General features: G+C 60.2%; 60 protein-coding genes, 2 rRNA genes, 1 pseudogene and 1 riboswitch (1 of these 64 running past the window's edge). Of the genes and pseudogenes, 60 read left to right on the forward strand and 3 right to left on the reverse strand.

Annotation, left to right across the window (positions count from 1 at the left end; genetic code table 11):
- Positions 1-143 (forward strand): 23S ribosomal RNA (locus tag FE782_RS29575); the annotation flags it as partial.
- Between the two features lie 64 nt (positions 144-207).
- Positions 208-324: ribosomal RNA gene (gene rrf / locus FE782_RS29580) — 5S ribosomal RNA — on the forward strand.
- A 71-nt stretch (positions 325-395) separates the two neighbouring features.
- On the opposite strand, the gene FE782_RS29585 is transcribed toward rrf, so the two are convergent.
- Positions 396-971 carry a hypothetical protein gene (locus tag FE782_RS29585; protein WP_138197959.1) on the reverse strand — a complete coding sequence of 192 codons (576 nt, stop codon included), beginning with the start codon at positions 969-971 and terminating at the stop codon, positions 396-398.
- Between the two features lie 185 nt (positions 972-1,156).
- Here FE782_RS29585 and FE782_RS29590 point away from each other — a divergent pair, with 185 nt between their 5' ends.
- The 10 genes from FE782_RS29590 to rsmI all read left to right on the forward strand — a co-directional run bounded on the left by FE782_RS29590 (position 1,157) and on the right by rsmI (position 8,499).
- Complete coding sequence (locus FE782_RS29590; protein WP_138198015.1) at positions 1,157-1,324, forward strand: sigma factor G inhibitor Gin; 168 nt, start codon at positions 1,157-1,159, stop codon at positions 1,322-1,324.
- Between the two features lie 129 nt (positions 1,325-1,453).
- Positions 1,454-2,938, forward strand: coding sequence for an aminotransferase class I/II-fold pyridoxal phosphate-dependent enzyme (locus FE782_RS29595; RefSeq protein ID WP_138197960.1), 1,485 nt, complete (start codon positions 1,454-1,456; stop codon positions 2,936-2,938).
- 37 nt (positions 2,939-2,975) lie between these two features.
- Positions 2,976-3,623 (forward strand): dTMP kinase, encoded by a 648-nt coding sequence (gene tmk / locus FE782_RS29600; protein ID WP_138197961.1) that lies wholly within the window; start codon positions 2,976-2,978, stop codon positions 3,621-3,623.
- Between the two features lie 27 nt (positions 3,624-3,650).
- On the forward strand, positions 3,651-3,980 hold the full coding sequence (gene darA, locus FE782_RS29605) for a cyclic di-AMP receptor DarA (RefSeq protein WP_138197962.1): 330 nt from the start codon (positions 3,651-3,653) through the stop codon (positions 3,978-3,980).
- 50 nt (positions 3,981-4,030) lie between these two features.
- Positions 4,031-4,477, forward strand: a complete 447-nt coding sequence (locus FE782_RS29610) for a YaaR family protein (protein ID WP_138197963.1) — start codon at positions 4,031-4,033, stop codon at positions 4,475-4,477.
- Between the two features lie 11 nt (positions 4,478-4,488).
- Positions 4,489-5,469 (forward strand): DNA polymerase III subunit delta', encoded by a 981-nt coding sequence (holB, locus tag FE782_RS29615; RefSeq protein ID WP_138197964.1) that lies wholly within the window; start codon positions 4,489-4,491, stop codon positions 5,467-5,469.
- Positions 5,469-6,284 (forward strand): PSP1 domain-containing protein, encoded by an 816-nt coding sequence (locus FE782_RS29620; protein WP_138197965.1) that lies wholly within the window; start codon positions 5,469-5,471, stop codon positions 6,282-6,284. The genes holB and FE782_RS29620 overlap by 1 nt, the downstream gene beginning before the upstream one ends.
- Positions 6,285-6,350: 66 nt before the next feature.
- Positions 6,351-6,713, forward strand: a complete 363-nt coding sequence (locus tag FE782_RS29625) for an initiation-control protein YabA (protein ID WP_138198016.1) — start codon at positions 6,351-6,353, stop codon at positions 6,711-6,713.
- 78 nt (positions 6,714-6,791) lie between these two features.
- On the forward strand, positions 6,792-7,556 hold the full coding sequence (locus FE782_RS29630; RefSeq protein WP_138197966.1) for a tRNA1(Val) (adenine(37)-N6)-methyltransferase: 765 nt from the start codon (positions 6,792-6,794) through the stop codon (positions 7,554-7,556).
- Positions 7,557-7,581: 25 nt separating this feature from the next.
- Positions 7,582-8,499, forward strand: coding sequence for a 16S rRNA (cytidine(1402)-2'-O)-methyltransferase (gene rsmI / locus FE782_RS29635; protein WP_138197967.1), 918 nt, complete (start codon positions 7,582-7,584; stop codon positions 8,497-8,499).
- Positions 8,500-8,613: 114 nt separating this feature from the next.
- Here rsmI and FE782_RS29640 read toward each other — a convergent pair whose 3' ends face one another.
- Complete coding sequence (locus FE782_RS29640) at positions 8,614-8,868, reverse strand: AbrB/MazE/SpoVT family DNA-binding domain-containing protein (protein ID WP_138197968.1); 255 nt, start codon at positions 8,866-8,868, stop codon at positions 8,614-8,616.
- 264 nt (positions 8,869-9,132) lie between these two features.
- Here FE782_RS29640 and FE782_RS29645 point away from each other — a divergent pair, with 264 nt between their 5' ends.
- The 26 genes and pseudogenes from FE782_RS29645 to FE782_RS29770 all read left to right on the forward strand — a co-directional run bounded on the left by FE782_RS29645 (position 9,133) and on the right by FE782_RS29770 (position 32,090).
- Positions 9,133-10,416: an HD domain-containing protein gene (locus FE782_RS29645; RefSeq protein WP_138197969.1), complete on the forward strand. Its 1,284-nt coding sequence runs from the start codon at positions 9,133-9,135 to the stop codon at positions 10,414-10,416.
- A 4-nt stretch (positions 10,417-10,420) separates the two neighbouring features.
- Positions 10,421-11,206 (forward strand): TatD family hydrolase, encoded by a 786-nt coding sequence (locus FE782_RS29650; protein WP_138197970.1) that lies wholly within the window; start codon positions 10,421-10,423, stop codon positions 11,204-11,206.
- Between the two features lie 216 nt (positions 11,207-11,422).
- Positions 11,423-11,594: riboswitch (cyclic di-AMP (ydaO/yuaA leader) on the forward strand.
- Between the two features lie 182 nt (positions 11,595-11,776).
- Positions 11,777-12,928: a resuscitation-promoting factor gene (locus FE782_RS29655; protein ID WP_138197971.1), complete on the forward strand. Its 1,152-nt coding sequence runs from the start codon at positions 11,777-11,779 to the stop codon at positions 12,926-12,928.
- A 120-nt stretch (positions 12,929-13,048) separates the two neighbouring features.
- The gene (gene rnmV / locus FE782_RS29660) at positions 13,049-13,663 is read left to right on the forward strand and encodes a ribonuclease M5 (protein ID WP_138197972.1); all 615 of its coding nucleotides are present in this window, start codon (positions 13,049-13,051) and stop codon (positions 13,661-13,663) included.
- Complete coding sequence (rsmA, locus tag FE782_RS29665) at positions 13,660-14,577, forward strand: 16S rRNA (adenine(1518)-N(6)/adenine(1519)-N(6))-dimethyltransferase RsmA (RefSeq protein WP_138197973.1); 918 nt, start codon at positions 13,660-13,662, stop codon at positions 14,575-14,577. Before rnmV ends, rsmA begins: the two co-directional genes overlap by 4 nt.
- Before the next feature lie 84 nt (positions 14,578-14,661).
- The gene (yabG, locus tag FE782_RS29670; protein ID WP_138197974.1) at positions 14,662-15,474 is read left to right on the forward strand and encodes a sporulation peptidase YabG; all 813 of its coding nucleotides are present in this window, start codon (positions 14,662-14,664) and stop codon (positions 15,472-15,474) included.
- Between the two features lie 116 nt (positions 15,475-15,590).
- Positions 15,591-15,869 (forward strand): biofilm formation stimulator Veg, encoded by a 279-nt coding sequence (gene veg, locus FE782_RS29675; protein ID WP_138197975.1) that lies wholly within the window; start codon positions 15,591-15,593, stop codon positions 15,867-15,869.
- Between the two features lie 203 nt (positions 15,870-16,072).
- A pseudogene (locus FE782_RS29680) lies at positions 16,073-16,246 on the forward strand (small, acid-soluble spore protein, alpha/beta type); the annotation flags it as partial.
- 317 nt (positions 16,247-16,563) lie between these two features.
- Positions 16,564-17,442 (forward strand): 4-(cytidine 5'-diphospho)-2-C-methyl-D-erythritol kinase, encoded by an 879-nt coding sequence (ispE, locus tag FE782_RS29685; protein ID WP_138197976.1) that lies wholly within the window; start codon positions 16,564-16,566, stop codon positions 17,440-17,442.
- 66 nt (positions 17,443-17,508) lie between these two features.
- Positions 17,509-18,348, forward strand: a complete 840-nt coding sequence (gene purR, locus FE782_RS29690; protein WP_138197977.1) for a pur operon repressor — start codon at positions 17,509-17,511, stop codon at positions 18,346-18,348.
- Positions 18,345-18,728 (forward strand): RidA family protein, encoded by a 384-nt coding sequence (locus FE782_RS29695; protein ID WP_138197978.1) that lies wholly within the window; start codon positions 18,345-18,347, stop codon positions 18,726-18,728. The genes purR and FE782_RS29695 overlap by 4 nt, the downstream gene beginning before the upstream one ends.
- Before the next feature lie 128 nt (positions 18,729-18,856).
- Positions 18,857-19,144 carry a septation regulator SpoVG gene (gene spoVG, locus FE782_RS29700; RefSeq protein ID WP_138197979.1) on the forward strand — a complete coding sequence of 96 codons (288 nt, stop codon included), beginning with the start codon at positions 18,857-18,859 and terminating at the stop codon, positions 19,142-19,144.
- 132 nt (positions 19,145-19,276) lie between these two features.
- The gene (gene glmU, locus FE782_RS29705; protein WP_138197980.1) at positions 19,277-20,665 is read left to right on the forward strand and encodes a bifunctional UDP-N-acetylglucosamine diphosphorylase/glucosamine-1-phosphate N-acetyltransferase GlmU; all 1,389 of its coding nucleotides are present in this window, start codon (positions 19,277-19,279) and stop codon (positions 20,663-20,665) included.
- Positions 20,666-20,713: 48 nt separating this feature from the next.
- Positions 20,714-21,664, forward strand: coding sequence for a ribose-phosphate diphosphokinase (locus tag FE782_RS29710; RefSeq protein WP_138197981.1), 951 nt, complete (start codon positions 20,714-20,716; stop codon positions 21,662-21,664).
- A gap of 89 nt (positions 21,665-21,753) precedes the next feature.
- Positions 21,754-22,395 carry a 50S ribosomal protein L25 gene (locus tag FE782_RS29715; protein ID WP_238392716.1) on the forward strand — a complete coding sequence of 214 codons (642 nt, stop codon included), beginning with the start codon at positions 21,754-21,756 and terminating at the stop codon, positions 22,393-22,395.
- Between the two features lie 97 nt (positions 22,396-22,492).
- Positions 22,493-23,056 (forward strand): aminoacyl-tRNA hydrolase, encoded by a 564-nt coding sequence (gene pth / locus FE782_RS29720; protein WP_138197982.1) that lies wholly within the window; start codon positions 22,493-22,495, stop codon positions 23,054-23,056.
- Between the two features lie 60 nt (positions 23,057-23,116).
- Positions 23,117-23,347 (forward strand): anti-sigma-F factor Fin, encoded by a 231-nt coding sequence (gene fin / locus FE782_RS29725; protein ID WP_138197983.1) that lies wholly within the window; start codon positions 23,117-23,119, stop codon positions 23,345-23,347.
- Between the two features lie 97 nt (positions 23,348-23,444).
- Positions 23,445-27,014 carry a transcription-repair coupling factor gene (mfd, locus tag FE782_RS29730; protein WP_138197984.1) on the forward strand — a complete coding sequence of 1,190 codons (3,570 nt, stop codon included), beginning with the start codon at positions 23,445-23,447 and terminating at the stop codon, positions 27,012-27,014.
- Between the two features lie 237 nt (positions 27,015-27,251).
- Complete coding sequence (gene spoVT, locus FE782_RS29735) at positions 27,252-27,794, forward strand: stage V sporulation protein T (protein ID WP_138197985.1); 543 nt, start codon at positions 27,252-27,254, stop codon at positions 27,792-27,794.
- Positions 27,795-27,940: 146 nt separating this feature from the next.
- Positions 27,941-29,431 carry a bifunctional methyltransferase/pyrophosphohydrolase YabN gene (yabN, locus tag FE782_RS29740; RefSeq protein WP_238392717.1) on the forward strand — a complete coding sequence of 497 codons (1,491 nt, stop codon included), beginning with the start codon at positions 27,941-27,943 and terminating at the stop codon, positions 29,429-29,431.
- Between the two features lie 140 nt (positions 29,432-29,571).
- Positions 29,572-29,844, forward strand: a complete 273-nt coding sequence (locus FE782_RS29745; protein ID WP_138197986.1) for an HU family DNA-binding protein — start codon at positions 29,572-29,574, stop codon at positions 29,842-29,844.
- Position 29,845: 1 nt separating this feature from the next.
- The gene (locus FE782_RS29750) at positions 29,846-30,121 is read left to right on the forward strand and encodes an RNA-binding S4 domain-containing protein (RefSeq protein ID WP_138197987.1); all 276 of its coding nucleotides are present in this window, start codon (positions 29,846-29,848) and stop codon (positions 30,119-30,121) included.
- A gap of 137 nt (positions 30,122-30,258) precedes the next feature.
- The gene (gene yabP, locus FE782_RS29755; protein WP_138197988.1) at positions 30,259-30,546 is read left to right on the forward strand and encodes a sporulation protein YabP; all 288 of its coding nucleotides are present in this window, start codon (positions 30,259-30,261) and stop codon (positions 30,544-30,546) included.
- Positions 30,543-31,142 carry a spore cortex biosynthesis protein YabQ gene (gene yabQ / locus FE782_RS29760; protein ID WP_138197989.1) on the forward strand — a complete coding sequence of 200 codons (600 nt, stop codon included), beginning with the start codon at positions 30,543-30,545 and terminating at the stop codon, positions 31,140-31,142. The genes yabP and yabQ overlap by 4 nt, the downstream gene beginning before the upstream one ends.
- 15 nt (positions 31,143-31,157) lie before the next feature.
- Positions 31,158-31,475, forward strand: coding sequence for an FtsB family cell division protein (locus FE782_RS29765; protein ID WP_138197990.1), 318 nt, complete (start codon positions 31,158-31,160; stop codon positions 31,473-31,475).
- Between the two features lie 81 nt (positions 31,476-31,556).
- Positions 31,557-32,090 carry a S1 domain-containing RNA-binding protein gene (locus tag FE782_RS29770; RefSeq protein WP_138197991.1) on the forward strand — a complete coding sequence of 178 codons (534 nt, stop codon included), beginning with the start codon at positions 31,557-31,559 and terminating at the stop codon, positions 32,088-32,090.
- A gap of 163 nt (positions 32,091-32,253) precedes the next feature.
- Here the strand turns inward: FE782_RS29770 and FE782_RS29775 are convergent, their stop codons facing one another.
- Positions 32,254-33,054 (reverse strand): transposase, encoded by an 801-nt coding sequence (locus tag FE782_RS29775; RefSeq protein WP_138197992.1) that lies wholly within the window; start codon positions 33,052-33,054, stop codon positions 32,254-32,256.
- A gap of 513 nt (positions 33,055-33,567) precedes the next feature.
- On the opposite strand from FE782_RS29775, the gene spoIIE reads away from it, so the two are divergent.
- The 22 genes from spoIIE to dusB all read left to right on the forward strand — a co-directional run.
- On the forward strand, positions 33,568-36,063 hold the full coding sequence (spoIIE, locus tag FE782_RS29780; RefSeq protein ID WP_138197993.1) for a stage II sporulation protein E: 2,496 nt from the start codon (positions 33,568-33,570) through the stop codon (positions 36,061-36,063).
- A 110-nt stretch (positions 36,064-36,173) separates the two neighbouring features.
- Entirely contained in the window at positions 36,174-36,899 is a 726-nt protein-coding gene (locus FE782_RS29785) for a vWA domain-containing protein (RefSeq protein WP_138197994.1), read from the forward strand.
- A complete protein-coding gene (locus tag FE782_RS29790) occupies positions 36,892-37,812 on the forward strand; it encodes a protein kinase domain-containing protein (RefSeq protein WP_158299612.1) in 921 nt (306 codons plus the stop codon). The genes FE782_RS29785 and FE782_RS29790 overlap by 8 nt, the downstream gene beginning before the upstream one ends.
- 26 nt (positions 37,813-37,838) lie before the next feature.
- A complete protein-coding gene (gene tilS, locus FE782_RS29795) occupies positions 37,839-39,281 on the forward strand; it encodes a tRNA lysidine(34) synthetase TilS (RefSeq protein WP_158299613.1) in 1,443 nt (480 codons plus the stop codon).
- 74 nt (positions 39,282-39,355) lie between these two features.
- Positions 39,356-39,901, forward strand: coding sequence for a hypoxanthine phosphoribosyltransferase (gene hpt / locus FE782_RS29800; protein ID WP_138197997.1), 546 nt, complete (start codon positions 39,356-39,358; stop codon positions 39,899-39,901).
- A 96-nt stretch (positions 39,902-39,997) separates the two neighbouring features.
- Positions 39,998-41,941, forward strand: coding sequence for an ATP-dependent zinc metalloprotease FtsH (ftsH, locus tag FE782_RS29805; RefSeq protein ID WP_138197998.1), 1,944 nt, complete (start codon positions 39,998-40,000; stop codon positions 41,939-41,941).
- A gap of 213 nt (positions 41,942-42,154) precedes the next feature.
- Positions 42,155-43,093: a quinolinate synthase NadA gene (nadA, locus tag FE782_RS29810; protein WP_138198019.1), complete on the forward strand. Its 939-nt coding sequence runs from the start codon at positions 42,155-42,157 to the stop codon at positions 43,091-43,093.
- A 69-nt stretch (positions 43,094-43,162) separates the two neighbouring features.
- Positions 43,163-44,788, forward strand: coding sequence for an L-aspartate oxidase (gene nadB / locus FE782_RS29815; protein WP_138197999.1), 1,626 nt, complete (start codon positions 43,163-43,165; stop codon positions 44,786-44,788).
- Positions 44,778-45,665, forward strand: coding sequence for a carboxylating nicotinate-nucleotide diphosphorylase (gene nadC, locus FE782_RS29820; protein WP_238392718.1), 888 nt, complete (start codon positions 44,778-44,780; stop codon positions 45,663-45,665). The genes nadB and nadC overlap by 11 nt, the downstream gene beginning before the upstream one ends.
- On the forward strand, positions 45,662-46,432 hold the full coding sequence (locus FE782_RS29825; protein ID WP_138198000.1) for a type III pantothenate kinase: 771 nt from the start codon (positions 45,662-45,664) through the stop codon (positions 46,430-46,432). Before nadC ends, FE782_RS29825 begins: the two co-directional genes overlap by 4 nt.
- Before the next feature lie 40 nt (positions 46,433-46,472).
- Positions 46,473-47,351: an Hsp33 family molecular chaperone HslO gene (hslO, locus tag FE782_RS29830; RefSeq protein WP_138198001.1), complete on the forward strand. Its 879-nt coding sequence runs from the start codon at positions 46,473-46,475 to the stop codon at positions 47,349-47,351.
- Positions 47,352-47,367: 16 nt separating this feature from the next.
- Positions 47,368-48,354: a peptidylprolyl isomerase gene (locus tag FE782_RS29835; RefSeq protein WP_138198002.1), complete on the forward strand. Its 987-nt coding sequence runs from the start codon at positions 47,368-47,370 to the stop codon at positions 48,352-48,354.
- 90 nt (positions 48,355-48,444) lie between these two features.
- Positions 48,445-49,386, forward strand: a complete 942-nt coding sequence (gene cysK / locus FE782_RS29840; RefSeq protein ID WP_138198003.1) for a cysteine synthase A — start codon at positions 48,445-48,447, stop codon at positions 49,384-49,386.
- 159 nt (positions 49,387-49,545) lie between these two features.
- Complete coding sequence (locus tag FE782_RS29845; protein WP_158299614.1) at positions 49,546-50,010, forward strand: ArsR/SmtB family transcription factor; 465 nt, start codon at positions 49,546-49,548, stop codon at positions 50,008-50,010.
- 147 nt (positions 50,011-50,157) lie between these two features.
- A complete protein-coding gene (locus tag FE782_RS29850; protein ID WP_138198005.1) occupies positions 50,158-51,669 on the forward strand; it encodes an anthranilate synthase component I family protein in 1,512 nt (503 codons plus the stop codon).
- Between the two features lie 36 nt (positions 51,670-51,705).
- Positions 51,706-52,287 carry an aminodeoxychorismate/anthranilate synthase component II gene (pabA, locus tag FE782_RS29855; protein ID WP_138198006.1) on the forward strand — a complete coding sequence of 194 codons (582 nt, stop codon included), beginning with the start codon at positions 51,706-51,708 and terminating at the stop codon, positions 52,285-52,287.
- Positions 52,284-53,177, forward strand: a complete 894-nt coding sequence (locus tag FE782_RS29860; RefSeq protein WP_138198007.1) for an aminotransferase class IV — start codon at positions 52,284-52,286, stop codon at positions 53,175-53,177. The genes pabA and FE782_RS29860 overlap by 4 nt, the downstream gene beginning before the upstream one ends.
- On the forward strand, positions 53,164-53,979 hold the full coding sequence (folP, locus tag FE782_RS29865) for a dihydropteroate synthase (protein ID WP_138198008.1): 816 nt from the start codon (positions 53,164-53,166) through the stop codon (positions 53,977-53,979). The genes FE782_RS29860 and folP overlap by 14 nt, the downstream gene beginning before the upstream one ends.
- A gap of 21 nt (positions 53,980-54,000) precedes the next feature.
- Positions 54,001-54,372 (forward strand): dihydroneopterin aldolase, encoded by a 372-nt coding sequence (gene folB, locus FE782_RS29870; RefSeq protein WP_138198009.1) that lies wholly within the window; start codon positions 54,001-54,003, stop codon positions 54,370-54,372.
- Positions 54,369-54,881, forward strand: coding sequence for a 2-amino-4-hydroxy-6-hydroxymethyldihydropteridine diphosphokinase (gene folK, locus FE782_RS29875; protein WP_138198010.1), 513 nt, complete (start codon positions 54,369-54,371; stop codon positions 54,879-54,881). The genes folB and folK overlap by 4 nt, the downstream gene beginning before the upstream one ends.
- Positions 54,833-55,048 carry a helix-turn-helix domain-containing protein gene (locus FE782_RS29880; RefSeq protein WP_138198011.1) on the forward strand — a complete coding sequence of 72 codons (216 nt, stop codon included), beginning with the start codon at positions 54,833-54,835 and terminating at the stop codon, positions 55,046-55,048. The genes folK and FE782_RS29880 overlap by 49 nt, the downstream gene beginning before the upstream one ends.
- Before the next feature lie 4 nt (positions 55,049-55,052).
- Positions 55,053-56,021, forward strand: the 5' portion of a protein-coding gene (gene dusB, locus FE782_RS29885) for a tRNA dihydrouridine synthase DusB (RefSeq protein ID WP_138198012.1). 48 nt of this gene lie beyond the right edge of the window; the window shows 969 of its 1,017 coding nt (coding positions 1-969); it begins with the start codon at positions 55,053-55,055; its stop codon lies beyond the right edge, outside the window.

Consider the following 56,021-nt stretch of genomic DNA (forward strand, 5'->3'; position numbering starts at 1 on the left):
AAAGCATCTAAGCGTGAAGCCCCCCTCAAGATGAGATTTCCCTGCTTGAAGACCCCATGTAGACGACGTGGTTGATAGGTTCGGGGTGGAAGCGCAGCAATGCGTGGAGCTGACGAATACTAATCGGTCGAGGACTTATCCAACATATTCGGAGTGTACAATTGTTTCGCATCCAGTTTTCAGGGAGCAACCCCTGAACTATATAGGTTTGGTGATAATGGCGGAAGGGAACCACGCGTACCCATCCCGAACACGAACGTTAAGCCTTCCAGCGCCGATGGTACTTGGACCGCAGGGTCCCGGGAGAGTAGGACGTCGCCAAGCCGAGAAGCAAAGAACGCCTCTAGATCGAGCCATCGATCCGGAGGCGTTTTTTTCGATCGCATCTTTTTCGCTTACGGCGAATATAAGCCTACATCTGCGGCCGTCATGGCAACAATGCTGCCCGGCTGAGCGGACCGCTTCATCGCCATCGACAGGTACAGGCGCGGCGCCATCCACCAGAGGTGGACGAAGCCTGCGGTTAGCGCCGCGGCGAGCGGTACCCAGACGGCCAATCCCGCCGTCGCCAACACGCCGATCGCGGTCATGTGCAGCTGGATCGAACGATATTGTCGGAACGGCACGCTGGAGGTCGGCAGGTACCCGAACCAAGGCCATGCAAGAAGCCAACCGTACCGCCGGGAATACCCTAACTCCTCCCGTTCCCGGCGGAGGAGCGCCGTCGTCAGGACGTAATACGCCGCCTGCCAGCCGATCAAGGCGCCGATGCCCCAGAGCAAGAGGTTCGCCTCCCCTTGGAAAATCGGTACGATCGAAAGCCATAAAATAAGAAATCCTAAATAAACAAGGCTAATCAAAGGATGACGGCGAATCCTCTTAAGGAGCTTGTATTGATAGATCACTTTTTCGTTCGCGGGCGTCACTGCTTGCATCGCCACAACTGTCACCTCGGCGTCTTCGGGTTTCATTCACGCTTCTCCCCGCGCCCACATATACATAAGGAACAGCGGCGAACAATGGAGATCAAATATCGATTCTCAATTATAGCAAGTTCGGCAAAAAAAGTTTAGAGATTTAGAAGAAAGGCAATACTGGGAGTAAAACGAGAAAGGTGAGCTGCCCAATGAATGCGCTGAATCCCGAAGCGGAGCCGATGACCTGCATGATTTGCGAAGAGACGCGTTCGGAAGGAATTCATATTTGCGGTCAATTTATTTGCGCGGATTGCGAGACGGAGATGGTACGGACGGACGTGAAAGACGAGAAGTACCCGTTTTTCATTACACAGATGAAACGAGTATGGTATAAAAAGGACGCATAGCTTAATGCGATTCTCATAGGGAGCGAAAGACTTTCCGACGGTCGGGCGCGACGGCGGAGAGTCTTTTTTTCTGATGGAGAACGAGGTAAGATACAAGTAGAGATTGTCGAAAAAGGGGGAAAGCGCCCGATGACGGACAAGCGGACGCTTCAACCGGGCGATGCGCCGGTCGTGGCCGCGCTCGCCGCGCATCGGTCGCGTCGTCGGGCGGGCTTTCATGTGCCGGGCCATAAAGCGGGCGCCGCATACGGGTCCGACCCGGATGCGGCGAGCTGGCTCGGAGCGGCTGGGGCTTACGATGCGACCGAGCTGCCGGGTCTGGACGATCTACACGCGCCCACGGGCGCGATCGAGCAGGCGCAGGCGCTCGCCGCCCAATGCTTCGGGGCGCGGCGAACGTATTTCCTCGTCGGCGGCAGCACCGTCGGCAACTTAGCGGCGATCCATGCGGCGGCCGGACCGGGAGAACTGCTCGTGATGCAGCGCGACGCGCACAAGTCCGCGATCCACGCGTTAATGCTGCTTGGCGCCGGAGCGGTATTCGTCCTCCCGGAAGCTGACGAGGAGCTCGGGTTATACGGCGGCGTGTCGGCGGCCGCGATCGCGCGCGCGTTGGACGAGCATCCCGAGGCGAAGGCGGTCTTCGTAACGAGCCCGAATTACTACGGGATCGCCGCGGACATCGGCGCGATCGCGGAGACGGCGCATGCCCGGGGGAAAGCGCTCATCGTCGACGAGGCGCATGGAGCGCATTTCGGGCGACATCCGCGGTTTCCGAAATCCGCACTGCAGCAAGGGGCGGACGTCGTCATACAGTCGACGCACAAGATGCTCCCCGCTTTGACGATGAGCGCCATGCTGCACGTGGGAAGCGACCGTATCCCGCATGAGCGCATCGAGGCGTACTTACGCATGCTGCAGAGCTCCAGTCCCTCCTACCTCATCCTCGCATCGCTCGACTGGGCGAGGCGGGAGCTGCATACGAGAGGGGAAGAGCTTTTCGCGGAGGCGCTCCATGCGATCGATGGGTTGGGCGAAGCGTTGCGAGCGACGACGGGCGGAAGATTCGGCGTCAAGACGACCGCGGATCCCTTAAAGCCGCTCCTATACGACGGGGCCGGCGAGTGGACGGGCTACGAGCTGGCGGAGCGTCTAGCCGAGGTCGGCATCTATACGGAGATGGCGAACGAGTCGTATGTCGTCCTGGCCTGCAGCGCCGCCACGTCGACGGAGGAGATCGGACGGCTTCTCTCGACGTTGCAAGAATTTGCCTCACGATTTCCGGCGAAAAAGAAGGAAATTCAGCAAAATTTCTCGAATATGTATGCATTAGGGGCATTATCCTTGTCCGCACCCGTCTATTTCAAGGCGGAGGACGCGATTTCGGCCGCAAGGCCGGACGAACGGCGATTCATTCCATGGGAAGAAGCGGCAGGCGAGACGTGCGCGGAGATGGTCATTCCATATCCGCCCGGCATTCCGATCCTCTTGCCCGGCGAGAAGATTACGCGGGAGGTCGCCTCGGCGGCGCTTCGCCTCCGGGAGCAAGGCGCTTCGGTTCAAGGCGTGCGAGACCGTTCGCTTCGAATGATCGGCGTTCGCAAGGAACCCTAATGGCAGCTAGGCAATATACTATGTTAGGAGCCTGCAAGTGAAAGGCTTGTTTATTACTTTCGAAGGACCCGACGGGTCCGGCAAGACGACGCAGATGAAGCTGCTCGGAGAGCGGCTGGCGTCGATGGGGGCGGACGTCGTAAGGACGAGAGAGCCCGGCGGGACGCCGATCGGGGATCGGCTGCGCGAGATCGTCCTGTCTCCGGATAACGGGGAAATGATGGACGAAACGGAAATACTGCTCTATGCGGCTTCGCGCGCGCAGCACGTTCGCGAAGTGATCGTCCCGGCGCTCGAGCGGGGGAAGGTCGTGATCTGCGATCGATTCGTCGACGCGAGCATCGCCTACCAAGGGTACGGCTTAGGCCGGGATCCCGAGGAGGTGGCCCGAATCAATCGGTTCGCGACCGGCGGATTGCGCCCGCACCGGACGTATTTGCTGGATGTGCCCGCGGCGGTAAGCCGCGAACGGCTGTTGAGCCGAGCGCTTGCGGCGAGCGGCGCGGGACTCGACCGCATCGAGCAAAAAGAGAGAGAATACCACGAACGAGTGAGAGACGGATTCCTACTGATCGCGAAAGCCGAACCGCAGCGCGTGATGTTGATCGACGCGAATCGGACCGTCGCCGACATCGCCGCGGACATCCATGCGGACTTCGACCGTTTGTTACAGCAACAGCAATAACAAAATCGCTCAGAGGAGGAATTTAGGATGAAACTTGTAATCGCAGTTGTGCAAGATAAGGACAGCAACCGCTTGTCGAACGCCTTGATTAAAGAGGGGATTCGAGCGACGAAGATGGCGAGCACCGGCGGCTTCCTGAGAGCCGGAAACACGACGTTCATGATCGGGATCGAAGACGATCGCGTGCAGGACGTCCTCGAGGTCATCAAGTCGAATTGCAAGGTGCGCGATCAGTTGGTTACGCCGGTCACGCCAATGGGCGGTACGACGGATTCCTACATTCCGTTCCCGGTCGAGGTGCAGGTCGGCGGAGCCGCCGTCTTCATCATGCCGGTCGAGCGGTTCGAACATTTCTAAGAATAATGCGAAGCACGATCGAATGATTTCGGACACGGAGGCGGATCGACGTGAAAATCAATCCCGGCATCCGCCCGTTCGGCAAGGAGCCCCTTCGGAACGAAGGGGCTTCTGGCACCTCCGCGTCCGCTAGGCCGTTCTCCGGCTTTCTAAGGCAGGAACGGGAAGCGGCGTCGCAGGACGAGTTGGCCCGACGGATGGAACGCATCGCGCAGCAAGGCGAACGGCTGGCCCGTTCGATGACGGTGCGCGAGCTTAGAGAATATAAGGTGTTGGTTCAACGTTTCCTGGAAGACACGGTGCGCAAAGGCGTCGGGCTGAAGGAAACGAGGGGCTGGGACCGCAGAGGCAGAACCAAACGATATCAATTGTTGGACGAGATCGACCAGGCGCTCCTTGCGATGGCGGACGAGCTGCTCGCGACGGAAGGCGGCCGCATCGAGCTGCTGGGCAAAGTCGGCGAAATTCGCGGACTGCTGATCAACTTGTTTTACTAGGAGCGAAGGACATGCCATTCCGAGATATTCCCGGTCAGGACAGGGTGAAGATGCAGCTGCAGGCGGCGCTCCGCTCCGACGCTCTGTCGCATGCTTACGTCTTCGAAGGGCCGCGCGGCACGGGCCGCAGAGCGACGGCGCATGCGCTCGCCCAGGCGATTCATTGTCTGGAGGGAGGCGACGACGCTTGCGGGAAGTGCGCCGAATGCCGGAAGATCGATAACGGCAATCATCCGGACGTCCTGAGCGTCGATCCGGACGGGGCGACGGTGAAGATCGATCAAGTGCGGGAGCTGCAGAAGCAATTCGCTTATCGAACGGCGGGGACGAAGCCGAGAGTCTACGTCATCGAAAGCGCCGATCGGCTGACGCCGCAAGCGGCGAACGCCTTGCTGAAGTTCTTGGAGGAGCCGACCTCCGCGACGGTAGCCATCCTCATCACCGAGAACGGACAAGCCCTCTTGCCGACGATTCGTTCGCGTACGCAGCGCATGGTATTCCTGCCGTTGTCCCCCGAGACGATGGAGGCGGAGCTGCTGCGGGAGGGGCATCCTCCGGCGCTGGTCAAACCGGCGGTACGGCTGGCGCCCGGGCTGTCGACGGCGCGCGAGCTTATCCAATTAAATTGGTTTGCAGAAATCCGAAACGCAGTGTTACAATTGGCTAAGGAGTCTACCCGCGGATTCACCGCCAGCATGCTGGCCGCGCAGTCGGTCGCAGGCAAAGGGGAGATGTCCGAGCACTTGGACACCTTGTTCGATTTATTCGCCTTATGGTGTAAAGATATGATCGTACTGCAACGACAACAGACCGCAACGGTCGTGTTCATAGATCAACTGGAGTTCCATGCCAAGCAAGCCATGTCGAAGCCGGCCCATCATTGGGTCGCCGTGATGGACGAAGCGCTGAAGGCCAAGCGGAAGCTCCGCGGGCATGCGAACCCCCAACTTGTCCTTGAACGGTTTTTATTCGCGTTGCAAGGAGGGACATGATGGATACGTATCAAGTCGTAGGCGTCCGCTTCAAGAAGGCGGGCAAGGTTTATTATTTCGACCCCAGCGACCTGCCGGTCGAGGATCACGAGAACGTCATCGTTGAGACGGCCCGAGGCGTGGAATACGGCAAGGTCGTCATCGGCAAGAAGACGGTTCGCGAGTCGGACGTCGTGCTGCCGCTGAAGCGGGTCATTCGCGTCGCCGATCAGAACGACGCGAAGGTCGTGGACGATAACAAGGCGGCCGCGAAGAACGCGTTCGATATATGCGTGGACAAGATTCGGGACCACGGCCTAAAGATGAAGCTCGTGGACGTCGAGTACACGTTCGACCGGAACAAGGTGATCTTTTATTTTACCGCGGAAGGCCGCGTAGATTTTCGGGAGCTCGTCAAGGACCTGGCCGGCGTGTTCCGGACGCGGATCGAGCTTCGCCAGATCGGCGTTCGCGACGAAGCGAAGCTGCTCGGCGGATTGGGTCCGTGCGGGCGCATTCTCTGTTGCTCTTCGTGGCTCGGCGATTTCGAGCCGGTCTCCATCAAGATGGCGAAGGATCAAAACCTGTCGCTCAACCCGACGAAAATTTCGGGATTGTGCGGACGATTGATGTGTTGCTTGAAATTCGAACATGACAACTACGAGAGCGTGAAACAGGACTTGCCGTCCGTAGGCGCTCGCGTCATTACGTCGGCCGGCACGGGCGTCGTCGTCGGGATCAATCCATCCTCGCGGATGGTAAGCGTTCGCGTGGCGGAAGCCGGCAACCGAGTATCCGATTTCCCGCTAGACGACGTCGCGGAGCAAGAAGCGTAAAGGTTGTCTCTTTCCAGGGGTGGAACGGTGGAAGATAGAAAAGAGCTATACGACCAAGTCACGCACATGGAAGACATGTTCGCGAAGTTCGGGGTAGAGCTGACAGGGCTGCGGAAGCAGATCGTCCTGCTGCTCGAAGAGAACAAGCGGCTCAGCATAGAAAACCAGCAACTACGCAAAATATTGCGCAAAGAGAACGGAACGGCGGAGACGCCCGCCGCTTCCGCCTCGGACGCGGCGGCGGCAAGGGCGGCCGAGACCGCGGAGCGGCCGGAGGCCGAAACGCAGGACGCCGCCGGACAAGTCGGCGAGGGGTACGATAACCTGGCCCGGCTGTACCACGAAGGGTTTCATATCTGCAACGTATACTACGGGCATCTTCGCACCGAAGGCGATTGTTTGTTTTGCTTATCCTTCTTTAATAAGTAGACGGAAGAACCGTAGGACTACACAGCCCTGCGGTTTTTTGCGATTTCATGAGGGATGCTAAGGAAGGGGGACCGGTCGATGAAGGCCGAGCGAGTCGAGCTGCAGCCGGGCGAACGGTTGGACGATTTATTGACGCAGGATTTGAAAATCATACAGAGCGACGAGGTGTTCAGCTTCTCCCTCGATGCCGTCCTCCTGGCGAGGTTCTGTTCGGTGCCGAAGGCGGGCGCGATCGTCGATCTGTGCAGCGGCAACGGGGTGATTCCGCTGCTGCTGACGACGCGCACGGGGGCGCGGATTACGGGCGTTGAAATCCAGCCGCGGCTGGCTGACATGGCGCGGCGCAACGTCGAACTGAATGAGCTGGGAGATCGCGTGCGGATCGAGCTGGCCGACCTGAAGACGTACCACGAACAAGCCGGTCACGGAAGCTTCGATCTCGTCACCGTCAATCCGCCGTACCTGCCGGCGACGTCGGGAGAGATCAAGGGCAATCCCCACATCGCCGCGGCGAGGCACGAACTGTTCGCGACGCTGTCGGACGTGACGTCGGCATGCGCGAGGCTCGTGAAGTCGGGCGGGAAGGTAGCGATGGTCCACCGGCCGTCGCGGCTCGCGGAGATCGTCACGGAGCTGCGCGCGGCGAAGCTCGAGCCGAAGCGGATGCGCTTCATTCATCCGCGCCGCGACCAAGAGGCGAATATCGTGCTGATCGAAGCGCTGAAGGACGGGAAGCCGGAGCTTCGCTTGCTCCCGCCGCTCGTCGTGCACGAAGCGGACGGTTCTTATACGGAAGAGCTGCTCGACATTTTCTATGGACGCAAGAACGAACTGAAGGGATAACCCACGCGAATTGGAGGGAGACGCGATGCTAGACAACGCCGAAGAGGCGCGCATCCAGCGCAGCTTCCGCGACGAGGGGCGAACGCCGTACGGCACGCTCTACATCGTCGGAACGCCGATCGGAAACCTGGACGATATGACGTACAGAGCGGTACATATATTAAAGGAAGCAACATGGATCGCGGCGGAGGATACGAGGCAGTCGAGGAAGCTGCTGACGCACTTCGACATTCCCGGGAAGCTGGTTTCATACCATGAGCACAATAAGGGGAAAAGCGGCGAAGCGCTGTTGGACAAGCTGCTCGCCGGAGAGACGGTCGCGCTCGTCAGCGACGCCGGCATGCCGGCGATTTCGGATCCCGGCGCGGATCTCGTCGCGGAGGCGATCGAACGAGGCGTCTCCGTCGTACCGATCCCCGGCCCGAACGCGGCGCTGACGGCGCTGGTCGCCTCGGGGCTGCCGACCGATGCGTTCACGTTCGTGGGCTTCTTGCCGCGCGACAAGCGGAAGGCGTCGGAGACGCTGGCCCGTTGGAAGCGCCAGCCGGCGACGCTGCTCTTCTATGAAGCGCCGCATCGGGTGGAGGCGACCTTGAAGCTGATGCTGGAGGCTTGGGGCGACCGCCGTTGCGTGCTGGCGCGAGAGCTGACGAAGCGGTACGAAGAATTCGCGCGCGGCACGATCTCGAGCTGCCTGAAGCATGTGGAAGCGAACGGGCCGATGGGCGAATATTGCGTGCTGGTGGAAGGGGATTCGGGAATTGCCGGGGACGGCGAGGACGAGATAGCCTGGTGGGCCGAATTGACGCCCGCCGAACATGTCGAGGCGTACGAACGGAAGGAAGGGCTTCCGCACAAGGAGGCGCTGAAGAAAGCCGCGATCGATCGGAATGTGCCGAAGCGGGAACTCTATAACGCCATCCATCAGGGAAAGCCCGAATAAGGACAAAAAAGTGCCTATGATCCGTCAACGAAATCGTTGGAGATCATAGGCCAATAAGGAGATATAAAAAGGTTAGAATTAACAGGGTCATAAAGCTATTATATACTATTTTTCTTATTTTGTCACAGGGGTAGGCATTTCTTTTAAGCATTCGTTACAAACAATTTTTCCCTTGAAATAGGTGACGTTGTCGGCGTTGCCGCAGAAGATGCAAGCGGGCTCGTATTTCTTCAACATAATTCGCTCGCCGTCGACATAAATCTCCAAAGCGTCCTTCTCGCCGATGCCAAGCGTTCGGCGGAGTTCGATCGGGATCACGACGCGGCCGAGTTCGTCGACCTTGCGAACGATACCTGTAGACTTCATCATATGGATAACTCCTCCCAAAATGTAAAATAACAATAAATTTATGCTCGCCATAATTCGACATAATTTTTACTAGTTTCTATGATACCAAGCATTCCCATAATAGTCAACGTAGATTGACGCGTTTATAAATTCCTTATTTTTAAAGGCTTTTCCAATATTCAAGAGGCTACAAATTGGATAAGGATCCGACAGCGGCGTTCGACAACGAAATGAAATAAATGTCGAATCGTGTCGATAAATAGCGAAGAATGGTGGGATCGAACCATGTCGATATGGCCCGAAGAAAAGGTGTTTAAGGATCCGGTTCATAAGTATATTTATGTACAGGAACCCGTGATTTGGGATTTAATCAACACGCGCGAATTTCAACGGCTGCGCCGCATTCGACAACTAGGCACTTCGTACTTGACGTTCCATGGCGCGGAGCACAGCCGCTTCTCCCATTCGCTCGGCGTATACGAGATCGCCCGCAAGATCATCAGTCAATTCGAGCGCAACCGGTTCGAGGATTGGCCCGGCGAGGAGCGCTTGTTGTGCTTGTGCGCGGCGCTGCTGCACGACATCGGCCACGGCCCGTTCTCGCACTCGATCGAGACGGTGTTCGGCGAGCATCACGAGTCGTGGTCGTGCCGCATCATTCAGGGCGACACCGAGGTGAACCGAGTGCTGCGCGGCGTCGATCCGACGTTCCCGGACCGCGTCGCGGCCGTCATCTGCAAGACGTATCCGCGGGAGATCGTCGTGTCGCTCGTGTCCAGCCAGCTGGACGCCGACCGGATGGATTACTTGCTGCGGGACGCGTACTGCACGGGCGTCAATTACGGCATGTTCGACCTCGAACGGATCCTGCGGGTCATTCGACCGTATCGCGGTCAAATCGTCGTGAAAGAGAGCGGCATGCATGCGGTCGAGGACTATTTGACGTCCCGTTACCAGATGTATTGGCAGGTGTACTTCCATCCGGTGACGCGGAGCTCGGAGATCGTGCTGCGGAATATTTTCGCACGAGCGAAATCATTATACGAAAGCGGTCACGCGTTCCTCTTCATGCCCGAGTCGCTCCGCAGGTTGTTCGACGGGACGCTCGACACGGAGCATTATTTGCAGTTGGACGAAGCGCTGGCGCAAGCCGCCTTCGAGTTGTGGACGAACGACAAGGATCCGATTTTGTCGGATTTATGCCGAAGATTTCTACATAGAAAATTGTTCAAGTACGCCACGCCGTCGAAGCTCGACGACGCGCTGCTCGATCGGCTGCGGGAATCGATACGCAGGGAAGGGTACGATCCGGAGTATTATATGCAGGTCGATTTTCCGAAAGATTTGTCGTACGATGTTTATCGCTCGGGTCGAAACGCGCATCGCAAACCGATTTATTTGTTGAAACGTGACGGCGAGCTGCTCGAAATCAGCGAAGCGTCCGACATCGTTCGCTCGATCAGCGGCACGACGTCGGGGAAGCACCGAATTTACGTGCCCGAACGGATGTTGGAGCCGGGCAATCCATACGTCACGGCGGAAACCGAGGAATGGCTGAGAGGAGAATGAACCCATGATTACGGACACGCATACGCATTTAGACCACGCCTCTTTCGAAGGCGAGAGAGAGGCGATCGTTCGTCGCGCGAACGAAGCGGGAGTGACCCGCATTATCAATATCGGCTGCAACCGGGATTCGATCCCGACGACGCTTGCGCTCGCGGAAACGTTCGATTGCGTCGAAGCGGTCGTGGGGTGGCATCCCCAAGACGCGATCGATATGACGGCCGAAGATTTGGACTACGTCGAGCATCTGGCGCGTACGCATCCGAAGGTCGTCGCGCTGGGCGAGATGGGGCTCGATTATTATTGGGATACGTCGCCGAAGGACGTTCAGCACCGCGTCTTCCGCGAGCAAATCCGGTTGGCACGGAAGCTTGGACTGCCCATCGTCATCCATAATCGGGACGCGCATGCCGATGTCGTTGCCATATTGCGGGAGGAAAAGGCATACGATGTAGGGGGCGTCATGCACTGTTTTTCAGGCAGCTGGGAAACGGCGCAGATGTGTTTGGACATGAACTTCTACCTCTCGTTCGGCGGACCGATTACGTTCAAGAACGCGAAACAGCCGAAAGAGGTGCTGGCGAAGGTGCCGATGGATCGTCTTTTGGTCGAGACCGACGCGCCGTATTTGACCCCTCATCCGTATCGAGGGAAGCGAAATGAGACGGGGTTCGCCCGGCTCGTCGCGGAGGCGGCGGCGGAGATCAAAGGGCTTTCATTGGAGGATTTCGCGGCGATCACGAGCGCGAATGCGGCATCGTTATTTCGCCCGATTGGAGAAAGGGGGAGATAAAGCGCGAAATTGGCGCAAATTGGTGAAACGCGAAACGGTTATTTCGGATAACCGGCCAGAAATTCCGAATTTCCGTCGATTTTCGCCGATTACGGGGGATTGACCCCTCTTTACAACGATGGCTTGCTCCCTTTATGATACTTATCAGACACCGAATGAAATAAAGATTACAACATATTTCCAGTATCGCTGAGTTTCCCGATGAGCGACTGCAGAAGCCGCCCATCGCTTGGGGAAACGGGGGAACCGCATCGGACGTATCCGTAAGGTACGTCTAGGGGTGAATTTTCGGATACGCCGTCATTGTACGTACGGCGAACGCCGAGATAGGGCCACTCTCCGGTCCGAATCCGACAGCTAACCTCGTAAGCGTTACGAGAGAGGTAACCGTCCGTGCTGAACATGCACACTTTTCGCTTCCACGAAAAGCCGCGAACGAGCCTCTTCGTCCCGGCTTTTTTTCATGGATTCGAACGGTTGCCTCACACTACGAATATAGTCGCGTCGATCCTTTGCACCTGAGACAACAACTCACGTACAAGGCGGGACTATGTAAGGAGGACTGTAGCAATGGGGGATATTCCTGTACAAGGAACCCATGAGGAAAGTCTGTCCGACATGTCTTACGCATGGCGCTGGGCCCGTGCTCATAAGAAGGTTTTATTGTCGGTCGCCGTAAGCGCGCTTGCGGCGGTAGGTCTATTCTCCGCGTTGATGTACGGTACGCAGTTCAAACGCGTATCCATCGTCGCGGACGGAAACACGATCGAGGTCGTTACGACGACGGAGACCGTAGCAGACGTGTTAGAAGAACAAGGGGTAGTCTTAGGAGAGCACGACGAATCGTCGCTGCCGTTGACGTCGAGGCTGAAGCACGGCGCTGCGGTAGAGATCGATCGGGCGTTCCCGGTCAGCGTTACGGCGGACGGCAAGTCCGTCGAAGTGTATACGACGGGAGCGAACGTGCGGGACGTCTTGAACGAAGCGGGCGTTACGCTCGGCGAGCTGGACCGGATCGAACCGGCGCTCGACGAACGGCTGACGGCTTCCGCCGACGTGAAGATCGTACGGGTTCAACGCGTCGTCGAGGAAACGGAACACACGTTGCCGTTCGAGACGGTCAAACAAGAGGACAAGTCGCTGCTCAAGGGTAAAGAGAAGGTCGTACAACAAGGCCAAGAGGGCGTGCTTGTTAAGCAAATCGAGAAGGTGTTCGAGGACGGCGTCCTCGTTTCGGAACAAGTATTGGCTCGAACGGTGGAGCAGGAGAGCCTCGCGAAGATCGTCGCCATCGGCACGAAGGTGGAGCCGAAGCCCGTGACGAACGCGGTAGCCGTCTTGTCGGCGGAAACCCAAGAAGTGACGCTCGACGGGATGACCTTCGGCGTGAAGGGCGTGCTAAAGAACGTAACGCTAACGGCGTATTCGGCCGGCCTCGCTTCGACGGGCAAGCAGAAGGGCGACAAGGGTTACGGTATTACCGCCTCGGGCACGACGGTGTCGGAAGGCCGTACGATCGCGGTGGACACCAACGTCATTCCGATGGGATGGTGGGTGTATATCGACGGCGTCGGATTCCGGCGCGCGGAGGATAAGGGCAGCGCGATCAAAGGCAAGAAGATCGACGTGTACTTCGACAGCGAAGCCCATGCGCACAAGTTCGGCACCAAGAAAGGATATACGGTGTACGTGATCGGACCGAAGAAGCCGGTCGCGAACTAAGTTCCTTATTTTTTCAATCATGTTCTTTCATTCGGGAGTTATGGGGTCGCTTTTGGCGGCCCTTTTTTCTTTGTCCGAAGAAGGGTACAATACCAATACATCGTATAAGGAGCGCGGAGCATGATCAAGGAAGTCATCGTGGTCGAGGGGAAGCATGATACGACGGCCGTGAAGCGGGCGGTCGACGCCGACACGATCGAGACCGGGGGCTCGGCCGTAAACAAGGACGTCCTCGCCCGCATCGCGTTGGCGCAGAAGAAGCGGGGCGTCATCATCCTGACGGATCCCGACTACGCGGGCGAGCGTATTCGTTCGATCGTCTCGGGACGGGTACCCGGCTGCAAGCATGCGTTCTTGTCCCAAGACGAGGCGACGCTGGGCGACGATATCGGCATCGAGAACGCGAAGCCGGAGTCGATCCGCCACGCGCTGGAGGCGGTGCGCACGGAGGCGGAGGCGCCGGGGACGGACGTCGCCTGGGCCGACCTGTTCGTCGTCGGGCTCGCCGGGACGGAAGGGTCCGCGCATCGGCGACTGCTCGTCGGGCGGAAGCTGCGCATCGGCTACGCGAACGCGAAGACGTTCTTGAAGCGCTGCGCCATGTTCGGCATTCGCCGGACGGAAATCGCGGCCGCGCTCGCCGCATGCGGCTGGCCGGTCGACGAATGGAACGAAAGCACGGTAGCGTACGCGGGAACGTATGACGGAGAAGCGGGAAGGGGAGACGCCGAATGACCCAATGGACGGAACCGGCGCGGCAGGACAAGGCGGAAGGCATCGGTTCGCCGCGCAAGACGAAGGAGCTGCTGCAGAAATACGGCTTCTCGTTCAAGAAGAGTTTGGGACAAAATTTCCTCATCGACGGGAACATCTTGCGCAATATCGCCGACGCCGCCGAGCTCGGACCGACGAAGGGCGCGCTCGAGATCGGTCCCGGCGCCGGGGCGCTGACGGAGAAGCTCGCCGAGCGGAGCGGGCGCGTCGTCGCGGTCGAGATCGATCAGCGGCTATTGCCGATGCTGGAGGACGCGTTGTCCGATTACCCGAACGTCACCGTCGTGCACGGCGACGTGCTGAAGGTGGATCTGCAGGCGCTGTTTCGCGAGCAATTCGACGGGCTCGACGGCGTATCGGTCGTGGCGAACCTGCCGTATTACATCACGACGCCGATCGTCATGAAGCTGCTGGAAGAGCGCCTGCCGGTGGAATCGATCGTCGTCATGATCCAGAAGGAGGTCGCCGACCGGTTCGCCGCGGCGCCGGGCTCGAAGGATTACGGCAGCTTATCGGTAGCGGTTCAATACTACGCCGTACCCGAGGTCGTGGCCAAGGTGCCGCATACGGTATTCATTCCGCAGCCGAACGTCGATTCGGCCGTCGTGAAGCTGAAGATGCGGGCGAAGCCGCCCGTCGACGTAGCGGACGAGGCGTTGTTTTTCGACGTCGTGCAGGCGTCCTTCGTGCAGCGGCGGAAGACGCTGCTCAACAACTTGCAGCAGCGGTTCTTCGCGAGCGAGGGAGGCAAGGAGGAGTGCCGCGCGTTCCTCGAGGCGTGCGGCATCGCGCCCGAGCGCCGGGGAGAGACGCTCAGCCTATCCGAGTTCGCGACGATCGCGAACGCGATGCGCGAACGATCGAAGCGAGCGTAAGACGTAAACGTACGGAAGCGCGACAGGTTCGCGCTCACCATTCGCCTATGCCCGCCATACGATATACGTATGGAGGGATGGAACATGAAAATTGGCGACTGCGTCGTCCGCAAATCGTACGGGAAAGACGTCTTGTTTCGCATCCAGGATCTTAAGGATCGACAAGCCGTGTTGAAGGGCGTATCTTACCGCTTGTTGGCGGACGCGCCGCTCGACGATTTGGAACCGGCGACCGAGCCGATGGAGGAAGACGTCAGGGGGGTATCCCTCTTAAAGCAAAGCCGTTTGCGGATCGCCGGTTTGAAGCGGTCGGCCGAGCCGTATTTCGACGTGCCCGGCACGATCCTACATCTGGACGGGGACCGGACGTATCTGAGGAAAAGCATCGCCGTCTATAACGAGCTGCGCATTCCCGCCGAAGGATACCATCTGCAGGAGTCCGACATGGCGGAGGCGCTGCGGCAGCTGCTGCCCGCGGTGCAGCCGGACATCGTCGTCATTACGGGGCACGACGCCATTCTGAAGCATCGATTCGACGGCGATAAGCAAAATATCCGCAATTACAAAAACTCCATGCATTTCGTACAGGCGGTCCGCGTCGCCCGCGCCTACGAGCGGAACCGCGACGCGATGACGATCATCGCCGGCGCCTGCCAGTCGCACTTCGAAGCGCTGCTCCAAGCGGGCGCGAACTTCGCGAGCTCGCCGTCCCGCATCTTGATCCATGCGCTCGATCCGGTCTATATCGCGGCGAAGTCGGCGTTCACGCCGGTGAAGGACACCGTGAACATCTACGATGTCATCACGCATACCGTCAGTGGGCTGAAGGGGCTCGGCGGCATCGAAACCCGCGGCAACTACCGGATGGGATTGCCCCGAATCGGCCCGGAAAATTAAATTTTTTTAAAGAGATCCGTTGACAACGCGCAAAGTCCACTGATATAATATTCGGCCATTTGACACAAGCCCCCCTTTTCGGTTATAATACCTAAGGAAAGAGGTGGTGGTTGACAATGGCCAAGAATGCGCTGTTGGAAATTAAGAAGAGCCTTGAAGCTCACGTCGGTCAGCAAATTACGCTTCGCGCGAACGGCGGCCGTCGCAAAACGATCGAACGCACCGGTGTTTTGGAGGAAACCTACCCTTCCGTGTTCATTGTCAAACTGGACCAAGAACAACACGCTTTCAAGAGAGTCTCATACAGCTACGCCGATATTTTGACGGAGACCGTCGAAGTGACCGTGCGCGGCGACAACGATGGACAAGTTCGAATCGCCCACATTCAAGCCTAAACGACCGCCTAGAACAGCGATTGCTTTTAGAACGGCAAGGACCGGAACGCTCCGGGGCCTTGCCGTTTTTTCGTCTGTAAGGGCTTATACGGGATTTCCGGAAAACGTCCCCTTGCCCGCCTCCGCATGCGGCTCCCCTCCCCGAACCATACTATCGGTAACCGAACGATATAGGGGCAGTCTAGCCGAAGGAGGTGGAAAACATGGCGCGCAAAAGAAGGGGAATCATGTCCGAGGAGCTGAAATACGAACTCGCGAAGGATTTAGGGTTCTATGATACCGTTCAGAAGGAAGGCTGGGGCGGCATCCGGGCTAAGGACGCGGGCAATATGGTGAAGCGGGCGCTCCAGATCGCCGAGAAGACGTTGGCGGATCAGGCCCGGGCGCAGACGCAGGGGACGCAGATGCAGCCTCAGCAGCGGATGCCGACGTCGTCGGTGGTCGCTTCGACGGCGACGATAGGTACGGCGACGGCGACGATGGGGCGTACCGCCGGAATGACGGCGACGATGACGTCGTCGTTCGCCCAGCCGCGGCAGACGGGCTCGGCGATGCAACCGCAGCCGGGACGGTATCGTCCGTAACATAGGAACAGCCAAGGGAGTCCGAACGCGCGCGGGCTCCTTTTTTGCATCCTCGCAATTGTGATACACTAATGGGACGGATGCTGAATGGAAAGGCGGTGACCACCGAGGTGAAAGTGTACGAGAAGGCGCCCGCCAAAATCAATTTGTCGCTCGACGTGCTGCGGAAGCGGGAAGACGGCTATCACGAGGTCGAGATGATCATGACGATGGTCGATCTGGCCGATCGGCTCGAGATGGAGGAGCTGCCTCGGGACACGATCATTATCTCGAGCCAGGCCGGGTACATTCCGCTGGACGAGAAAAACTTGGCGTTCCAAGCGGCGAAGCTGATTAAAGAGCGGTATGGGGTGAAGAAGGGCGTATATATCCACCTGGATAAGCGGATCCCGGTGTCCGCGGGGCTCGCGGGCGGCAGCACGGACGCGGCGGCGACGCTGCGCGGGCTCAACCGGCTGTGGGACTTAAACATCCCGTCGCAGGAGCTTCAGAAGCTCGGCGAAGAGCTCGGATCGGACGTGCCGTTCTGCGTGACGGGCGGGACGGCCATCGCCCGCGGGAGGGGCGAGAAGCTGACGCCGCTCGGCGCGCCGCCCCCATGCTGGGTCGTGCTGGTGAAGCCCCCGATCAACGTGTCGACGGCGGACGTCTACGGGCGGTTCCGCGTCGATCGGATCGAACGCAGACCGCGCACGCAAGATTTGCTTCGGGCGATCGACGCGAGCGACTTCGCGGGCATGTGCGGCGCGCTCGGGAACGTATTGGAGGAAGTGACGATTCCGATGCACCCGGAGGTCCGGTACATCAAGGAGTCGATGCTTCGGTTAGGCGCGGACGGCGCTCTGATGTCCGGGAGCGGACCGACCGTCTTCGCGCTCGTGCAGCGGGAATCGAAGCTCGCTCGAATCTATAACGGCCTCCGAGGCTTCTGCCGCGAGGTTCACGTGGTGCGCCTATTGGCAACGCCTCTTGAACAAACACGGACGTGAGTGGTATATTCTCTTTATAATGTTCGGAAATTGATTGATTTTTGGAATTATAAGGGGGGATAAGAGGTGAAGAAGTTAAAAAGAAGCGCACGTCTCGTGGAGATGACGCAGTATTTACTGGCCAAACCTCATGTCCTCGTACCCCTGACCGTGTTCGCGGATCGCTACGCTTCGGCGAAATCGTCGATCAGCGAAGATTTAACGATCATTAAAGAGGTATTCGAGACGGAAGGCATCGGCGAATTGCATACGCTTGCAGGCGCGGCCGGCGGCGTGAAGTTCGTGCCGAAGATGTCGCGCGAAGGAGCGCTCGCGCTCGTGAACGGCGTTTGCCGCCTGCTGGAGCAGCCGGAACGGCTGCTGCCGGGCGGCTATTTATACATGTCGGACATTCTTGGCCAGCCGGCCATCATGAACGAGATCGGGCGCACGTTCGCGTCGGTGTTCGGCGACCGGCCGATCGACGTCGTCATGACGGTCGAGACGAAGGGCATCCCGCTCGCCTACGCGACGGCGGCGCATCTGAATATCCCGGTCGTCATCGTGCGCCGGGACCCGAAGGTGACGGAGGGCTCCTCCGTCAGCATCAACTACGTCTCCGGCTCCAATAAGCGCATACATACGATGACGCTCGCGCGGCGCGCCTTGAAGTCGAAGGCGAACGTGCTGATCGTCGACGATTTCATGCGGGCGGGCGGTACGGCGCGCGGCATGATCGACCTGCTTCAAGAATTCGAGGCGACGGTGCAAGGCGTCGGCGTCCTGGTCGAAGCCGGAGGCGTGGACGAAGAGGAGCTGCTCGTCGACGATTACGTGTCGTTGGCGCGGCTCGCGCACGTCGATCCGAAGACGAGGGAAATTCGCATGGCTCCAGGCAACTATTTCGAGGAGGGAACGAACCTATGAATCCAACGGTAATTTCGACAACCCAGGCCCCGGCGGCCATCGGACCGTACGTGCAGGCGATGCGCGTCGGCGGACTCGTGTTTACGTCCGGCCAAATTCCGCTCACGCCCGAAGGCGCGATGGTCGAAGGCGGGATGGCGGAGCAGACCCGGCAAGTGCTCGAGAACTTGAAGGCCGTCGCGGCGGCCTGCGACACGACGCTGGCGTCGACGGTGAAGGCGACGGTATTCATCAAGGACATGAATCGATTCGCCGAGTTCAACAGCGTGTTCGAGGAGATGTTCGAAGGGCATAAACCGGCCCGCTCGACCGTCGAGGTGGCCCGGCTGCCGAAGGACGCGCTGGTGGAAATCGAGTTGATCTTGGCGGTCGAGGACTGAAACCGAAGCTTTCTGAATATTTATAAAAAAATGTGTGCGAGTCTCAAGAAATCGGAAGGAATTTGTATGACAATGTGGAATATTACACCAAGTCCTTTTTTTCGATAATGATAAGGTGGTGACCTAAAGTGCAAATAACCGATGTGAGACTCCGCCGCGTGAACTCCGAAGGTCGTATGAAAGCGATCGCATCCATTACGATCGACAACGAATTCGTCGTTCACGACATCCGGGTAATTGACGGGAACAATGGCATGTTCGTGGCGATGCCCAGCAAGCGCACGCCGGACGGCGAGTTCCGAGATATCGCCCACCCGATTTCGTCGACCACTCGGGAGAAGATCCAAGCAGCCGTTCTGGCGGAGTACGACCGCGCGGCATCCGAAGAGGAAGACGTAATCGAAGAGGGAGCGTAATTAACGAATGCGACGAGAGAGCCGAGGGCTCTCTCTTTTCTTTTTCCGGAAAGTGAGATATGATTTCATGTGGGAAAAACCAACCCTCGACAGAGCGGAACGGCGAATTCGAAAGGGGGATTTTCAGTAATCATGAATATTATGGGCATCGTATTGGCAGCGGGACTCGGCAAGCGCATGAAGTCCAAATTACATAAAGTGCTGCACCCCGTGTGCGGCAAACCGATGGTAGAACACGTCATCGACGCGCTCGACGAAGCGGGCGTCGGCCGCAAGGTCGTCGTCGTCGGCCATGGCGCGGACGCCGTGCGTTCGGCGCTCGGCGGCCGGGCGGAATACGCCATGCAGGAGCAGCAGCTCGGCACGGGCCACGCGGTCCGCGTCGCGGAGCCGCTGCTCGGCGCCGAAGACGGCGTGACCGTCGTCGTCTACGGCGACACGCCGCTGCTGACGGCGCGTTCGATCGCGGGCATGCTCGCGCTGCATCGCGAATCCGGCGCGGCGGGCACGCTGTTGACGGCGGCGTTCGCCGATCCGACCGGCCTAGGCCGCATCGTGCGCGGCGCGGACGGCACGATCGAGCGCATCGTCGAGGAGAAGGATTGCAGCGCGGCGGAGCGGGAAATCAAGGAAATTAACGCGGGCGCGTACTGCTTCGATAATCGAAAGCTGTTCGAAGCGCTCGCGAAGGTGAAAAACGATAATACGCAAGGGGAATACTACCTAACGGACGTCATCGGCTTGTTCCGGGAGGCGGGCGACTCGGTGCAAGGATACCTCACGAGCGACGCGGACGAAGCGTTCGGCGTGAACGACCGCGTCGCGCTGGCCGAGGCGGAGCGGCTCATGCGCTCGCGCATCAACCGGTCGCATCTGTTGAACGGCGTGACGATCGTCGACCCGGCTTCGACCTATATCGACGCCGGCGTGACGATCGGCGTCGATACGGTCATTCATCCGGGCACGACGCTGAGGGGCGCGACGCAGATCGGTTCGGACTGCGCGATCGGGCCGAACAGCGACATCCACGCTTCGACGGTGTCCGACGGCGCCGCCGTCAAGCACTCCGTGCTCGATAAGGCGGTCGTCGGTCCTCGCACGACCGTCGGTCCGTTCGCGAATCTGCGGCCGGGCACGCGTCTCGGCAGCGACGTGAAGATCGGGGACTTCGTCGAAATCAAGAGCTCGACGATCGACGACGGGTCGAAGGTGTCGCACCTGGCGTACGTCGGCGACGCTCGCGTCGGCAAGGACGTGAACATCGGCTGCGGCGTCATTACGGTGAATTACGACGGATTCTCGAAGTTCGAGACCGTCATCGAGGACGAAGCGTTCGTCGGCAGCAACGTCAACTTGATCGCGCCGATCCGCATCGGGAAGGGCGCGTTCGTCGTCGCGGGCTCCACCATTACGCAGGACGTCGGCGAAGACGACATGGCGATCGCACGCGATCGACAGACGACGAAGAAGGGGTACGCGAAGACGCTGCGGGCCCGTCTCAAGGCGAAGAAGAACCGTTAAGCAATCGAAGCACCAACCATTCGAACATAAGCTGGAGGAGAACGTTCCATGTCTTACCGGGATCCCAAGCTGAAGGTGTTCACATGCAATTCGAACCCGCAGCTTGCGCAGGAAATCGCAGAATATATCGGCTTGCCGCTCGGCGTCTCGCAGACGATCCGGTTCAGCGACGGCGAAATTCAAACGCGGATCGACGAGAGCGTACGGGGCTGCGACGTGTACGTCATTCAGTCGACGAGCGCGCCCGTGAACGAGCACTTGATGGAGCTGCTCGTTATGGTGGATGCGCTGAAGCGCGCGTCGGCGAAGAGCATTAACGTCGTCATCCCTTATTACGGTTACGCCCGCCAAGACCGGAAGGCGCGTTCGCGCGACCCGATCACGGCGAAGCTCGTAGCGAACCTGATCGAGACGGCCGGGGCGCACCGCGTTATCTCGATGGATCTCCATGCGACGCAAATTCAAGGCTTCTTCGACATCCCGGTCGATCACTTGCTCGGCGTGCCGATCCTCGGGGCGTACTTCAAGGAGAAGCAGCTCGAAGACGTCGTGATCGTCTCCCCGGACCATGGGGGCGTCGTGCGCGCGCGGAAGTTGGCGGATTACTTGAACGTGCCGCTCGCGATCATCGACAAGCGCCGTCCGGAGCCGAACGTCGCCGAGGTCATGAACATCATCGGCGAGGTGAAGGGCCGCACCGCGATTCTGATCGACGACATCATCGATACGGCGGGGACGATTACGCTCGGAGCCAACGCGCTGAAGAAAGCGGGCGTGAAGGACGTGTACGCCTGCTGCACGCATGCCGTGCTGTCGGGTCCCGCGATGCACCGGCTCGAGGAGTCGCCGATTCGGGAAGTCGTCATCACGAACACGATTCCGGTCGCGAATCCGGAGCCTTGCACGAAGCTGAAGACGTTGTCCGTGGCGCCGCTGATGGGCGAAGCGATCATCCGGGTGCACGAAGAGCTGTCGATCAGCAAGCTGTTCGAAGATTAACGTCGTCGAAGACGACTATATCCGGCCTTCTCAGGGAACATTAGGTACATCGTTTTCAGTATCTACTGTTCCAGAGGAGGCTTTTTTCGATGATCGACATGAAGGTAACGGTACTATCGCGTTCCGGCGAGACGAAGTCCGATCGCCGCACGAACCGGGAGAGCGGCAAGATTCCCGGCGTCGTCTACGGCAAGAAGGTGGCGTCGCAGCCGATCTATATCGAGGAGAAGGCGCTGCATCAGCTCATGCGCAGCGGCGCGGGCGCCGGCGGCATTCTGCGGCTGACGTTGCCGACGCACGGCGAACAGCCGGTCATGATCGGGGAGATTCAGCGCGATAAGGTGCTGGGGCGAATCTTGCACGTCGACTTCCACCAGATCGACATGAGCGAGCCGGTCAAGGCGACGGTTCGCGTCGAATTGACGGGCGAAGCGCAAGGCGTGTCGGAAGGCGGCATCCTCCAGGTGATGAACCCGACCGTCGAAGTGCGATGCATCGCGAGCGCCATCCCGGCGGCGATCGAAGCCGACGTCAGCCGTCTCGCCGTCGGTGAACATCTCTACGTGCGCGATCTGGCGGTACCGGCGGGCGTCGAGATTCGCAGCGACGAGAACGACATCATCGCTACGATCCTCGCGCCGCAGAAGGAACTGCCGGAGGCGACCGACGAAATCCGCGACCAGGACGTGGCGGAAGCGACGGAAGAGCAGGTCGGCGCTCACGCGGACTAACGGCCGGTTTCGGGCGCAGAAGAACGTCGAAGTCCCCTTGGGAGAGGGGACTTTTTGTTTGCCCTTGGTGTATAATGGCTACGGGAGTGAATATGGGATGAAATGGTTCGTCGGGCTCGGCAATCCGGGCAGAGATTATGAGGATACGCGGCATAATATCGGGTGGATGGCGCTGGACGAGGTCGCAAAGCGATGGGGCGTCTCGACGGCGCAGTCGAAGTGCAAGGGGCTCGTCGCCGAAGCGCGCGTGGAGGGCGAGAAAGCGTACTTGATCAAGCCGATGACGTACATGAACTTGTCGGGGGAATGCGTGCGAGCGTTCCTTGACTTCTATAAGCCGGACCCCGCGGATCTGATCGTCGTGTACGACGATATGGACACGGAGTTAGGCTCGATTCGCCTGCGCATGAAGGGAAGCCCCGGCGGACACAACGGCATCAAGTCGATTATCGCCCATCTCGGCACCGATCAGTTCCATCGCATTCGGCTCGGCATCTCGCGGCCGGCGCCGGGGTCGAACATCTCGAACTACGTGCTGTCGACGTTCCGCAAGGAGGAGCGGGAAGCGCTCGAGCGGACCGTAACGAAGGCGGCGGACGCGATGGAATACTGTCTGAAGGAGCCGTTCGAGAAGGCGATGGCGAAATTTAACGGAAGCTGAATGGAACCGCCGCTCCCGTGGCGATACTAACATCAGATGGACACGGGAGGTGGGGACGTTATGTCGATTCGCTATGAATGTAAGCATTGCAGAATGCCGCTCGGGGAAATTTCGTCCGAGCACGTCACGGAGGCGCAGCTCGGATTCCATTTCTTGACCCCCGAGGAGCGCAACGATATAATTACGTATAATTCAAGCGGCGACGTTACCGTCAAGCTTGTATGCGATTATTGCCGCGAAGCGCTCCAGTCTCATCCGGAGCTTTCGCTGGTATCCAGCCCGCTGCAATGACCGGCCACGCGCCGGCGCATCGGGCGGGATGAACGGCCTTGGCTTGTCAGCCTAGGCTTGTTTTGGTTTGCCGGGAAAGAGGTGTCCTAATCTCGAAATGAGACGTTTATTAGAAGCGCTTGCGACGGATCCCGATCTGATTACCGTGACGGACGGCATCCGGTCGGGGCTGAAGGAACAATTGGTGTCCGGGCTTACCGGCTCGGCTAGAAGCGTATTTGTCGCGGCGCTGCATTCGCAATTGCAGCGCCCTATCGTCGTCATGACGCATAATATGTTTTCCGCCCAAAAATTAATAGAGGATCTGGAAGAGTGCCTGCCCCGCGGCGAGCTCCTCGCGTACCCCGCGAACGAGTCGATCGCGACGGAGGCGGCGGTGTCGAGCCCCGAGCTCGTCTCGCAGCGGATCGATGCGTTGTCCCGCCTCGCGAACGGCTTCCGGGGCGTCTTGGTCGTGCCGTACGCGGGCGTCCGCCGGCTCGTCGCGCCGAAGGAGACGTTCCAGGGCGCCGCGGTGACGGCGTCCGTCGGCGAGACGCTCGCCATCGACGCGCTGCTCGGCCGGCTCGCGGAGCTCGGCTACGAGCGCGTCGAGCGGGTGGAAGGGCGCGGCGAGATGAGCGTGCGCGGCGGCATCGTCGACGTATATCCGCTGAAGCCCATCGAAGGAAGCGGCGGGGAAGCGGGGGATCTCGCCGTGCGCATCGAGTGGTTCGACGACGAGATCGATTCGATCCGCTTGTTCGACCCCGTCGATCAACGCTCGAAGGAGCGGCTGGAGCGGGTCACGCTGCTGCCGAGCCGCGAGCTGTTCGCGGAGCCTCGCCGGTTCGAGAACGCGGCGCGGACCGCCGCGGAGCTGCTGGACCGCCAGCTGGAGCGAACGACCGACCGGACGGCGAAGGAGAAGCTCCGCGAGGAGATCGGCGGCGACCTGGTGAAGCTGCGGGAAGGCGCTTATTTTACCGGCATTTATAAATACGTCTCGTTGCTGTATCCCGAGCGGCAGACGCTGCTCGACTACTTGCCCAAGGATGCGCTGCTGCTCGTCGACGAGCCCAACCGGCTGCTCGAGACGGCGAAGCAGCTCGATCGGGACGAGGCGGAGTGGACGACCCACCTGCTGCAGGAGGGCAAGACGATCCCGAGCTTCGCGTTGTCGAAGAGCTATGAATCGCTCTTCTTCCACAAGCCGTTGCAGACGGTGTATTTGTCGCTGTTTCTGCGGCAAATTCCGAACACGCAGCCGCAAAACATCGTGAACGTCATCTGCCGCGCGATGCAGCAGTTCCACGGGCAGATGAACGTGCTGAAGACGGAGATCGAGCGATGGAGCAAGTCGAAGTCGACCGTCATGATGCTGGCCGGCAGCAAGGAGCGGCTCGACCGCATGCGCCGGGTGCTCGCCGATTACGGCATCCCCGAGCAGACGATGATCGAAGGCAATCTTCAGAGCGGCTTCGAGCTGCCGTCGGTCCATCTCGTCGTCATTACCGAGGGCGAGATGTTCAGCGCCAAGCAGCGGAAGGCGCGCAAGGTCGAACGGAAGATCGAAAACGCGGAGCGCATCAAGAGCTACACCGAGCTGAAAATCGGCGACTACGTCGTCCACGTCAATCACGGCATCGGCAAATACGTCGGGATCGGCACGATCGAGATCGACGGCGTTCACAAGGATTACCTGCATATTCTGTATGCCGGCGGCGATAAACTGTCCGTGCCGATCGAACAGATCGACATGGTGCAGAAGTACATCGGCGCGGAGGAAGGCAAGGAGCCGAAGGTTTACAAGCTGGGCGGCGGCGATTGGACGAAGGCGAAGTCGAAGGCGAGATCGGCCGTCAAGGACATCGCCGACGAGCTGATCAAGCTGTACGCGGCGCGCCAGGCGGCCCCCGGCCACGCCTTCCCGAAGGATACGCCGTACCAGCAAGAGTTCGAGGCGATGTTCCCTTACGACGAGACGACGGATCAGCTGCGCGCCATTGAAGAGATCAAAGGCGACATGGAGCGGCCGCAGCCGATGGACCGGCTGCTGTGCGGCGACGTCGGCTACGGCAAGACCGAGGTGGCCATCCGGGCCGCGTTCAAGGCGGCGATGGACGGCAAGCAGGTCGCCGTGCTCGTGCCGACGACGATTCTCGCGCAGCAGCATTACGAGACGTTCCGGGAGCGCTTCGGCGGCTTCCCGTTCAACATCGGCGTCTTGAGCCGATTCCGCTCCAAGAAGGAGCAGACCGAGACGATCAAGGGCGTCGTGAGCGGCGCGATCGATGTCGTCATCGGGACGCATAGAATACTTTCCCAAGACGTCAAGTTCAAGGACCTCGGTCTGCTGATCATCGACGAGGAGCAGCGATTCGGCGTTACGCACAAGGAAAAGCTGAAGAAGCTGCGTCTGAACGTCGACGTGCTGACGCTGACGGCGACGCCGATCCCGCGGACGCTGCACATGTCCATGCTCGGGGTGCGCGACCTGTCCGTCATCGAGACGCCGCCGGAAAACCGCTTTCCCGTGCAGACGTACGTCGTCGAGCACAGCGGCGCGCTCGTCCGCGACGCGATCGAACGCGAGCTCGCCCGGGGCGGGCAGGTGTACTACTTGTACAACCGCGTCCAAGGCATCCAGCAGATGGCCGATACGATCCATGCGCTCGTGCCGGACGCCCGGGTCGCCTCGGCGCACGGGCAGATGTCCGAGCAGGAGCTGGAGCGGACGATTCTCGACTTCCTCGACGGCGAATTCGACGTTCTCGTCAGCACGTCGATCATCGAGACGGGCGTCGACATTCCGAACGTCAACACGCTCATCGTGCACGACGCCGATAAGATGGGCCTGTCGCAGCTGTACCAGCTGCGCGGCCGGGTCGGCCGTTCGAATCGGATCGCGTACGCGTATTTCACGTACCAGCGCGACAAGGTGCTGAACGAAGTCGCGGAGAAGCGGCTGCAGGCGATCAAGGAGTTCACGGAGCTCGGCTCCGGCTTCAAGATCGCCATGCGCGATCTCGCGATCCGCGGCGCGGGCAATCTGCTCGGCGGCGAGCAGCACGGCTTCATCGCCTCCGTCGGGTTCGATCTGTATTCGCAGATGCTGGCCGAGGAGATCGAACAACGGAAGGCGGCGCTCGACGGCGGCATCGAAGGCGCGGAGCCGGCGGAACGGCGCTCCAAGCCGGTCAATACGCAAATCGAGCTCACGTTGGACGCGTACTTGCCGGGCGATTACATTTACGACAGCGCGCAGAAGATCGAGATCTACAAGAAGGTGGCGGGCATCCGCTCCTTCGAGGAAGAGAACGAGCTGGCCGACGAGCTGACCGACCGATTCGGCGATATGCCGACGCCGGTCCAGACGCTGCTGGCGGTCGCGCGCCTCAAGGTGTACGGGGCGGAGTACGGCATCCAGTCGATCGCGGCCAAGGGCGACGACCTGATCTTCACGTTCGGGCCGGAGCAGAACGAGCGCATCGACGGCCAGAAGCTGTTCGCGCTCAGCAACCGGTTCGAGCGCAAGCTGAAGCTCGTCCCGGGCAAGCAGATCGTCATCCAGATGAACCGCAAGGGGCTGTCCATGGAGGACGCGCTCCTCGCGGCGGAGAAGCTGCTTCAGCAATACCGCGAGGTGCTGAAGGACGGCGCGCAACGCTCGACAAACGTTGTATGAATTGGCAGGATGTTCTTATGAACATCCTGTTTTGCTTTCAATTGGTTGGCAACAATAATGGCGAACAGTCCCATACGGATGCATGATGTTGGACGGTTTGTACAAGAACTGGCGTATAAGTGAATCGTTAGCGACAAATACTAAGGTCGAATATTACACTGGTCATCACCCCCCTCGAACCGTACAGGACGGACGACTTCGATGCATTCAAACTTCTAGAAAGCGAGGGCATACAACATGAAAGCAACAGGAATCGTACGCAGAATCGACGATCTCGGACGGGTCGTTATCCCGAAGGAAATTCGTCGGACATTGCGTATTCGCGAAGGTGACCCGCTGGAAATTTTCGTCGATCGCGACGGAGAGGTTATATTGAAAAAATATTCCCCGATCGGGGAACTGGGCGACTTCGCCAAAGAATACGCAGAATCGCTGAGCGAGAGCACCGGGCACATTACGATGATCTCGGACCGCGACAACATTATCGCCGTATCCGGGGCGTCGAAGAAGGAATACATGGACAAGCAGATCGGTCCGATCGTCGAGACGGCGATGGAAAACCGAAAGACGACGTCGGAGACGAATGCCGGCGAATACGAAATATGCAAAGATTTGACGGAGACGTACAGCTCCTTCGTCTGCTCGCCGATCGTGGCGGGGGGCGATCCGATCGGTTCGGTCATCTTGCTCAGCAAGCAGGACGGCACCAAGATGAGTCAGATGGAAGTGAAGATGGCGGAGACGGCGGCCGGCTTCTTAGCCAAGCAGATGGAGCAGTGAACCGATTCGCTTTCGGATCGATGGACGGGCGCGGCCGCGCGCCTACATAAGGGCTTCCGTAACCTCACGCATGCGGCGCGGGTTGCGGAAGCCTTTTCGTTATGCGTAGAATGAAGTATCAATCGGGAAAAAGGGAAGTGGATGGCGTGCTACGAAATACGGGACGCATTACCGTCGCGGGACTCGGACCGGGCGGCCCCGACGGCTTGACGCTCGGCGCATGGGACGCCGTGCGGACGGCGCCGCTGCTGTTGCTGCGGACGGACAAGCATCCGGTGACGGCCTGGATGCGAGAGCAGGGCGTCGCCTACGAAACCTACGACGCGCTCTACGAAGCGCACGGACAGTTCGGGGACGTGTACGAGGCCATCGTCGACGACCTGCTGCGACGCGCCGCGGCCGGGGCCGACCTCGTCTACGCGGTGCCGGGGCATCCGTCGGTCGCGGAGTCGACCGTGGCGCTCCTGCGGGAGCGCTGCCCCGCGGCCGGCGTCTCCTTGCGCATCGTCGGCGGCGAGAGCTTCCTCGACCGTGCGTTCGTCGCGCTCGGCTTCGATCCGGCGGACGGCTTCCAGCTGGCCGACGGGACGGCGTTCCGACCGGAGCGCTTGAATCCGTACAATCACATTCTGATTACGCAGGTGTATGACGGGTTCGTCGCTTCGGACGTGAAGCTGGGGCTGATGGAGCGGTATCCCGACGATTACGAGGTGACGGTCGGGCATGCGCTCGGCGTCGCCGGCGAGGAACGGATCGAACACGTGCCGTTGTATGAACTGGACCGGGTCGGCGGGTACGGCAATCTGTCGCTCGTGTACGTGCCGCCGACCGAGCGGGACGACGTCCATTACCGGACGTTCGAGCGGCTGCACGAGATTATCGCGAAGCTTCGCAGCCCCAAGGGCTGCCCGTGGGATCGAGAGCAGACGCACAAGTCGCTGCGCAAATACTTCATCGAAGAGACGTACGAGGCGCTCGAGACGATCGACAACGACGACATGGACGCGCTTCGGGACGAACTCGGCGACGTGCTGCTGCAAATCATGCTGCATGCGCAGATCGAAGAAGAGGCCGGCACGTTCGACATCTACGACGTCGTCGCGGGGTTGGCCGCGAAGATGGTGCGGCGCCATCCGCATGTGTTCGGCGACGTCCGGGTCGGCGGGGTCGACGACGTGCTCGCCACTTGGCAGGACGTGAAGGCGAAGGAGCGGGAAGCGGCAGGCGACGCGGCGCCCGCTTCGGTGCTGGACGGCATTCCGAGCGGGCTTCCGTCGCTCATGCGGGCGGTCGCCGTGCAGAAGAAGGCGGCGAAGGTCGGCTTCGACTGGAGCGAGCCTGCTTCGATCGCCGACAAGATCGAGGAAGAGCTGCGCGAGTTCCAGGAGGCGTTGGCCGGCGCCGGCGACGACCGGGCGGAACGGCTGCTCGAAGAGATGGGCGATCTCCTGTTCGCGGTCGTCAATCTGGCCCGTTACCTGAAAATCGATCCGGAAGAAGCGTTATCCGCGACGAACCGAAAATTTACCAAAAGATTTCAGTATATCGAGGAACGACTACGTTTAAGCGGGAAATCCTTTGACCAAACTGATATCAATGAGATGGAAAGCTACTGGCAGGATGCCAAAAGGAGCTGAAATGCCTTCTTACGCGTGAATATTTTGCGAAAATGATGAAATGTTCGGTCGCAAAGCAGGATTTTCCCGGCATCCGAGAGAATACATAACTTGTGTTTCGCTATATTTTACCGTTGGATTGATTAGGAGGAATCGTAAGCATGAACAAGCAAGATTTGATCAACAGCATTTCCGAGAAGAGCGGCCTGACGAAGAAAGACGTCGAGTCCGTATTGAACAGCTTCCTTGGCGAAGTAACCGACGCGTTGTCCTCCGGGGACAAGGTACAGTTGATCGGCTTCGGCACGTTCGAGACGCGCAAGCGTTCCGCGCGCGTAGGCCGCAACCCGCAAACCGGCGCGACGCTCGAAATCGCCGAGTCCAAGGTTCCTGCGTTCAAAGCGGGCAACAAGCTCAAAGAAGCAGTGAAGTAAGATGCGTCTCGACAAATTCCTGAAGGTCTCCCGGCTTATCAAGCGTCGCACCGTCGCGAAAGACGTGTCCGACCAAGGACGGGTCTGGATCAACGGGAAAGAAGCGAAGGCGAGCAGCACGGTTAAGCCCGGCGACGAGCTGACGGTGCGATTCGGCCAGAAGAGCGTCACCGTCCGCGTCGAGCGGATCGCCGAGACGACTCGCAAGGACGAAGCGGCCGAGATGTACACAGTCATTAAAGAGGAATCGAACGCGTCCGGCGAGAGCGTCGTCTAATTGTTCGCCGGTCGTACCGAAGCCGTTCCGAAGCGGGATGTTTTCCGCTTCGGAACGGCTTCTTTCCGTTCTGAAGCTTCGGTTCTAAAACCCGTCCCCCTCCCATATGGTAGAGGTATAAGGGAGGGGTACATGCCATGGTGGATCTTGGTGGTGGAAAGACCAAACGGCAAGAGGTTCGGTTGCTGAACCGCCGCTTGCTCGAAGTGACGGGCGTCCTGAATGTGGACAGCTTCGACAGCGAAGAATTTCTGCTCGAAACCGAACTCGGGTTCCTTAACGTAAAGGGACAAAATTTACATATCAAGAACTTGAACCTCGAGCAAGGACTGGTCACGATCGAAGGCACCGTCAACGCCTTCGCGTATTTGGACGGCGCGGGGCCGGACAAGTCGAAAGGCTTCCTCGGTAAACTGTTCAAGTGACGCTAAGCGCTCAATTTCTGACGATGGCCGCCATGATGCTCAGCGGGGCCGCGCTCGGGCTGCTGTTCGACGGCTACCGGGTGTTGTCGGGGGAGCTCCGGTTCCCGCGCTGGATCATCCCGCCGCTGGACATCCTGTATTGGGCCGTCGGGACGGTCGCCGTCTTCCGCGTCTTATTCCTCAGCAACGGGGGAGAGGTTCGGATCTATGTTTTTCTGGCGCTGCTGATCGGGGTCTCGTTTTATTTCGCGCTGCTCAGCGACGTCTTCGTCCAAGCGATCCGTTGGTCGATCGGCCGAATCAAGGCACTGATTCGTTTGCTTATCCGATTGGGCGACCTTCTCGTCGTGCGTCCCTTGATCGCGCTGTACCGCCTCGTCATTGTAATTTTGGGATTTTTGGCGGCCTTGTCTATTTTCCTCGGAAAACTTGTGTTACAATTGCTCTATCCTTTGTGGAAAATCGCGTTATGGATCGGACGCCCTCTCGGGCGGCGGATATCCCGCCTCGTCCGCGCGGAAGCGTGGCTGACGCCGAGCGTTCGATTCGTTGCCGACGTTCTTCGAAGGACGGGCTTATGGAGAAAGCGCAAGTAGGGGGAATCTAAGAACATGGCTAAGGGATCGGCGAAGCAAGCGGCGAAGCCGAAGAGCGAGCTCCGGAGGCGACGGTTGTATTTCACGATCGTCGGCGGAGTATCCTTGTGGGCGATCTTCGCGTTTTGGGACCAGACCGGGGCCATGAAGGAGAAGAAGGCGGAGATGGGCGTCTTGCTGCAGCGCCTGGAGGAAGTGCGGGCGGAGCACGATTCGTACCAATCGGAAGTCACCCGTCTTCAAGATCCTGAATATATTGAACAGAAGGTACGGAAGGATTTCGGGATGACGCGCCCCGGCGATAAGGTGTTCGGCTCCCCGGCGGAAGAGTGACGGATTGCCGAAATCCAGCGTATTCTGTATAATGCAGCTAATTCCATTCATGCATTCACCAAGGGAGGAACAGGTTCTTTTATGTCAACCATTGAAGTTGGCGCGAAGCTAGAAGGCAAGGTTACGGGAATTACCCACTTCGGCGCTTTCGTCGAATTGCCCGGCGGCGTTACCGGTCTTGTTCACATTTCGGAGATCGCCGACAGCTACGTCAAGGACGTCAAGGATCACCTCAAGCTGGAAGACGTGGTGACGGTGAAGGTCATCAATGTGGATAAGGACGGGAAGATCGGGCTTTCGATCAAGAAGGCCGTCGATCGTCCGCCGGAAGCGCCGCGACCGAGCTTCGGCCGCGACGGCCCGCGCGAAGGCAGCGGCGGCTTCGGCGGCGGACGGCCCCCGCGCGAGGGCGGCGGCGGCTTCGGCGGACGCGGCGGCTTCGGCGGCGGACGCGGCGGCGATCGCCGCCAAGGCGGCGGCGGCTTCGGCGGCGGCAGACCGGCGAGTTTCGAAGACAAGATGTCCCGTTTCTTGAAGGATAGCGAAGAGCGCATGTCCTCCCTTAAGAAAAATACGGAAGGGAAACGCGGCGGACGCGGCGCGAAGCGCGTATAGCTTCGTCGACGTGAACCGACGCTTCCCGGATGGAAACCGTAAGGCATAACGCCTTGCGGTTTTTTTGTTGGCGGATAAATACGACTCGGCTGGGATACGGGAGGTGCTTCTCCGCGTGCCTTTCTAAGGTAATTCCTTCTGCTCAGGAAGAAGCGGGCCGCAACTAGGCGGCTCTAATGCAAAGCCGATCCAACGCCTCGCGCAAGGAGGTCGCTTGGGCGGCGGCGTTCCAACGGAAGCAGAACTCATTGAGGTAGCTCTGAAGGTACTTCGTACCGACGCCGTTGAACAGTCGGTTCATCCAACTGCGAGCCTCGAGAATGCAATCCCGCAGCGGACTACGGTGCATCCGATCGGAGTTGAGCCAATGCTTGACCGCGCACCGATCGACGTGTTCCTCGAGGATGCGTTCCTTCCCCTGTGCGGTCGGTTCCTTGAACCCGCGGACGAGGCGATCCCGAGGTACGAAGGAGAGCTTCAAAGCGGTCGCCTGGCCGCCTCCCCCGACGGAAGCCGAAACGGATACGACGCGTTCGCAACGATAGTGTCGGTGGGGGAGAAAGATGAAAATATATTTAGGCGCCAAGAAATGAAGCCCGGTATGTACGGTCCCTTGCAGCTTGAAGGCGTCTTCGACTTCGCCGATCGCTTGCCGGAATTTGCGCAGCATGAGCCACGCCGTCTTATGTTTCACGCCGATATGGGCGGCGAGCTGCTTTGCGTTGACGCCGTTCGTAGAGGCGAGGAGCTCGATGGCGGCGGCCCACTTGGCGAGCGGCGTGCGCGTCTTGGCCATGACGGTGCCGGCGGTCACGGACGTCTGACGGCCGCACAGGCGGCATTCATAGAGCGGCAGCTGCCGCGTCGAGATCGTATAATATGCCCCGTACCCGCAGCTCGGGCAGGAAAACCCGTTCGGCCACCGCCGCCGAAAGAAATACGCGACCTGTTCCGCTTGATCCATGAACGACGCCTCCTTTTCTCCATTATACCGAACATATGTTCCATTAACAACAGAAAAATTCCAAACCTCTTTACTGATCAGGAGGAATCACCTTGGAAAGGAGGCGGGTAGAGAAGCCGCTCCCGCTGCGGCCCTGATCAGGAGGAATCACCTTGGAAAGGAGGCGTAGGAGCGACACCTCCCGCCGCGTGCCTACCCGCTTTTTTAGAAATTATTCCTAATATTTTCCGCGTCATTGTGCGCCGGGGCTTCGTTGTGACGGCATGCCAAGGCATTCGACATCATTCTACGACACGGCCGCGGGCGAATCGCCCCGACGTGCGTCGACGGCTCCGGCGGGAGGGACCCGCAAACGCATTCGGGGCAAGGGAAACGCCGGAACGCCGAAGCTGTCGGAAAAAATATCGAGTCTACCAACGCATTGTGACAAACTTTTTAATAGAGTTATACCTATAATGAAACCACTCATTCATCCTGCGGGAGGAAACTACGGATTAGGGGTGGCTACGAAACATGGAAAAACGGAACGTGATGCAGCGGCTGGGGTGGGACATCGGGGGAGCGACGGGCAGGTGGAAGCAATCGGCGAAGCATCGGCTGCTGCACAATCGCGTCGTCCAGGCGGCGGTAGGCAAGCGGTGGGCGATCGTGCTGATGCTCGTCGCCTTCCTGCTCGGACGCGCGAACATTCTCGGCGAGCTGGCGCCGTTCGCCATCGCGTTCTTCGCGGCCATCTCGTATTTGCGGCGAGGCCTTATGCAGACGTCGGCGCTCGCCTTGATCGCGGGCAGCCTGCTGTCGCCGCATATCCAGGTCGGGTCGATCGCCGCGCAGATCGTCGTCTTCGCCTTGCTGCAGAAGGGGATGGCGCGGTACGAGAAGTCGGAGGTATCGCATGCGCCGGCGCTCGTCTTCCTATCGACCTTCACCGTGGGGCTGTTCGCCGACATCGTCGCGTCGAATATGACCTGGTACGCGGTTATGATGACGTCGGTCGAAGCGGGACTTAGCAGCGTACTGACGCTCATCTTCCTCCAAGCGCTGCCGGTGCTCACGTTGACTCGGAAAAACTATCAGCTGCGGCACGAAGAAATTATCTGCTTAATGATATTGTTGGCGTCGGTGCTGACCGGGACGGTGCAGTGGGAGATCGGCACCGTATCGCTGGAGCACTCGCTTTCGAGATATCTCATCTTGATTCTCGCGTTCGTCGGCGGGGCGCCGATCGGCGCGTCGGTCGGCGTCGTCACCGGCCTCATTCTCAGCTTGGCGAACTTTTCCGCGATTCAACAAATCAGTCTGCTGGCGTTCGCGGGGCTGCTGGCCGGCCTCTTGAAGGACGGAGGCAAGATGGCCGTCGGCTTCGGCATGCTGCTCGGCACGTCGATCCTCGCGATCTACGCCGGAGACGCGGCGCATGTGATGCAGTCCACGTACGAATCGGTGGCCGCCGTGGCTCTGTTCCTGCTGACGCCGAAGGGCATGATCCGCACGATCGCCAAGTACGTGCCCGGCACGCAGGAGCATGCGAAGTCGCAGCAGGATTATATTCGCCGCGTACGGGACATTACGGCGAATCGGGTGAATCAATTTTCCGACGTGTTCAAGCAATTGTCGAAGAGCTTCGGCCAATTGACGGAGCAAAATCAGCTCCTTCAGCACGAAGCGGAGATGGGCCATTTCGTGAACGCGGTGACGCAAGAGGCGTGCGCGACCTGCTTTAAGCGAAACTCCTGCTGGGAGGGAGGATTCTATAAGACTTACAAATATATGACGGATATGATGACGGAGGTGGAGGCGAACCCGGAATTCGACAAGGACCATATTCGCGCGGAATGGAGGCAGACGTGCCATAAGACGGAACGCGTATTGACGATTCTGCAGAAGCAATACGAGAAATATCGGTACGACCGGCATTGGACGAAGCAAATTCAAGACAGCCGCAAGCTCGTATCCGAGCAGCTGTTCGGCGTCTCGCAGGTCATGGACGACCTGGTAAAGGAAATCCGGCGCGAAGGACAAGGCTTGTTCTTGCAAGAAGAGCAGATTACGCAGGTGCTCGAGGAGATGGGGCTGCAGGTGCAGCGGCTCGACATTATTTCGCTCGACGAAGGCAATGTGGAAATCGAAGTGGTGCACGGCTTCAAGCGCGGATTCGACGAATGTCGGAAAATGATCGCGCCCCTCCTCTCCGACGTGCTCGGCGAGACGATCGCGGTGAAGCAGGAGCGCTGGGACGAACCGAGCGAGGGGCTCGCCACGGTACGATTCTCTTCCGCGAAGGAGTATGAGGTGGAGACGGGCATCGCCTGCGCGGCGAAGGGCGGCGAATGGCTGTCCGGCGACAGCTTCTCGACCGTGGAGCTCGGCAACGGCAAGTTCGCGCTCGCCATTAGCGACGGCATGGGCAACGGCGAACGGGCCCGCGTGGAGAGCAGCGCCGCGCTGTCGATTTTGCAGCAGCTGCTGCAATCCGGCATGGACGAGCAGCTCGCGATCAAGTCGGTTAACTCGGTACTGATGCTGCGCTCATCCGATGAAATTTACGCGACGGTGGACTTGGCCATTATCGATTTATATAGCGCGAAGACGACGTTCATGAAGATCGGCTCGACGCCGAGCTTCATCAAACGGGGCGACGAGGTGCTGCCGATTACGGCGAGCAATCTGCCGCTCGGCATCTTGAAAGATATCGACGTCGACTTGGTCGTGCATCAGCTGCTGCCGGGCGATCTGCTCGTCATGATGACGGACGGCGTCTACGACGCGCCGGGCCATGCGGCGAACAAGGAGCTCTGGATGAAGCGCATCCTATCCGAGATGGAATCCGACGCGCCGCAGGACATCGCGGACAAGCTGCTCGACACGGTCATCCGCCACCACGACGGGGAAGTCGTGGACGATATGACGGTCATCGTCGCGAAGATCGACAAATTCGCGCCGGAGTGGGCGACGTTCCGTTGGCGCGGGCAGGGCGCTCCTATCGAACGGCCGAGAACGGTGAGCTAGGCGGCATTTTCTAGTAAAATAGGTCTATATCGCTCCCCTTATGGCAATGCTAGGACTAGTAGAAATTTACCGCTAGTCGCTAGATTCAGCCGGAAGGGGAGCGTTTCGTTTTGAAGCAAATCATCGTGATTACCGACGGGAATTCGAATGAGGGGATCAGTCCGATTACCGCGGCGGCGGAGGCGTACGCAAGGGGCGTCGTCGTCAACGTGATCGGCGTCGTCGACCGGGAAGCGGCGGGCATGCGCGGGGAACGGGAAATCGAGGCCGTCGCCAAAGCGGGCGGAGGCTTACATAGAATCGTATCGCCGACGAAGCTGGCGTATACGATGCAGATGATGACGCGGCATACGGTCGTGGCGACGATCCAACAGGTCGTCAACGAAGAGCTGCGTTCGATTTTCAAGAACGAGACGGCGTCGCTGGAGACGCTCCCGCCGGAGAAGCGAGCGGAGGTCGTCCGATCGGTGGACGAATGGACGGAGACGGCGCCGCTGCAGGTCGCGCTGCTGATCGACGCGAGCGCGAGCATGAAGCATAAATTCGATGCAGTGCGAGAAGCGGCCTACGACTTGATGCTCAGTATGCAGGCGCGAGCGGGCAAAAGCGAACTCGCCGTGTTACATTTCCCTGGAAATAACGCGAATGCTGTCGAAATCGACGTCGGGTGGACGTGCGAGCTTGCAAAACTAGAAAAGATTCTATATAAATTAAACGTAAAAGGGACGACACCCACCGGGCCCGCGATCTTGGACGCGCTAGCCTTGTTCGGCGGCGTCGGGCGGCCTTCGCCGCGCCGCGCCGCGGACGCCGCTTGGGGGGATTACGTTGTCTGACGCGACTTCCGGAACGATTCGGCTCCGCGCGGGAGACCGCGTGGCGTCGAAATGGAGCGGACAATCGATTCTCGTGGAGCGGTTTCTCGGGGAAGGTGCCAACGGGAGCGTCTATTTGGCGCGTCTCCCGGACGGCCCTTCCCATTGCGCTTTGAAAATCGGAAACGACGTTTATGCACTGCAATCGGAGATCAACGCCCTGAAATCGGTCGGCGGCGACGCTCCGCGGCTGCTGCTGGCGGACGACGGCACGTGCCGGGGAGTCTCGTTCCCGTTCTACGTCATGTCGTTCGTGCCCGGGAAGCCGCTCGGCGAGACAACGTTCGGCGCGGACGCCGGCGCGTTGACAACGTTCGGCGCCGACCTGCTCGGGCAGCTTCGCGAGCTGCATGCCGCAGGCTGGGCGTTCGGCGACGTGAAGCCCGATAACGTGATGATCGGCCGCCAGGGCGAGGTGCGTCTCGTCGATTACGGCGGGGCGACGCGGTTCGGATCGTCGGTGAAGCAGTTCACGGAGCTATACGATCGAGGATACTGGAAGCTCGGGGGACGAAGGGCGGAGGCGGCGTACGATTTGTTCGCGTTCGCCGTCGTCATGCTCGAGGCGGCGGGGCTCGGGCGCCGCGTGCGCGCGATCGCGGGGACGAGCCGCCGGGACAAGGCGAAGGAGCTCGTCGCGCTCGTCGACGAAAGCCCGCTGCTCGCCGCGGAGGCGAACGTGCTGAAGCGGCTGCTGCGCGGAGAGTGCGGCGACACCGAGCAGGCGCTCGGCGCTTGGGCCGCCGCCGCCGCGAAGCCGCCGCCGCGGCACGCGCCGGCGGCCGGAGAACGATGGCCGGCGTATTGGTTCGCCGGAGCGGCGGCCGCGTTCGCGGGGGCCGTCTGGTGGATGAGCGGCAACGGGCTGTCATAATTTTCGAAAGCGGGGCGGTAGGGCGAATGCTGACGGACGGGTTGACGCGGCGGGTGGAGCGGACGATTCGGGAGCGCTCCTTGTTCGCGCATGGCGAGCGGATCGTCGTCGGCGTGTCCGGCGGCGCGGATTCCGTCGCGCTCCTGCACGTGTTGTGCGCGCTGCGCGAGCGGTACGACTATCGCGTCGCGGCCGCGCACGTCAATCATGGCTTGCGCGGCGACGAATCCGACGCGGAGGAGGCATACGTTCGGGCGCTGTGCGAACGGCTCGGGACGCCGTGCTTCGCGACGCGCGTGGATGTTTCCGGCGCGCTGGCGGCGCACGGCAACAACTTGCAGTCGGCCGCCCGGGCGCTGCGGTTCGAAGCGTTCCGCGCCGCGACCGAAGCCTGGGAGGCGGGGGCGACAGCGCTCGGGCATCACGCGGACGATCAGGCGGAGACGGTGCTGATGCGACTGCTTCGCGGCGCGGGGGCCGGCGGCCTCGGCGGCATTCGGTTCGTCGCCGAGGTGAACGGGTTGAAACTTGTAAGGCCGCTCCTCCGTAATAAGAAGACCGAGCTTGAAGCGTACTGCGAACGACACGGTCTGGCGCCTCGATTCGATTCGAGCAACGCGAAGCGGACGTACTTCCGCAACGCGATTCGGTTAGATTTGCTTCCTTATATAATGAAGCTTCGCCCCGGCGCGGCGGATTCGCTTCGGCGGGCGGCCGAGCTGAGCGCCGACGAAGACGAGCTGCTCGACGCGCTCGCTTCGGAGCGGGTTCGCGAGGCGACGAAGCGGGAAGGGGGCGCGATCCGGGCCGAGCGAACGGCGTTCCTGGAAGCGCATATCGCTTTACAAAGACGAATGATTAAAATAATATTAAATAGTCTCAAATTGGATGAAAACGCCATCGATTTCGCCAAAGTGGAACGGATTCGCGAGGCGATCGCCGCAGACCTGCCCACGACGTCGGAAATCCGGACGAGCGCCGACACGGCGTTCCGAAGGTCGTACGATGCGTTAGAGTGGGGACCTTATCGGCGCGAGACCCCGAAGCCGTACCGATGCTCGTTCGATCCCGCCGGCGCCGAAGCCGGCGAAGTGGAGCTCCCCGCCGTCGGAGGATGGATCGAATGGCGGAACGAGGCGGTCGATCGGTTCCGTCCGCCGGAAGCGGCGGATGCCTTCGAGGTTTGGTTCGACGCGGATCGCGCGCCGACGCCTTGGACGGTCCGGACGCGAGCGCCCGGAGATCGAATGGACGTATTCGGTTTAAACGGGAGCAAATCGGTAAAAGATATTTTCGTCGACGGGAAGCTTCCGAAGGATCAGCGAGAAGTCTGGCCCGTCGTGACGGACGCGGACGGGACGCTGCTGTGGGTGCCGGGCTTCCGGCGGGCCGCGGCCGCGCCGGTTGACGACCGCACGAAACGGGTCGTCGCGATGAGGCTGCGGTTCGAGGGGAACTTTTTCGACTGACGAGGGTTATGGTTTTTTTCGCACTTACATACGATATTTATACTACCATGGTCAACGCCGACGGGAGGACGAACGTGCGCAACGACATTCAAGAAGTGTTATTCACGGAGCAAGAAATTCAAGAGAAGGTGGCCGAGCTGGGCCGTCAGATCACCGCGGACTACGCGGGGAAAAATCTTCTCATCCTATGCGTTCTGAAGGGCGCGTTCATCTTCGTTTCCGACTTGGTCAAGAAGATCGACCTAAAGCTCGACATCGACTTCATGGCCGTCTCCTCGTACGGGAACGCGACGAAATCGTCGGGCGTCGTGAAGATCGTCAAGGATCTGGACGCTCCGGTGGAAGGCCGGGACATCTTGATCGTAGAGGACATCATCGACAGCGGGTTGACGTTGTCTTATTTGATCGACGTTCTGGAGCGCCGCAACGCGCATTCGGTCAAGGTCGTGACGATGTTCGACAAGCCGCATCGCCGTACCGTCGGCCTGGAGGCCGATTATAAGGGATTCTTGATTCCGGACGCGTTCATCGTCGGATACGGCTTGGACTACGCGGAGAAGTACCGGAACCTGCCGTTCGTCGGCGTGCTGAAGCCCGAGGTATACTCCGGACATGCGTAAAGTCCGGGCGCGCGCGACCCGCGCGAGGGCCGAGCTTTGTTGTGATGCGGGTTTCCGCTATGATACAATATACTCACGCCTGAGAGGAGGTAGGGAATGAACAAGATCGTCCGGAACACCGGATTTTATCTGATTATTTTCTTAGTCACCGTCGGAATCGTGCACTTCATCAGCAACCAGAACAACCAAGAAGACTCGCTGAACTTCAGCGAATTCCGACAAGCGCTCGATGCGGGCGAAATCGCAGAGGTCACCGTTCGGTGGGACGGATATTCCTACTTAATTAGAGGGAAATACGAGGGGGCCGCGCCGGAGGATCCGTCATTCGTGACGAGAGCGCCTCTAGACGGCGATTTGTTCGAGATGTTGAAGACCAGCGGGGTTGTAGAAACCTACGAACGCCAAGAGGGCGAACCGCTGTGGATCGCGTTTTTAACGGGCATCGTGCCGTTCATCCTCATCTTCGTACTGTTTTTCTTCCTGATGAATCAAGCGCAGGGCGGCGGCGGCAAGGTGATGAATTTCGGCAAGAGCCGCGCTCGTCTATATAACGAAGAGAAGAAGAAGGTGACGTTCGAGGACGTCGCCGGAGCGGACGAGGAGAAGCAGGAGCTCGTCGAAGTGGTCGAGTTCTTGAAGGATCCCCGCAAGTTTTCCGCGGTAGGCGCCCGGATTCCGAAGGGCGTGCTGCTCAACGGTCCTCCGGGTACCGGTAAGACGCTCCTTGCGCGCGCGGTAGCGGGCGAAGCGGGCGTGCCGTTCTTCAGCATCTCCGGCTCCGACTTCGTCGAGATGTTCGTCGGCGTCGGCGCGTCCCGCGTGCGGGACCTGTTCGAGAACGCGAAGAAGAACGCGCCTTGCATCATCTTCATCGACGAGATCGACGCGGTCGGACGCCAGCGCGGCGCCGGACTCGGCGGCGGTCACGACGAACGCGAACAGACGCTGAACCAATTGCTCGTCGAGATGGACGGCTTCGGCGTGAACGAAGGCATTATCATTATCGCCGCGACGAACCGTCCGGACATTCTGGACCCGGCGCTTCTCCGCCCGGGCCGCTTCGACCGTCAAATTACGGTCGACCGTCCGGACGTCAAGGGCCGCGAAGCGGTGCTGAAGGTTCACGCGCGGAACAAGCCGCTGGCGAAGGACGTCAAGCTCGAGTCCATCGCGAAGTATACGACCGGCTTCACCGGCGCGGATCTCGAGAACTTGCTGAACGAAGCGGCGCTCATCGCCGCTCGTCGGAACAAGAAGGACATCGGCATGGCGGAGATCGAGGAAGCGATCGATCGCGTCATCGTCGGGACGCAGAAGAAGAGCCGCGTCATCTCCGAACGGGAGAAGAAGATCGTCGCGTATCACGAGGCCGGCCACACGATCATCGGCTATCACCTCGAGAACGCCGATATGGTGCATAAGGTTACGATCATTCCTCGCGGTCGCGCAGGCGGATATCTTATGATGCTGCCGAAGGAAGACCGGTATATGATGACGAAGAACGAGCTGCTCGATAAGGTTACGGGGCTGCTCGGGGGCCGCATCTCCGAGGAGCTGTACATCGGAGAAGTCGGTACGGGCGCATCGAACGACTTCCAGCGCGCGACGGCGATCATCCGCTCGATGATTACCGAATACGGCATGAGTAAGCTCGGTCCGATGCAGTTCGGCACGACGCAAGGTCAAGTGTTCCTCGGCCGCGACATTGGGCACGAGCAGAATTACTCCGATCAGATCGCGTACGAGATCGACCAAGAGATGCAGCGTATGATCAATGAGTGCTACGAGAAGGGCCGCGACATCTTGAAGAAGCACGAGCGCGAAGTGCACCTCATCGCGCAGACGCTGCTCGAGAAGGAGACGCTCGACCTCGAGCAGATCGAAGCGCTCATCCAGAAGGGGTCGCTCGAATCGCTCGAATCGGGCGAAGGCGCCGCCGAAGCGCCGGCCTCGAAGGACGACATTCGGATCAACATCGGCACGCAGGAAGGCGCCGAAGCGAAGAAGTCGCCGACGGACGGAGAGAACGAAGAGAAGTAAATGTTGGAGGCGCCGCAGGCCAGTAGCGGCGTCTTTTTTGCGTCGTTCCGGGCTTTTTCCGTAATTGACACCTCCTGAAAGATTCTGTATTCTTCATATAATCGTACTTTTTTTCACAAACTACTCATATATGTGCACGGGGACCGGACCGCGGCTTCGCGGGATGGATTCGAACCAGGCGGAGAAGGAGTGGGTCGAATGGGCGCGCCTACCATGGAGGCTTTAGCGCTGGAGCGCAAACAAGAGCAAAACCGCGAGCTTCGCGAGCGGCTAGCGCAATTAAAGAAAGAACGGAATGCCATCATTCTCGCTCATTATTATCAGCGCGACGAAATTCAAGAGGTCGCCGATTTCCGCGGCGATTCGTTCCTGCTCGCTCAGAAGGCGGCGGAGACGGACGCGGACACGATCGTGTTCTGCGGCGTTCACTTCATGGGCGAGAGCGCCAAGATTCTCGCGCCGAACAAGACCGTGATCATTCCGGACGAACGGGCGGGCTGCCCGATGGCGGACATGGTGAACGTGGAAGGGCTCCGGGAGCTGAAGCGCAAGCACCCGAACGCGAAGGTCGTTACGTATATTAACTCCTCCGCGGAAATCAAGGCCGAAACCGATATCGTCTGCACGTCCGCGAACGCGGTGAAGGTCATTCAATCGGTCGACTCGGACGAGATCATCTGGGTGCCGGATAAGAACCTCGGCGATTACGTGTCCAAGTTTACCGATAAGAAGATGATCATCTGGGAAGGGTATTGCAACACGCACGACATGTTGACGGTCAAGGACGTCGTCGAGATGCGGCAGCAATACCCGAACGCCTTGTTCGTCGTCCATCCGGAATGCCGTCCGGAGGTCGTCAAGCTGGCGGACTTCGTCGGCAGCACGACGGCGATCATCGACTACTGCAAGAAGTCGGACCACCAAGAGTTCATCGTCGGCACGGAGGACGGGACGGGATATCAGCTTCGTAAGGACAGCCCGAACAAGACGTTCCATTTCGCCTCGAAATATTTGGTGTGCCCGAACATGAAGGTCAACAACTTGAAGAAGCTCGTACGCTGTCTGGAGACGATGCAGCCGGAAATTCACGTGCCGGAAGACGTCGCCGAGCGGGCGAGACTATCGCTCGAACGCATGCTGCAAGTGAAGTAACATGCCGCGTACCGGGCGGACGGGACCGGTTGCCCTCCGCCCGGCAGCGTAGGAAGGCAGGAGTACCTCATGATTCCTAGAACGCTAATCGATATAGATATCGCGGCCTTGCCCCGAGTCGAGACGGACGTCATCGTCATCGGCTCGGGGATTGCCGGTTTATACACCGCTTTGAAAGCGGCGGACGCGGGGCAGCGCGTCATGATGATCGCGAAGAAATCGCTGCTCGAGAGCAATACGCGGTACGCGCAGGGCGGCATTGCGGCCGTCATTTCGGACGAGGATTCGCCCCTGTACCATCGACAGGATACGCTCATCGCCGGCGCAGGTCTCTGCACGGCGACCGCGGTCGACGTGCTCGTGCACGAAGGGCCGGACGGCGTGCAGGAGTTGATCCGATTCGGTACGCAGTTCGACCGCGAGGACGGCGGAGAATATGCGCTGACGATGGAGGGCGCGCACAGCCAGCGCCGCATTCTGCACGCGCAGGGCGACGCGACGGGCGCGGAGATCGTCCGCGCGCTCGCGGCCGAGACGCGGCGGAACGAGCGGATCGAGGTGTGGGACGACCACTTCTGTCTGGATCTGGTCACGGATCAGGGCGAATGCTGCGGCGTCGTCGTCGAGCGCCCGTTCGGCGGCGAGCGGGTGTTCGTTATGGCTAAGGCGACGGTGCTGTGCACCGGAGGGGCCGGGCAGCTGTATCGTTACACGACGAATCCGGAGATCGCCACCGGCGACGGCATCGCCATGGCGTTCCGCGCCGGCGCGTACGTGCAGGACGTCGAGTTCGTGCAGTTTCACCCGACCGCGTTGACGTATCCGGGAGCGCCTCGGTTTCTGATTTCCGAAGCGGTTCGGGGCGAGGGAGCCGTGCTGCGAAACATCCGCGGCGAGCGGTTCATGGAGCGCTATCACCCGCAGCTCGAGCTTGCCCCGCGGGACGTCGTCGCCAGGGCGATCGTCAGCGAGATCGACAAGACGAAGTCGACGTTCGTGTATCTGGATTTGACGCACGAATCGCAGGACGTCGTGAAGGCTCGTTTTCCGACGATTTACGAGTTCTGTCTGCGGTACGGGTTGGATCTGTCGAGCGACTGGATCCCCGTAGCGCCCGCGGCGCATTACATGATGGGCGGCGTGAAGACGGATCTTCATGGCGAGACGAGCGTCCGCCGGCTGTTCGCCTGCGGGGAGGTGTCCTCGACGGGCGTCCACGGGGCGAACCGTCTCGCGAGCAACTCGCTGTCGGAGGCGATCGTGTTCGGGCGACGCATCGTCGAGCGCATCCGCGCGCTGCCGCCGTTAGAACGCGATCCGGAGTTCCATGTCGTGCTCGGTCGGACGGAAGCGTCCACGCAGCCGGTCGTGGAGCGGCGGCTGAAGCTGCAGAAGTTGATGCTGCGGTACGCCGGTCTCGTCCGGAACGAGAAAGGATTGAAGAAAGGGCTGGAGGAGCTGCGCAAGCAATCGTCGTTGTTCATGACGAAGCTGTCCGGCCGCGAGCAATTCGAATACGCCAACTTATTGACGTTGGCGCTGTTGACGGTGCTGGCCGCCCTGCGGCGGGAGGAAAGCCGCGGCGCGCATTATCGGGAGGATTTCCCCGAACGGGACGATATCGTCTGGAAGAAGCATATCGTACACCATCGGGATTTCGGAGTAGCGGAGGAGAGTTTGCAGCATGGCGGTTGATTCGATGACGCTTGATTTGTCGATCGTTCGGGACCAAATCCAAGGGTGGTTGCGCGAGGACGTCGGTCCGGGGGACGTGACGAGCCGGTCGATCTTGCCGGAAGACCATCGAAGCAAGGCGGTCATCCATGCCAAGGAAGCCGGCGTCGTCGCGGGCTTGCCCGTGGCGGAAGCGGTATTCGCCGAAGTGGATCCGGCGCTCCGCGTCACGCGGATCGCGACGGAAGGCGCGCCGATCGCGGTCGGCGACGTCCTGCTCGAGCTGGAGGGGAGCACGCTTTCGATTTTGACGGGCGAGCGGCTGGCGCTGAACCTGCTGCAGCGGATGTCCGGCATCGCGACGACGACCCGCGCGTACGCGGCCGCGGTCGAAGGCGTGACGCCGGCGCCGCGCATCGTCGATACGCGGAAGACGACGCCGGGCTTGCGGCTGCTCGAGAAGTATGCGGTGCGCGTCGGCGGCGGGTATAACCACCGGTTCGGCCTGTTCGACGCCGTTCTATTGAAGGATAATCACATCAAGGCCGCAGGCGGCGTGAAAGAAGCGGTCGCGCGCTCTCGGGCGGCCGTCCCGCATACGATGCGGGTCGAGGTCGAGGTGGAGACGATGGACCAGGTGGAGGAAGCCATCGAGTCGGGCGCGGACATTATTATGCTCGATAATATGGCTCCGGCGTCGATGGCGGAAGCGGTGTCGCGCATTCGCCGCGCCTCCCCGCGCACGGTCGTCGAGGCGTCGGGCGGCGTAAACCTGACGACCGTACGAACGATCGCGGAAACCGGCGTAGACGTCATCTCCGTCGGCGGCCTGACCCACTCGGCGAAATCGCTGGACATCTCGCTCGACTTGGGCGGGAAGAAAGGCGCCCGCGCATGATTCTCGTCGTCGACGTAGGCAATACGAATATCGTTCTGGGCTTGTATGAGCGCGAGACCTTGCGGTTCCATTGGCGCGTGGCGACCAACCGGTCGTCCACCGCCGACGAATACGGCATTCTCATCTGCAGCCTGTTCCAACATGCCGGGGTTCGCGTGGACGATGTGGAGGGCGTCATGATTTCCTCCGTCGTTCCGCCGGTGAACGCCATGCTGGATCACATGTGCCGCAAATACGTGCGGCGCGCGCCGGCGTTCGTCGGTCCCGGCATTAAGACGGGCCTTAACATTCGGTACGAAAATCCGAGGGAAGTGGGCGCGGACCGCATCGTGAACGCCGTCGCAGGCATTCACAAGTACGGGAGCCCCTTGATCGTCGTCGATTTTGGAACGGCGACCACCTTTTGTTATATTGATGAAAAGGGCGATTACATCGGCGGCGCCATCGCGCCCGGCATCGGCATCTCGACCGAGGCGCTGTACCAGCGCGCGGCCAAGCTGCCGCGGATCGAGCTGGCGAGGCCGCGCAGCACGGTCGGCCGCACGACGGTGGCTTCGATGCAATCCGGCATCATCTTTGGCTTCGCGGGTCAGGTCGACGGCATCGTGGAACGCATCCGCGAGGAGTTCGGAACGCGCCCGCGCGTCGTCGCCACCGGAGGACTTGCGGAGATGATCGCCGGGGAGTCGAAGACGATCGATACGATCGACCCGTTATTAACGTTGGAAGGCTTGCGTTTGATTTACGAACGCAATCGCGTCAAGTGAGGCGCAAGACGCGCTCGAGGGCGGAAGGAGAGAAACGAGCTTGAACGATTATTTAGTACGGGCGACCGGACTGCAGGGGAAGGTTCGCCTGTTCGCCGCGCGAACGACTGACGTCGTGGAAGAAATGCGAAGACGGCATGACTTGTTCCCGACGGCCGCGGCCGCGGTAGGTCGGACGGCGACGGCGGCCGCGATGATGGGCGCGATGCTGAAAGGCGAAGAGAAGGTGACGATTCAGGTGAAGGGCAACGGCCCGATCGGCCAGATCGTCGCCGACGCGAACGCGAAGGGCGAAGTGCGCGCATACGCGGACAACCCGCATACGCATCTGCCGAGCAACAGCTTAGGAAAGCTGGACGTCGCCGGCGCCGTCGGCACGGAAGGGTTCATCTACGTCATTAAGGATTTAGGGCTTCGCGAGCCGTACCGCGGCAGCATTCCGATCGTCTCGGGCGAGCTCGCGGAGGACTTCACGTATTATTTCGCCAAGTCGGAGCAGACGCCTTCCGCCGTATCGCTCGGGGTGCTCGTCGATACCGATTACTCCATCAAGACGGCCGGCGGACTTATTCTTCAGCTGCTGCCGGGGCTGGAAGAGGACGAGATCGCCGAGCTCGAGAAGCGGCTCGCGGCCATCCCGCCCGTCACCTCGATGCTGGAGCGGGGACTGACGCCGGAGGATATGATGCGCGAACTCGTGGACGACATCTCCGCCGTGGAGCGACTGGAGCTGCGGTTCCAATGCTTCTGCTCGCGCGAACGCGTGGAGAACACGCTGGTGTCGCTCGGCAAGGAGGAGCTGGACGCCATTATCGAGGGGGAAGGCAGCGCCGAGGTGGTATGCCACTTCTGCAACGAAAAATACGGCTTCGATCGGACGGAGCTGACGACGCTGCGGGAGCGGCTGGACGCAAAATAGAATCGGTGGGAGAGCGATGTCGAGAGAAAAATGGCTTTGGGGACTTTGCGGCGTATTAGCCGCGCTCTCGGCCGCGCTGGCGGTGCTGCTCGCGGTATCGGGTCCGTCCGGAGGCGAAGCCGCGCCGCCGCCACCGGCCGAAGGCGTCCAGCCGGATGGACAAGGCTCGGGAACGTCGGGAGCGGGCGACGGGTCGGAGAAGCGCAAGATCGCGCAAGCCGGCTCGGTCACGTTGTACGAGGACGAATTTCTGGAGAAGCTTCGGAACGCCTTCGGAGCCGAATTCGTGCGGCATTGGTTGAAAGAAACCGTCGTCCGTCTGGAGGCGCAGTCCTTAGGCATTAGCGTAACCCGAGGGGACATCGACGACGAGCTGAACCGAATGCAAATCGGGTACGAGAGCGAAGCGGAATTTTATCGCGTCATGAGAGAACAGCTCGGGATGTCCGAGCAGGCGCTGCGGGACGATGCGTTGTATAGACTTATGCTGGAAGGGGTCGCGACGGCCCGCATCCAAGTGACCGAAGCGGACGTGGAGGCGTATATCGAGGACAATCCGGAAGAATTCGCTCCGATGCACGACATTCGGTACGCGTTGATCGTCGTCGACAGCAAGGAACGCGCGAATCTCGTGCTGCAGCAGCTAGGGGAAGGGGTCGCGTTCGATCTGCTGGCGAAGGACGTCTCGCTCGACGAGACGACGGCGGCCGCGGGGGGCGATTCGGGTTGGGTGTCCGCGGACGACCCGTTCATCCCGCTGGAGGCGGCCGAAGCGCTCGGCGAGATGAGCGTCGGCGACGTCAGCCCGCCCCTGCGGCTGGACGACGACCGTTGGATGATCGTCACGCTGCTCGGCCGCCGGACGATCGATCCGTTGGACGATTCGAACGTGCGGGAAGAGCTGAAGCGCGAGCTCGCATTGGCGCAAGCGCCGTCGTTATTCGATGTCGAAGCGATGCTGCTCGAGAAGTACAATGCAGTTGACTTTCTCGATGGCGATTGATAAGATGGAAACAAAACCGACCTAATTACTCGGGATTATCCTTCTCACCGTAAGTCGGGCGGGTCGGATCTAAGGAGGATTCATACCATTATGGCCAAATTAGTCCAGAACATCACGCAACTCATCGGAGACACGCCTCTCGTTAAGCTGAACCGAGTCGTGCCGGAAGACAGCGCTGAAATTTACGTAAAACTCGAGTACCAGAACCCGGGCGCGAGCGTGAAGGATCGGATCGCGATCAACATGATCGAAGCGGCCGAGCGCGAAGGGCGCATCAAGCCGGGCGACACGATCGTCGAGCCGACGAGCGGCAACACGGGCATCGGTCTTGCGATGGTCGCCGCCGCGAAAGGCTACAAGGCGATCCTCGTTATGCCGGAGACGATGAGCATCGAGCGCCGCAACCTGCTTCGCGCATATGGCGCGCAGCTCGTTCTGACGCCGGGGCCGGAAGGCATGAAGGGCGCGATCAAGCGCGCGGAAGAGCTTCAAGCGGAGAACGGCTACTTCATGCCGCAGCAATTCAACAACATCAACAACGTGGAAATCCACCGTCGCACGACGGGGCCGGAAATCGTCGAAGCGATCAAGTCGCACGACGGCCAATTGGACGCGTTCGTCGCGGGGATCGGTACGGGCGGCACGATTACGGGCGCGGGCGAAGTGCTTCGCGAGAACTTCCCGGGCATCCAGATCGTGGCGGTCGAGCCGGCGGCTTCGCCGGTATTGTCCGGCGGCAAGCCGGGTCCGCATAAGATTCAAGGCATCGGCGCGGGCTTCGTTCCGTCGATCTTGAACACGGAAGTCTATAACGAAATCATCGCAGTGGAAAACGACGACGCCTTCGCGACCTCCCGTCGCGTAGCGAAAGAGGAAGGCATCCTCGGCGGCATCTCGTCCGGCGCGGCGATCTTCGCGGCGCTGCAAGTGGCGAAGAAGCTCGGCAAAGGCAAGCGCGTCGTCGCGATCGTGCCGAGCAACGGCGAGCGTTACCTCAGCACGCCGCTGTACAACTTCGAAGAAAACCAATAATCGTTCGTGTAACGGATGGAAGCACCGCCGAGACCTTAGGGTCCGGCGGTGTTTTTTTGTGTTTACTGGTAAGTAGGAGGTGTCAGTTTTTTCGTATCGTCGATTTTTATCTAATTTAGAAATTTATCTACGATGGCAAAAAAGAGGAGGTCTTCCCCCTTGGACAAACGAAGCATCGTTCGATTCCATCAGGCGTTAGGCGACGACGTTCGTCTCGAAATCCTCAGTCTTCTGCGCAAAGAGGCGCGTACCGGGTCGGAGTTGGCGCGAATTCAGGGGCTGTCCCATGCGACGATATCGTATCATCTGGATCTACTGGGAGAGGCTAAATTATTACATTACCAACGTTGGGGGAGGGCAGTATCTTATCGGTTGGCGTCCGCCGTTCTGGAGTCGAAAGGAGGGGAGTCGGTTCGATGGTTGGCGGAGGGGGAGGTCTTTTCTGCAGAACATTTATTTACGGGAGAGGGGCGACTGCAACGTTGGCCTATGAAACGATCGGAGCAATACGAGACGTTGAAGAAGATCGTCGGTCGATTGGATGCGGATACGTTCTATCCGAGCGAAGCGATGAGCGCCTTCATGCGGGACGTCTTCGAGGAGGACCCTTGGACGTTGATCTGAGCCGGAATGGAGCATTGGATGATCGTGCGCGTTCCGGGCGGGTATTTGGTGCAAGCGGAGGAATGCTGGCGCAAGCGACCGTGAATTTCATCGCGAAATGCAGTATACTGAGGCAATAGTTTTCGAAGAACGGCGGTCGAGGGACGCATGATCACATACGGACAATGGGTGGATTGGAACGAGCGCTACAATTGTTTTCCATACATAGAGGTTTATGATTTCGCGGCGGAGCGCGTACGGAACTGGGAGCGATTGTGGGAGGAAGCGGGAGAAGCCGCGGTCGTGCTGGAGAGCGGGAAAGCCGGACGGTATACGTTCGTCGGCGCGGAGCCTGCGGAGTGGGTGTCGGGCGGGCTGACCGAGGCGGTTCGGCGTAAGGCGGGCGGCGGCAATCAAGCGGACGGCGAGAGGTTGGTCGGGCCGCCGCTGCAGGTATTGCGGCAATGGATGGCCGAGTTCGCCTCGCCGCCGGTGCCTCGCGCGCCCAAGTTTACCGGCGGCATCGTCGGTTACCTGGCGTACGACGTCGTTCGAACGATCGAGCGTCTGCCGAGCGACGCGGCGGCGGACTCGCCCGTACCGGACTACTTCTTTATGCGGTTGGAGAAGCTATGGATCATCGACCATGTCGACCAACGGCTCTATTGCGCGGCGTATCGGACTCGCCCCATGGGCGAGCGGTGGGACGGAGAGGCGCTTCGCGCGCGCTATGAAGAGGCGCGGGCGGCCGTCGCCGAGATGAAGCGGGCGTGGGACCGATGGACGCAGGCGGAAGCGCCGGCGCTGGATATCCCCGAGGCGCTCGACATCGACGTCGAACGGATGGCGGACGTCCGGCTCAGCTTGCCGAAGGAGCGGTATATGAACGCGGTCGAGCGGATTCGCGAATATATCGCGAGCGGCGACGTGTTCCAGGTCAATATCAGCGTCCGGCAATCGAAGCCGCTGCGCGCGTCCCCGGAGCGGGTGTTCGAAGCGCTGCGGCGTCTCAACCCGTCGCCTTATATGGCGTTCCTGCGCCTCCCCGGCGGCGAACGCATCGTCTCCGGCTCGCCGGAGCTGCTCGTGCGTCTCGAGCATGGCCGCCTCTCGACGCGGCCGATCGCCGGCACGCGTCCGAGGGGGCGGGACGTCGGCGAGGACGGAGCGCTCCGCGAGGAGTTGCTGCTCAGCGAGAAGGAGCGCGCGGAGCATATTATGCTCGTCGACCTGGAACGGAACGACCTCGGGAAAATTTCGACGTTCGGCACGGTTCGCGTCAAGGAACTGATGGCCGTCGAGCACTATTCCCACGTCATGCATATCGTGTCGGAGGTCGAAGGCGAGCTGGCCGACGGCAGGGACGCGTTCGACTGCATCGCGGCGGTCTTCCCCGGAGGGACGATTACCGGCGCGCCGAAGGTTCGCACGATGGAGATCATCGAAGAGTTAGAGCCTGTCCGACGCGGCGTCTATACCGGCGCGATCGGATGGATTGACTATAACGGCAATATGGAATTAAATATTACTATACGCACGCTGGTGTACAACGACGGAACGGCTCACGTGCAATCGGGGGCCGGGATCGTGATCGATTCCGTTCCGGAGAAGGAATTCGCGGAATCGTTAAACAAGGCGAAGGCGTTGTGGAAAGCGGTAGAAATCAGCGAACGCGCGTGACGAGCGGAGCGGAGCAGAGGAGAGGGAGGCGTTACTATGATTTTGGTCATCGATAATTACGACTCTTTTACGTACAACCTGGTACAGTATCTCGGGGAGCTTGGCGAGGAGGTCGTCGTGAAGCGGAACGACGAGATCGATCTCGACGGCATCGCCGCGATGCGGCCCGATCATATTTTGATTTCGCCGGGGCCATGCACGCCGAACGAGGCGGGCGTGTCGCTCGGCGTCATCGAACGGTTTAAGGGAGAAATCCCGATCTTGGGCGTCTGTCTCGGACATCAGGCGATCGGACAAGCGTTCGGCGGCGACGTCGTGCGAGCCGAGCGGCTGATGCACGGCAAGACGTCGCCGATCGAACACGACGGCCGCACGATGTTCGAAGGGCTGCCGAATCCGTTCACGGCGACGCGCTACCATTCGCTTATCGTGAAGCGGGAGACGCTGCCGGACGTATTGGAAATTTCCGCGCAGACGGCGGAAGGCGAAATTATGGGCCTTCGGCATAAGCAGTATCCGATCGAAGGGGTGCAGTTCCACCCGGAATCGATCATCACGGAGCATGGCCTTACGATGCTTCGCAACTTCCTCGACCGGACGCGGCGGGCGAACGCATGAAGCTGTGGTGGAACGGAACGATAATCGACGAGACCGAAGCCGTGATCCCGATAACCGATCACGGCTTTCTCTACGGGATGGGGCTGTTCGAGACGTTCCGCACGTACGGCGGCAAGCCGTTCCTCCTCGACCGGCACGTGGAACGGCTGCGGGCCGGCTGCGAGGAGCTGCGGATCTCTTACGAGCCGGACGCCTCCGAGATCGGAACGGCGATCGCGGAAGCGCTTCGGGCGAACGGCTTGACGGACGGGTACGTCCGCTGGTCCGTCTCCGCCGGAGCGGCGCCGCTCGGGCTGCCGAGCCCCGCCGGTTACGGGGCGCCGAACGTCGCCGTTATGGCGAAGTCGCTCGGGACGGGCGCGCCGGCGCCGAAAGAGCTGCATGTGCTTAGGCTGCCGCGGAACGGGCCGGAGGGCGGCGTCGTTCGGCGGAAGTCTTTTCATTATATGAACAATGTGTTGGGGAAATGGGAGCTCGCGGAGCGAACGGCGTCCCCGTCGGCGGAAGGGTTGTTCGTCGACGCGCAAGGCTTCCTCGCGGAAGGCATCGTCAGCAACGTCTTCTGGGTCGCGGACGGGGCGCTTTACACGCCGTCGCTCGATACGGGCTGCCTGCCGGGCATCACGCGCGACGTCGTGCTCGAGCTGGCGCGGGAAGCCGGCCTCCCCGTCGTCGAAGGACGGTTCGCTTGGGAGACGCTGCTTGCGGCCGACGAAGCGTTCGTCACGAACTCCGTGCAGGAGCTTACGCCGGTCGGCGTTTTGTACGATACGGCCGGGTCGGAACGGAAGCGGTGGGCGCCGGAAGCGGGACCGGTAACGGAGCGGCTCCGGCAGTCGTACCGCAAGCTTACGGGAATCGAGGGATCGCATACCGATGACCATTCATAAAGATCTTGGGCGTCGCACGCTTATCATGGGCATTCTGAACGTCACGCCCGATTCGTTCTCGGACGGGGGCAAATACACGACCGTCGAGCGGGCGGTCGAGCACGCGCGGCGGTTGATCGCCGAAGGCGCCGACATTCTGGACGTCGGGGGAGAATCGACTCGACCGGGATACGTTCCGGTTACCGACGAAGAAGAGATCGCGCGGGTCGTTCCCGTGCTGGAGGCGCTGCGCCGAGACGGCATCGACGTTCCGATCTCGATCGATACGTATAAGAGCGCCGTCGCGGAAGCCGCGCTTGCGGCGGGGGCCACGATCGTTAACGACATCTGGGGCGGCAAGAAAGATCCTCGGCTGCTGGAAGCGGCCGCGAGGCGCAACGCGCCGGTCGTCCTCACGCATAACCGAGACGATATGAATTACGGCCCCGACTTCGTCGTCGACGTATATAACGATTTAAGCGAGTGCGTCTGGGTCGCGAAGGCGGCGGGCATCCCGGACGATCGTATTATTCTGGACCCCGGGATCGGCTTCGCGAAAACCCGTCGGCATAATCTTGAGCTGTTGAACCGATTGGAAGCGGTCGCGTCGCTCGGTTTTCCCGTCTTGCTCGGGACGTCGCGCAAGCGATTCATCCGCGACATTCTGGACGCGGGGCCGGAGGACGTCGTCGAAGGCACGATCGCGACGACGGCGCTCGGCGTACAAAAGGGCGTCTCGATCGTGCGCGTGCACGACGTCGGAGCGAACGCCAAGGCGGCGCGAATGGCGGACGCGATCGTGCGAAGCGGCGAAGAGCTGTAACCGATAAAAGGGGGAAGCAAGATGGACACGATAAAGCTGGAGCGAATTCAGCTATACGGCAGGCACGGCGTGTTCGCGGAGGAAAACCGGCTCGGCCAGCGTTTCTACGTCAGCTTGGAGCTGAAGCTCGACCTCTCGAAGGCCGGGGAGACCGACGACTTGGAGCACACCGTCAATTACGCGGAAGTATACGGCCTAGCGAAGGACGTCGTGGAAGGCGAAACATTCAAATTAATTGAAGCGCTGGCAGAGACGCTCGCTTCCCGCATTCTTGACGCGTATGCTAAAATACATGAGGTAACGGTTCGCGTTATCAAGCCGCACCCGCCGTTCGACATCGTGTTCGACGGCGTAACGGTCGAGTTGACGCGCCGCCGGAAGGCGGCGTCATGAGCGTCGCTTATTTGGGCTTAGGCTCCAATATCGGGGATCGGGACGTCATGCTGGCGCAAGCGATCAAGCGATTGAACGGCCATCCTTCGGTACGGGTGACCGACGTCTCGCCGCTGTACGAGACCGATCCCGTCGGATACGAGGATCAGCCTCCTTTTCTCAACATGGCTTGCCGTATCGAAACTTCGCTCGCTCCGGAAGCGTTGCTCGCGGCGACGCTTACGATCGAACGGGAGCTGGGCAGAGAACGCACCGTTCGCTGGGGACCGCGGACGATCGATATCGATCTGTTGCTGTACGATAATACGACGCTGAACACGAAGGACCTGACCGTCCCGCATCCACGCTTGATGGAGCGGGCGTTCGTATTGGTGCCCCTTCTGGATATACTGGATAACAATGAGCGCGACTGGCTGCCAGGGCCCGCCGAGGGATCGGTCGACGCTGCGGGAGTGAGAAGATGGACCAGCAACAATTGGCCGGTAGAATTCGGGCATTCCGAAAGCTGAAGGGATATACGCAGAACGAATTGTCGGAGAAGCTCGGCGTCTCGGTCGCGGTGCTCGGAGCGGTGGAGCGCGGCACGCGCAAGGCCGAACCGAGATTGCTGCGCGAGATCGCCGATGCGCTCGGCATCGATAAAGAAGAATTGAACGGAACCGAAGGAGGGAATTGAGAAAATGACGAAGACGTTAAAAATCGGCAACGTCGAAACGAAAAACAACGTCGTGCTCGCGCCGATGGCCGGCGTGTGCAACCCGGCGTTCCGCTTGATCGCGAAGGAGTTCGGCACCGGCCTCGTCTGCGCCGAGATGGTCAGCGACAAGGCGATCCTGCACGGCAACGCGCGCACGATGGAGATGCTGTTCGTGGACGAGCGCGAGAAGCCACTCAGTCTGCAAATTTTCGGCGGGGATCGGAACTCGCTCGTGGCGGCTGCGAAGCACGTCGACAAGCACACGAACGCCGACATTATCGACATCAACATGGGCTGCCCGGTCCCGAAGGTCGTCAGCTGCGATGCGGGCGCTCGTTGGCTGCTCGATCCGAATAAAATTTACGAGATGGTCTCCTCCGTCGTCGACGCGGTCGAGAAGCCGGTCACGGTGAAAATGCGAATCGGCTGGGACCATGAGCATATTTACGCCGTCCAAAACGCGCAAGCGGTAGAGCGGGCCGGCGGGAAAGCGGTGGCCGTGCACGGTCGTACGCGGGAACAGCTTTACACCGGCAAGGCGGATTGGGACATGATCCGTCAGGTGAAGGAAGCCGTGAACATTCCGGTCATCGGCAACGGGGACGTCGCGACGCCGGAAGACGCGAAGCGGATGCTCGACACGACGGGCTGCGACGGCGTTATGATCGGCCGAGGCGCGCTGGGCAACCCATGGATGCTGTACCGCACGGTCGAATATTTAACGAAAGGCGAGCTCCCGGCGGAGCCGGACGCGGCGGAGAAGATGCGCATCGCCATGCTTCATCTCGATCGTCTGATCGCGTTGAAGGGCGAGGCGGTCGCCGTGAAGGACATGCGCAAGCACTTCGCTTGGTATCTCAAAGGGCTGCGCGGCGCGGCGGAAGTGAAAAACCGGATCATGGAAGTGACCACGAGAGACCAAGTCGTCTCGATTTTGGACGATTACGTCGCG

The sequence above is a fragment of the Paenibacillus antri genome (assembly GCF_005765165.1).
In the GTDB taxonomy this organism is placed as follows: domain Bacteria; phylum Bacillota; class Bacilli; order Paenibacillales; family YIM-B00363; genus Paenibacillus_AE; species Paenibacillus_AE antri.

What these genes read in the sequence shown, in the direction of transcription:
- FE782_RS29620 (WP_138197965.1), top strand. Translation starts at nt 5,469, where the DNA reads ATGGATACGTATCAAGTCGTAGGCGTCCGCTTCAAGAAGGCGGGCAAG.
- ftsH (WP_138197998.1), top strand. Translation starts at nt 39,998, where the DNA reads ATGAACAAGATCGTCCGGAACACCGGATTTTATCTGATTATTTTCTTA.
- nadC (WP_238392718.1), top strand. Translation starts at nt 44,778, where the DNA reads ATGGCGGTTGATTCGATGACGCTTGATTTGTCGATCGTTCGGGACCAA.
- FE782_RS29625 (WP_138198016.1), top strand. Translation starts at nt 6,351, where the DNA reads ATGGAAGACATGTTCGCGAAGTTCGGGGTAGAGCTGACAGGGCTGCGG.
- pabA (WP_138198006.1), top strand. Translation starts at nt 51,706, where the DNA reads ATGATTTTGGTCATCGATAATTACGACTCTTTTACGTACAACCTGGTA.
- holB (WP_138197964.1), top strand. Translation starts at nt 4,489, where the DNA reads ATGCCATTCCGAGATATTCCCGGTCAGGACAGGGTGAAGATGCAGCTG.
- FE782_RS29835 (WP_138198002.1), top strand. Translation starts at nt 47,368, where the DNA reads ATGTCGAGAGAAAAATGGCTTTGGGGACTTTGCGGCGTATTAGCCGCG.
- FE782_RS29765 (WP_138197990.1), top strand. Translation starts at nt 31,158, where the DNA reads ATGGCTAAGGGATCGGCGAAGCAAGCGGCGAAGCCGAAGAGCGAGCTC.
- yabP (WP_138197988.1), top strand. Translation starts at nt 30,259, where the DNA reads ATGGTGGATCTTGGTGGTGGAAAGACCAAACGGCAAGAGGTTCGGTTG.
- folB (WP_138198009.1), top strand. Translation starts at nt 54,001, where the DNA reads ATGGACACGATAAAGCTGGAGCGAATTCAGCTATACGGCAGGCACGGC.
- nadB (WP_138197999.1), top strand. Translation starts at nt 43,163, where the DNA reads ATGATTCCTAGAACGCTAATCGATATAGATATCGCGGCCTTGCCCCGA.
- FE782_RS29750 (WP_138197987.1), top strand. Translation starts at nt 29,846, where the DNA reads ATGCGTCTCGACAAATTCCTGAAGGTCTCCCGGCTTATCAAGCGTCGC.
- FE782_RS29585 (WP_138197959.1), bottom strand. Translation starts at nt 971, where the DNA reads ATGAAACCCGAAGACGCCGAGGTGACAGTTGTGGCGATGCAAGCAGTG.
- FE782_RS29775 (WP_138197992.1), bottom strand. Translation starts at nt 33,054, where the DNA reads ATGGATCAAGCGGAACAGGTCGCGTATTTCTTTCGGCGGCGGTGGCCG.
- tilS (WP_158299613.1), top strand. Translation starts at nt 37,839, where the DNA reads ATGCTGACGGACGGGTTGACGCGGCGGGTGGAGCGGACGATTCGGGAG.
- FE782_RS29715 (WP_238392716.1), top strand. Translation starts at nt 21,754, where the DNA reads ATGATCGACATGAAGGTAACGGTACTATCGCGTTCCGGCGAGACGAAG.
- cysK (WP_138198003.1), top strand. Translation starts at nt 48,445, where the DNA reads ATGGCCAAATTAGTCCAGAACATCACGCAACTCATCGGAGACACGCCT.
- FE782_RS29860 (WP_138198007.1), top strand. Translation starts at nt 52,284, where the DNA reads ATGAAGCTGTGGTGGAACGGAACGATAATCGACGAGACCGAAGCCGTG.
- FE782_RS29595 (WP_138197960.1), top strand. Translation starts at nt 1,454, where the DNA reads ATGACGGACAAGCGGACGCTTCAACCGGGCGATGCGCCGGTCGTGGCC.
- pth (WP_138197982.1), top strand. Translation starts at nt 22,493, where the DNA reads ATGAAATGGTTCGTCGGGCTCGGCAATCCGGGCAGAGATTATGAGGAT.
- nadA (WP_138198019.1), top strand. Translation starts at nt 42,155, where the DNA reads ATGGAGGCTTTAGCGCTGGAGCGCAAACAAGAGCAAAACCGCGAGCTT.
- rnmV (WP_138197972.1), top strand. Translation starts at nt 13,049, where the DNA reads ATGATCAAGGAAGTCATCGTGGTCGAGGGGAAGCATGATACGACGGCC.
- FE782_RS29880 (WP_138198011.1), top strand. Translation starts at nt 54,833, where the DNA reads ATGGACCAGCAACAATTGGCCGGTAGAATTCGGGCATTCCGAAAGCTG.
- glmU (WP_138197980.1), top strand. Translation starts at nt 19,277, where the DNA reads ATGAATATTATGGGCATCGTATTGGCAGCGGGACTCGGCAAGCGCATG.
- mfd (WP_138197984.1), top strand. Translation starts at nt 23,445, where the DNA reads ATGAGACGTTTATTAGAAGCGCTTGCGACGGATCCCGATCTGATTACC.
- spoIIE (WP_138197993.1), top strand. Translation starts at nt 33,568, where the DNA reads ATGGAAAAACGGAACGTGATGCAGCGGCTGGGGTGGGACATCGGGGGA.
- FE782_RS29655 (WP_138197971.1), top strand. Translation starts at nt 11,777, where the DNA reads ATGGGGGATATTCCTGTACAAGGAACCCATGAGGAAAGTCTGTCCGAC.
- spoVT (WP_138197985.1), top strand. Translation starts at nt 27,252, where the DNA reads ATGAAAGCAACAGGAATCGTACGCAGAATCGACGATCTCGGACGGGTC.
- veg (WP_138197975.1), top strand. Translation starts at nt 15,591, where the DNA reads ATGGCCAAGAATGCGCTGTTGGAAATTAAGAAGAGCCTTGAAGCTCAC.
- fin (WP_138197983.1), top strand. Translation starts at nt 23,117, where the DNA reads ATGTCGATTCGCTATGAATGTAAGCATTGCAGAATGCCGCTCGGGGAA.
- folP (WP_138198008.1), top strand. Translation starts at nt 53,164, where the DNA reads ATGACCATTCATAAAGATCTTGGGCGTCGCACGCTTATCATGGGCATT.
- FE782_RS29650 (WP_138197970.1), top strand. Translation starts at nt 10,421, where the DNA reads ATGATTACGGACACGCATACGCATTTAGACCACGCCTCTTTCGAAGGC.
- FE782_RS29695 (WP_138197978.1), top strand. Translation starts at nt 18,345, where the DNA reads ATGAATCCAACGGTAATTTCGACAACCCAGGCCCCGGCGGCCATCGGA.
- rsmA (WP_138197973.1), top strand. Translation starts at nt 13,660, where the DNA reads ATGACCCAATGGACGGAACCGGCGCGGCAGGACAAGGCGGAAGGCATC.
- yabG (WP_138197974.1), top strand. Translation starts at nt 14,662, where the DNA reads ATGAAAATTGGCGACTGCGTCGTCCGCAAATCGTACGGGAAAGACGTC.
- FE782_RS29825 (WP_138198000.1), top strand. Translation starts at nt 45,662, where the DNA reads ATGATTCTCGTCGTCGACGTAGGCAATACGAATATCGTTCTGGGCTTG.
- FE782_RS29640 (WP_138197968.1), bottom strand. Translation starts at nt 8,868, where the DNA reads ATGATGAAGTCTACAGGTATCGTTCGCAAGGTCGACGAACTCGGCCGC.
- FE782_RS29770 (WP_138197991.1), top strand. Translation starts at nt 31,557, where the DNA reads ATGTCAACCATTGAAGTTGGCGCGAAGCTAGAAGGCAAGGTTACGGGA.
- FE782_RS29645 (WP_138197969.1), top strand. Translation starts at nt 9,133, where the DNA reads ATGTCGATATGGCCCGAAGAAAAGGTGTTTAAGGATCCGGTTCATAAG.
- FE782_RS29630 (WP_138197966.1), top strand. Translation starts at nt 6,792, where the DNA reads ATGAAGGCCGAGCGAGTCGAGCTGCAGCCGGGCGAACGGTTGGACGAT.
- FE782_RS29745 (WP_138197986.1), top strand. Translation starts at nt 29,572, where the DNA reads ATGAACAAGCAAGATTTGATCAACAGCATTTCCGAGAAGAGCGGCCTG.
- FE782_RS29710 (WP_138197981.1), top strand. Translation starts at nt 20,714, where the DNA reads ATGTCTTACCGGGATCCCAAGCTGAAGGTGTTCACATGCAATTCGAAC.
- FE782_RS29590 (WP_138198015.1), top strand. Translation starts at nt 1,157, where the DNA reads ATGACCTGCATGATTTGCGAAGAGACGCGTTCGGAAGGAATTCATATT.
- folK (WP_138198010.1), top strand. Translation starts at nt 54,369, where the DNA reads ATGAGCGTCGCTTATTTGGGCTTAGGCTCCAATATCGGGGATCGGGAC.
- darA (WP_138197962.1), top strand. Translation starts at nt 3,651, where the DNA reads ATGAAACTTGTAATCGCAGTTGTGCAAGATAAGGACAGCAACCGCTTG.
- rsmI (WP_138197967.1), top strand. Translation starts at nt 7,582, where the DNA reads ATGCTAGACAACGCCGAAGAGGCGCGCATCCAGCGCAGCTTCCGCGAC.
- FE782_RS29850 (WP_138198005.1), top strand. Translation starts at nt 50,158, where the DNA reads ATGATCACATACGGACAATGGGTGGATTGGAACGAGCGCTACAATTGT.